Annotated in this window: 50 protein-coding genes and 3 pseudogenes (1 of these 53 running past the window's edge); 18 read left to right on the top strand and 35 right to left on the bottom strand. The window is 45.4% G+C overall.

The window, feature by feature from the left end:
- Positions 1 to 1900, bottom strand: partial view of a Rib/alpha-like domain-containing protein gene (locus tag QOS07_RS03145; protein ID WP_283587552.1) — the 5' portion only. The gene continues 1337 nt to the left of window position 1, outside the view; only the first 1900 of its 3237 coding nucleotides appear in the window; its start codon is at positions 1898 to 1900; the stop codon falls past the left edge of the window.
- 406 nt (positions 1901 to 2306) lie between these two features.
- Positions 2307 to 4718 carry a phosphoketolase family protein gene (locus QOS07_RS03140; protein ID WP_283587551.1) on the bottom strand — a complete coding sequence of 804 codons (2412 nt, stop codon included), beginning with the start codon at positions 4716 to 4718 and terminating at the stop codon, positions 2307 to 2309.
- A 321-nt stretch (positions 4719 to 5039) separates the two neighbouring features.
- Between QOS07_RS03140 and QOS07_RS03135 the strand changes: the two genes are divergently transcribed.
- Positions 5040 to 6122, top strand: coding sequence for an acyltransferase family protein (locus QOS07_RS03135; protein ID WP_283587550.1), 1083 nt, complete (start codon positions 5040 to 5042; stop codon positions 6120 to 6122).
- Positions 6123 to 6177: 55 nt separating this feature from the next.
- Here the strand turns inward: QOS07_RS03135 and QOS07_RS03130 are convergent, their stop codons facing one another.
- Positions 6178 to 6909, bottom strand: coding sequence for a GntR family transcriptional regulator (locus QOS07_RS03130; RefSeq protein ID WP_283587549.1), 732 nt, complete (start codon positions 6907 to 6909; stop codon positions 6178 to 6180).
- A 124-nt stretch (positions 6910 to 7033) separates the two neighbouring features.
- On the opposite strand from QOS07_RS03130, the gene ybaK reads away from it, so the two are divergent.
- Entirely contained in the window at positions 7034 to 7552 is a 519-nt protein-coding gene (ybaK, locus tag QOS07_RS03125; protein WP_283587548.1) for a Cys-tRNA(Pro) deacylase, read from the top strand.
- A 139-nt stretch (positions 7553 to 7691) separates the two neighbouring features.
- Complete coding sequence (locus tag QOS07_RS03120) at positions 7692 to 9125, top strand: C69 family dipeptidase (RefSeq protein WP_283587547.1); 1434 nt, start codon at positions 7692 to 7694, stop codon at positions 9123 to 9125.
- A 453-nt stretch (positions 9126 to 9578) separates the two neighbouring features.
- On the opposite strand, the gene QOS07_RS03115 is transcribed toward QOS07_RS03120, so the two are convergent.
- Both QOS07_RS03115 and QOS07_RS03110 read right to left on the bottom strand, forming a co-directional pair.
- The gene (locus QOS07_RS03115; protein ID WP_283587546.1) at positions 9579 to 10502 is read right to left on the bottom strand and encodes a hypothetical protein; all 924 of its coding nucleotides are present in this window, start codon (positions 10500 to 10502) and stop codon (positions 9579 to 9581) included.
- Positions 10503 to 10510: 8 nt separating this feature from the next.
- Positions 10511 to 12136, bottom strand: a complete 1626-nt coding sequence (locus QOS07_RS03110) for a bifunctional aspartate transaminase/aspartate 4-decarboxylase (RefSeq protein ID WP_283587545.1) — start codon at positions 12134 to 12136, stop codon at positions 10511 to 10513.
- A gap of 134 nt (positions 12137 to 12270) precedes the next feature.
- Between QOS07_RS03110 and QOS07_RS03105 the strand changes: the two genes are divergently transcribed.
- Together QOS07_RS03105 and QOS07_RS03100 are read left to right on the top strand one after the other, a co-directional pair.
- The gene (locus QOS07_RS03105; RefSeq protein WP_283587544.1) at positions 12271 to 13101 is read left to right on the top strand and encodes a sugar phosphate isomerase/epimerase family protein; all 831 of its coding nucleotides are present in this window, start codon (positions 12271 to 12273) and stop codon (positions 13099 to 13101) included.
- 10 nt (positions 13102 to 13111) lie between these two features.
- Positions 13112 to 14227 carry an AI-2E family transporter gene (locus QOS07_RS03100; RefSeq protein ID WP_283587543.1) on the top strand — a complete coding sequence of 372 codons (1116 nt, stop codon included), beginning with the start codon at positions 13112 to 13114 and terminating at the stop codon, positions 14225 to 14227.
- A gap of 60 nt (positions 14228 to 14287) precedes the next feature.
- On the opposite strand, the gene QOS07_RS03095 is transcribed toward QOS07_RS03100, so the two are convergent.
- Genes QOS07_RS03095 through QOS07_RS03085 form a run of 3 tightly spaced genes read right to left on the bottom strand, consistent with a single transcriptional unit; the run spans position 14288 to position 16225 of the window.
- Positions 14288 to 14803, bottom strand: coding sequence for a DUF1836 domain-containing protein (locus QOS07_RS03095; protein WP_283587542.1), 516 nt, complete (start codon positions 14801 to 14803; stop codon positions 14288 to 14290).
- A 1-nt stretch (position 14804) separates the two neighbouring features.
- Positions 14805 to 15347: an NAD(P)H-binding protein gene (locus QOS07_RS03090; RefSeq protein ID WP_283587541.1), complete on the bottom strand. Its 543-nt coding sequence runs from the start codon at positions 15345 to 15347 to the stop codon at positions 14805 to 14807.
- A 14-nt stretch (positions 15348 to 15361) separates the two neighbouring features.
- Entirely contained in the window at positions 15362 to 16225 is an 864-nt protein-coding gene (locus tag QOS07_RS03085) for a multidrug ABC transporter ATPase (RefSeq protein WP_283587540.1), read from the bottom strand.
- 252 nt (positions 16226 to 16477) lie between these two features.
- Between QOS07_RS03085 and nrdI the strand changes: the two genes are divergently transcribed.
- Positions 16478 to 16951: a class Ib ribonucleoside-diphosphate reductase assembly flavoprotein NrdI gene (gene nrdI / locus QOS07_RS03080; RefSeq protein WP_283587539.1), complete on the top strand. Its 474-nt coding sequence runs from the start codon at positions 16478 to 16480 to the stop codon at positions 16949 to 16951.
- Positions 16952 to 17013: 62 nt separating this feature from the next.
- On the opposite strand, the gene QOS07_RS03075 is transcribed toward nrdI, so the two are convergent.
- The gene (locus QOS07_RS03075; protein ID WP_283587538.1) at positions 17014 to 17454 is read right to left on the bottom strand and encodes a VOC family protein; all 441 of its coding nucleotides are present in this window, start codon (positions 17452 to 17454) and stop codon (positions 17014 to 17016) included.
- A gap of 144 nt (positions 17455 to 17598) precedes the next feature.
- On the opposite strand from QOS07_RS03075, the gene QOS07_RS03070 reads away from it, so the two are divergent.
- A complete protein-coding gene (locus QOS07_RS03070) occupies positions 17599 to 18786 on the top strand; it encodes a CynX/NimT family MFS transporter (protein ID WP_283587537.1) in 1188 nt (395 codons plus the stop codon).
- Positions 18787 to 18862: 76 nt separating this feature from the next.
- On the opposite strand, the gene QOS07_RS03065 is transcribed toward QOS07_RS03070, so the two are convergent.
- The 4 genes from QOS07_RS03065 to QOS07_RS03050 all read right to left on the bottom strand — a co-directional run bounded on the left by QOS07_RS03065 (position 18863) and on the right by QOS07_RS03050 (position 21690).
- Positions 18863 to 19237, bottom strand: a complete 375-nt coding sequence (locus QOS07_RS03065; protein ID WP_283587536.1) for a winged helix-turn-helix transcriptional regulator — start codon at positions 19235 to 19237, stop codon at positions 18863 to 18865.
- Between the two features lie 33 nt (positions 19238 to 19270).
- On the bottom strand, positions 19271 to 20443 hold the full coding sequence (locus QOS07_RS03060) for an NADH-dependent flavin oxidoreductase (RefSeq protein WP_283587535.1): 1173 nt from the start codon (positions 20441 to 20443) through the stop codon (positions 19271 to 19273).
- A gap of 318 nt (positions 20444 to 20761) precedes the next feature.
- A complete protein-coding gene (locus QOS07_RS03055) occupies positions 20762 to 21094 on the bottom strand; it encodes an ArsR/SmtB family transcription factor (RefSeq protein ID WP_283587534.1) in 333 nt (110 codons plus the stop codon).
- Between the two features lie 32 nt (positions 21095 to 21126).
- A complete protein-coding gene (locus QOS07_RS03050) occupies positions 21127 to 21690 on the bottom strand; it encodes a cadmium resistance transporter (protein ID WP_283587533.1) in 564 nt (187 codons plus the stop codon).
- Between the two features lie 295 nt (positions 21691 to 21985).
- Here QOS07_RS03050 and zwf point away from each other — a divergent pair, with 295 nt between their 5' ends.
- Together zwf and gndA are read left to right on the top strand one after the other, a co-directional pair.
- A complete protein-coding gene (zwf, locus tag QOS07_RS03045; protein WP_283587532.1) occupies positions 21986 to 23467 on the top strand; it encodes a glucose-6-phosphate dehydrogenase in 1482 nt (493 codons plus the stop codon).
- A gap of 139 nt (positions 23468 to 23606) precedes the next feature.
- Complete coding sequence (gene gndA / locus QOS07_RS03040) at positions 23607 to 25043, top strand: NADP-dependent phosphogluconate dehydrogenase (RefSeq protein ID WP_283587531.1); 1437 nt, start codon at positions 23607 to 23609, stop codon at positions 25041 to 25043.
- Positions 25044 to 25102: 59 nt separating this feature from the next.
- Here gndA and QOS07_RS03035 read toward each other — a convergent pair.
- Positions 25103 to 26271, bottom strand: a pseudogene (locus tag QOS07_RS03035) (ammonium transporter).
- 507 nt (positions 26272 to 26778) lie between these two features.
- On the opposite strand from QOS07_RS03035, the gene QOS07_RS03030 reads away from it, so the two are divergent.
- Positions 26779 to 28725 carry a glycoside-pentoside-hexuronide (GPH):cation symporter gene (locus QOS07_RS03030; protein WP_408613265.1) on the top strand — a complete coding sequence of 649 codons (1947 nt, stop codon included), beginning with the start codon at positions 26779 to 26781 and terminating at the stop codon, positions 28723 to 28725.
- 61 nt (positions 28726 to 28786) lie between these two features.
- On the opposite strand, the gene QOS07_RS03025 is transcribed toward QOS07_RS03030, so the two are convergent.
- Entirely contained in the window at positions 28787 to 29842 is a 1056-nt protein-coding gene (locus tag QOS07_RS03025) for a serine hydrolase domain-containing protein (protein ID WP_283587529.1), read from the bottom strand.
- Between the two features lie 199 nt (positions 29843 to 30041).
- Complete coding sequence (locus QOS07_RS03020) at positions 30042 to 30500, bottom strand: universal stress protein (protein ID WP_283587528.1); 459 nt, start codon at positions 30498 to 30500, stop codon at positions 30042 to 30044.
- Positions 30501 to 30703: 203 nt separating this feature from the next.
- Between QOS07_RS03020 and QOS07_RS03015 the strand changes: the two genes are divergently transcribed.
- On the top strand, positions 30704 to 31162 hold the full coding sequence (locus QOS07_RS03015; protein ID WP_283587527.1) for an Lrp/AsnC family transcriptional regulator: 459 nt from the start codon (positions 30704 to 30706) through the stop codon (positions 31160 to 31162).
- A gap of 164 nt (positions 31163 to 31326) precedes the next feature.
- Here QOS07_RS03015 and QOS07_RS03010 read toward each other — a convergent pair whose 3' ends face one another.
- From QOS07_RS03010 to QOS07_RS09570, 4 genes are all read right to left on the bottom strand, one after another.
- Positions 31327 to 32610 (bottom strand): dicarboxylate/amino acid:cation symporter, encoded by a 1284-nt coding sequence (locus tag QOS07_RS03010; RefSeq protein WP_283587526.1) that lies wholly within the window; start codon positions 32608 to 32610, stop codon positions 31327 to 31329.
- 410 nt (positions 32611 to 33020) lie between these two features.
- Positions 33021 to 35120 carry a glycoside hydrolase family 36 protein gene (locus QOS07_RS03005; protein ID WP_283587525.1) on the bottom strand — a complete coding sequence of 700 codons (2100 nt, stop codon included), beginning with the start codon at positions 35118 to 35120 and terminating at the stop codon, positions 33021 to 33023.
- Between the two features lie 254 nt (positions 35121 to 35374).
- Positions 35375 to 36502: an MFS transporter gene (locus tag QOS07_RS03000; RefSeq protein WP_326521322.1), complete on the bottom strand. Its 1128-nt coding sequence runs from the start codon at positions 36500 to 36502 to the stop codon at positions 35375 to 35377.
- Between the two features lies 1 nt (position 36503).
- Positions 36504 to 36746: an MFS transporter gene (locus tag QOS07_RS09570; protein WP_326521321.1), complete on the bottom strand. Its 243-nt coding sequence runs from the start codon at positions 36744 to 36746 to the stop codon at positions 36504 to 36506.
- A 168-nt stretch (positions 36747 to 36914) separates the two neighbouring features.
- Between QOS07_RS09570 and QOS07_RS02995 the strand changes: the two genes are divergently transcribed.
- Positions 36915 to 37838 (top strand): helix-turn-helix domain-containing protein, encoded by a 924-nt coding sequence (locus tag QOS07_RS02995; RefSeq protein ID WP_283587524.1) that lies wholly within the window; start codon positions 36915 to 36917, stop codon positions 37836 to 37838.
- An 81-nt stretch (positions 37839 to 37919) separates the two neighbouring features.
- On the opposite strand, the gene QOS07_RS02990 is transcribed toward QOS07_RS02995, so the two are convergent.
- From QOS07_RS02990 to QOS07_RS02980, 3 genes are read right to left on the bottom strand one after another with little or no spacing between them, the layout of a single operon-like run.
- Positions 37920 to 38912 carry a LacI family DNA-binding transcriptional regulator gene (locus QOS07_RS02990; protein WP_283587523.1) on the bottom strand — a complete coding sequence of 331 codons (993 nt, stop codon included), beginning with the start codon at positions 38910 to 38912 and terminating at the stop codon, positions 37920 to 37922.
- A gap of 30 nt (positions 38913 to 38942) precedes the next feature.
- Positions 38943 to 40391 (bottom strand): UDP-glucose--hexose-1-phosphate uridylyltransferase, encoded by a 1449-nt coding sequence (locus tag QOS07_RS02985; RefSeq protein WP_283587522.1) that lies wholly within the window; start codon positions 40389 to 40391, stop codon positions 38943 to 38945.
- Positions 40392 to 40418: 27 nt separating this feature from the next.
- On the bottom strand, positions 40419 to 41597 hold the full coding sequence (locus QOS07_RS02980; RefSeq protein ID WP_283587521.1) for a galactokinase: 1179 nt from the start codon (positions 41595 to 41597) through the stop codon (positions 40419 to 40421).
- 201 nt (positions 41598 to 41798) lie between these two features.
- Between QOS07_RS02980 and QOS07_RS02975 the strand changes: the two genes are divergently transcribed.
- Genes QOS07_RS02975 through QOS07_RS02960 form a run of 4 tightly spaced genes read left to right on the top strand, consistent with a single transcriptional unit; the run spans position 41799 to position 44339 of the window.
- Complete coding sequence (locus tag QOS07_RS02975) at positions 41799 to 42761, top strand: SGNH/GDSL hydrolase family protein (RefSeq protein WP_283587520.1); 963 nt, start codon at positions 41799 to 41801, stop codon at positions 42759 to 42761.
- Between the two features lies 1 nt (position 42762).
- Entirely contained in the window at positions 42763 to 43557 is a 795-nt protein-coding gene (locus tag QOS07_RS02970; RefSeq protein ID WP_283587519.1) for a tyrosine-protein phosphatase, read from the top strand.
- Positions 43558 to 43594: 37 nt separating this feature from the next.
- Positions 43595 to 44101 (top strand): YbhB/YbcL family Raf kinase inhibitor-like protein, encoded by a 507-nt coding sequence (locus QOS07_RS02965; protein WP_283587518.1) that lies wholly within the window; start codon positions 43595 to 43597, stop codon positions 44099 to 44101.
- A 13-nt stretch (positions 44102 to 44114) separates the two neighbouring features.
- Complete coding sequence (locus tag QOS07_RS02960) at positions 44115 to 44339, top strand: hypothetical protein (protein WP_283587517.1); 225 nt, start codon at positions 44115 to 44117, stop codon at positions 44337 to 44339.
- Positions 44340 to 44463: 124 nt separating this feature from the next.
- Here QOS07_RS02960 and QOS07_RS02955 read toward each other — a convergent pair whose 3' ends face one another.
- From QOS07_RS02955 to QOS07_RS02945, 3 genes are all read right to left on the bottom strand, one after another.
- A complete protein-coding gene (locus QOS07_RS02955) occupies positions 44464 to 45492 on the bottom strand; it encodes an NAD(P)-dependent alcohol dehydrogenase (RefSeq protein WP_326521325.1) in 1029 nt (342 codons plus the stop codon).
- Between the two features lie 249 nt (positions 45493 to 45741).
- Positions 45742 to 46068 carry a hypothetical protein gene (locus QOS07_RS02950; RefSeq protein WP_283587516.1) on the bottom strand — a complete coding sequence of 109 codons (327 nt, stop codon included), beginning with the start codon at positions 46066 to 46068 and terminating at the stop codon, positions 45742 to 45744.
- A gap of 15 nt (positions 46069 to 46083) precedes the next feature.
- Complete coding sequence (locus QOS07_RS02945; RefSeq protein WP_283587515.1) at positions 46084 to 47199, bottom strand: hypothetical protein; 1116 nt, start codon at positions 47197 to 47199, stop codon at positions 46084 to 46086.
- A gap of 85 nt (positions 47200 to 47284) precedes the next feature.
- Between QOS07_RS02945 and greA the strand changes: the two genes are divergently transcribed.
- The gene (gene greA / locus QOS07_RS02940) at positions 47285 to 47791 is read left to right on the top strand and encodes a transcription elongation factor GreA (RefSeq protein ID WP_283587514.1); all 507 of its coding nucleotides are present in this window, start codon (positions 47285 to 47287) and stop codon (positions 47789 to 47791) included.
- A 175-nt stretch (positions 47792 to 47966) separates the two neighbouring features.
- Positions 47967 to 48719 (top strand): nicotinamide riboside transporter PnuC, encoded by a 753-nt coding sequence (gene pnuC, locus QOS07_RS02935; RefSeq protein WP_283587513.1) that lies wholly within the window; start codon positions 47967 to 47969, stop codon positions 48717 to 48719.
- 229 nt (positions 48720 to 48948) lie between these two features.
- On the opposite strand, the gene QOS07_RS02930 is transcribed toward pnuC, so the two are convergent.
- The 9 genes and pseudogenes from QOS07_RS02930 to QOS07_RS02890 all read right to left on the bottom strand — a co-directional run.
- On the bottom strand, positions 48949 to 49935 hold the full coding sequence (locus QOS07_RS02930) for a D-2-hydroxyacid dehydrogenase (protein WP_283587512.1): 987 nt from the start codon (positions 49933 to 49935) through the stop codon (positions 48949 to 48951).
- Positions 49936 to 49951: 16 nt separating this feature from the next.
- Positions 49952 to 51103, bottom strand: coding sequence for an aminotransferase class I/II-fold pyridoxal phosphate-dependent enzyme (locus tag QOS07_RS02925; RefSeq protein ID WP_283587511.1), 1152 nt, complete (start codon positions 51101 to 51103; stop codon positions 49952 to 49954).
- Between the two features lie 371 nt (positions 51104 to 51474).
- Complete coding sequence (gene cls, locus QOS07_RS02920; RefSeq protein ID WP_283587510.1) at positions 51475 to 52968, bottom strand: cardiolipin synthase; 1494 nt, start codon at positions 52966 to 52968, stop codon at positions 51475 to 51477.
- 41 nt (positions 52969 to 53009) lie between these two features.
- On the bottom strand, positions 53010 to 54182 hold the full coding sequence (locus QOS07_RS02915) for an MFS transporter (protein WP_283587509.1): 1173 nt from the start codon (positions 54180 to 54182) through the stop codon (positions 53010 to 53012).
- Between the two features lie 73 nt (positions 54183 to 54255).
- A pseudogene (locus tag QOS07_RS02910) lies at positions 54256 to 54521 on the bottom strand (hypothetical protein).
- A gap of 71 nt (positions 54522 to 54592) precedes the next feature.
- Positions 54593 to 54796 (bottom strand): annotated as a pseudogene (locus QOS07_RS02905) (hypothetical protein).
- An 82-nt stretch (positions 54797 to 54878) separates the two neighbouring features.
- Positions 54879 to 55802, bottom strand: coding sequence for an IS30 family transposase (locus QOS07_RS02900; protein ID WP_229396593.1), 924 nt, complete (start codon positions 55800 to 55802; stop codon positions 54879 to 54881).
- A 145-nt stretch (positions 55803 to 55947) separates the two neighbouring features.
- Positions 55948 to 56826, bottom strand: a complete 879-nt coding sequence (scrK, locus tag QOS07_RS02895; protein ID WP_283587508.1) for a fructokinase ScrK — start codon at positions 56824 to 56826, stop codon at positions 55948 to 55950.
- 18 nt (positions 56827 to 56844) lie between these two features.
- On the bottom strand, positions 56845 to 57671 hold an 827-nt coding region (locus QOS07_RS02890; RefSeq protein WP_283587507.1), incomplete at its 5' end, for a glucose-6-phosphate isomerase.

Here is a 57671-nt window from a genome sequence, read left to right as displayed (position 1 = left end):
TGATTGAGAATGACCGCATGGTATCGCCGTTGACAGTCCAGGTATTATTGTCTTCCTGGCCATTACCAGTAACCATTACCGGAACGTAAACAGTTTCCTTTGATCCGTTGTTGTAAGTGACTTGAACTGGAATTGCGTAACCACCGGCATTGACATCAGTACCTGGTTTCAGGGTAACAGTACCATCAGTATCAACAGTTGCCCATGAAGGAGTGCCAGCCGTTGAAGCGAAGGAAACTTTTTGATCACCCTTGTCAGCAGTCCAGGTTGGTGTAACCGTTTGAGTACCACCTTGAGCAACTGAGGTTTCAGCATATTCTGGTGCGTAAACGTGAACGTTCAGTGGAACATAGTCAAATGAACCATCGGTGTAGGTAACCTTAATCATTGTTGGTTGCGTACCAGCAACTTGAGTGACCGGCATTGGTGCCCAAGCATCGTAGCTGACAACATTTGATGGAACACCAGAAATTTGCTTTGATGCTGCATACTTGCTCATGTCAGCGTTGTGAGGAACTGTCAGGTCAGTAGCAGATGGTGTGTAGTAATCAGCCATGGAACCAACGTTAACAATTACTGGAATCTTCTTCTGGATCTGCTGAGTACTATCGTTTGGATCCGTGTAAGTTGCAATGATCAATGCGTTTTGGGTAGTGTTTGCCTTTGACGTATCAGGTGCAGTACCACTTGGCCAAGTTACATATGAACCAATAGTAGAAGAGTCAGTTGGCACAGTCTGATTGTACTTGTAGTTGATAGGATCAGCATATGGAGCAGTAGCACTGGTTGGAGTTGTTACCCTTACTGGAACCTGGACAGGAACCTTTTCACCGTTAGGGTAGGTAATGGTGACAACACCAGTTTGATCACCAGGCTTAGTTGGGTCAGGCTTAGTTGTCCATTCGTGAGAAGTTGTCTTGCCTGGGTAATTTGGATCAGTAGTTGGTGCCGAATTACCATTGCCCCAATCAATAACTGTCCCGGCATCAGGAACCGTTCCACTTTCTGGAATATTTGTGTGCTTCCCAGTTGGCGTGTTAGTAACATCAACCGTTGCTGGTACGAAGTCAACGGTACCATCTGGGTAGGTGATTTGAACAACGCCTGGGTGTTCGCCCTGACTGTAAACGTCAGGAACACTGGACCACTTGTAAGTGATCGTGCTTGGATCAATGGCAGTACCATTGCCGTCTACCGGTTGACCTGCTGGCCACTTGATAGCGTCCTTAGCATCTGGCGTCTTACCAATCGTCGTTACTTCTTGACCTTGTGGGTCATTAGCTTCAGCATCCCCAGTAGTGTCAGGAACATTGTTGTTAGCATCATTAATAATGACGTTTACAGGAACTTGGTCTTGTGAACCGTCACCATAGGTAACATTAACAATAGCTGGAACAGTGCCGGCCTTTGAAACATCAGGCTGAGTTGCCCAAGTGTAAGTAGCATTTGATGGCAAGTCAGATACGTTGCTGATACCATTCTTAGCATCAGGAAGAACATTGACAGTTGTAGTAACGTTTTGGCCCTTAGGATCATATTGATCAGCTTCAGTCTTAGTTGGAGTTGTTGGCGTTACAGGGGTTTGACCATCAGTAACAGTAATTGGAACATCGACAAAGTTCATTGAACCGTCTTTGTATACAATAGTTGCAGTGTTAGAGGTTGAACCAGCTTTACTCAAGTCAGCAACTTTAGGTGTGTTAACAACTGAACTATTACCATCTTTATCAATTACAGTAAACTGCTTGTTGTATTCAGTCCCATCGGTAGATGCATTGTACCAGTGACTCTTAGTCCAATCAACATTTCCGTTTGCATCAGCTGATTTAGTTCCATCAACACCGATGAAGTCTTTAATACCTGATTTAACACCAGTTGGATCAGTAGCAGTTGAAGACAAAGTTGAACCAACTGTTGTGGTGATGGTTTGTGCTTCTGGCTCAAAAGATAAATTTAGTGAAAAGTTGGCAATCCCTGTTATATCAAGGGTTACTACGATATAAATTTATTTTTAGATATGTAAAATATTTCATATATAGGCTATTGGTTAATAGTGTGCTCACTAATCTATTGCTAAACGTTTTATCAATCGATACACCGAATAGCAAGATCGTTATCCGCCTGTAATCCCTTATCTATCAAGGTATCCAGCCTATAGCCGATTAAGCAATTTAATAATATTAGGAGTAATTGAAACCATGTTTTCCCACATTTTGCCACTAAATCAACGTAAATAAAAAAGAGCGACAGCATTAAGCTATCGCTCTTTTCATTTATTAAGTGTTTAATTAGTAATCAGCAGATGATTACTTAAGACCCTTCCAAGTCCAGTTAGTAACTTCTGGCAAGTCCTTACCTTCTGAACGGATGTAGTGGTTGTGCTTGTTGATCATGTTGTCCATCTTGGCAACAAATGAAGCACCCTTTTGTTCGTAGCCAGGGATGTTTTGGATAGCGTCCTTAGCTAAGTGGAACCGGTCCAGTTCGTTCAATACACGCATGTCGAATGGAGTGGTGATGTCACCATTTTCTTCGTATGAGTGGATGTGAAGGTTGTGGTTTGCACGTTCGAAGAACAGAGCTTGGATCATGTCACGGAAACCGTGCCATGCAAAGATAACTGGCTTGTCAGTAGTGAAGTATTGGTTAAATTCAGCATCTGACAGACCTTCTGGGTTCTTGTCTTGCTTCATCAACTTCATGATTTCGATGATGTTGATGTAACGAATCTTCAGTTCTGGGAAGTTGTCGTGCAGAATGTCGATTGCGGCAAGAGCTTCTTCAGTAGGTTCAGTACCAGCTGAAGCAAATACAACGTCTGGTTCGCTACCTTGGTCAGTAGAAGCCCAGTCGATGTAGCCAAGACCGTTGTCAACCAGTTCAGTAGCTTCGTCAATGGAGAACCATTGTGCACGTGGGTGCTTGGAAGTTACGAAGATGTTGATGCATTCTTGGTCGTTGAATGCCTTGTTGGATACGGCTAACAGAGAGTTAGTATCTGCTGGCAGGTATTCCTTAACAAGGTCTGGACGTTCCTTTTCGAACATGTGAGTCAACAGACCTGGATCTTGGTGAGTGTAACCGTTATGGTCTTGTTGGAAGACAGTTGAAGTATCAACGAAGTTCAATGCTGGGTATTGCTTACGCCAGTAGAGGTCCTTAGCCTTCCGTAACCACTTCATGTGTTGAGTCAGCATGGAGTCAACAACACGACCGAATGCTTCGTAAGTTGCGAAGAATCCGTGACGACCAGTCAGAGTGTAACCTTCAAGGAAACCTTCTGCTTGGTGTTCTGACAGTTGTGAATCAATCATCCGACCACTGTGGGCAAGGTTTTCATCGTTTGGTTCGTGAATACCTTCCATCCATTGACGCTTGTCGTTGTCAAGGAATGCGTACAGACGGTTTGACTTAGATTCATCAGGACCGAAACCACGGAAAGTATCTGGGTTCAGTTCTGCCATCTTGCTGAGGTACTTACCCCATTCAAGCATGTCTTGCTTTACAACAGTACCGTGGTTTTGAATATCAACGGCAAAGTCGCGGTAGTTAGGCAATACTAATGGCTTAGGATCGATACCACCGTTAGTGATAGGGTTCATAGCCATCCGCTTGTTGCCTTCTGGAGTGTTTTGTTCAACTAAGTCAACTGGGTGACCGTTTTCGTCGAACAATTCTTCAGGCTTGTATGACTTCATCCAGTCAACAAGCATGTCCTTGTGTTCCATGTCATCTTGTGATACCGGAATAGGAATCTGGTGAGCACGGAATGAGTTTTCGATTGGGTTGCCATCAAGGTCTTCCTTAGGACCGGTCCAGCCCTTAGGAGCACGCAAGATGATCATTGGCCAAGTTGGAAGAGAATCGTCGTTGTTTTCACGAGCGTTCTTTTGGATAGCCTTGATCTTTTCGATAACAGTATCAAGAGTCTTAGCCATTTCTTCGTGAACCTGCATGTGGTCCTTGTAACCGTTGAATTCACCTTCACGGTCAGCTTCCTTGTATGCAGAAACGAAGTGTGGTTCCCAACCCATACCTTCGAAGTACTTAGTAAGTTCTTCGTCGCTCATCCGTGAAAGGATAGTAGGGTTAGAAATCTTGAAACCGTTGATTTGGATGATTGGTAATACCGCACCATCCTTGATTGGGTTGATGAACTTGTCTGAGAACCATGAAGCGGCCAGAGGACCAGTTTCAGCTTCACCATCACCGATTTCAACAGCGGCGATAACGTCTGGGTTATCTAAGATGGCACCAACACCGTGTGAAAGTGAGTAACCAAGTTCCCCACCTTCGTGGATTGAACCTGGAGTTTCAGGTGCGGCGTGTGATGCAGTACCGCCTGGGAATGAGAAGTGCTTGAACAACTTAGCCATTCCGTTTTCGTCTTGTGTGTATTCTGGGTAAATTTCGGTGTAGGAACCGTCCAAGTATGAGTTATTAACCATAACTTGGCCACCGTGACCTGAACCTTCAATGTAGAACATGTCAAGGTCGTACTTCTTAATTACACGGTTCAAGTGTGCGTAAATGAAGTTTTGAGGAACAATCGTACCCCAGTGACCAATTGGCTTTGGCTTAACGTCTTTTGCTTGTAATGGTTGACGTAATAATGGGTCGCTCATTAAGAACAATGTACCAACTGAAAGGTAGTTGGCTGCACGCCAGTAAGCGTCAACACTTTCCAAGTATTGCTTGGAATCGTAATCTACTGCCATTCTAATAAACACTCCTTCTGAATAAATCAATACGTTTGTGCTTCTAACAACTAACGTAAATCATTCAATTTACATGTATTATGATAAACTGTTTTTGTTTAAAGTCAACCTTTTTGAAAATTGATACGGTCCAATTATCAAATTTTAATTTTCTTTAGCTGTTCTTTAACTTTCCACTCCCGTGCTGGCCAGCTATAAACCGCATAATAGCAATGATTTAAACGCAGTTTGCCCGCATGTTGTATACTTAAAAATGTAATATTTGTAATAGTTTAGGAGGCGATAAAAACGACGCAATTTGATAAATTAAACCAGGCTGACGTGGGTGATTTCTCCAAGGTCATGGCCGTCTCCACCGTGATGACCCAGTCGGTAATTTCCTTTATGACGGGATCGGCTTCTGGCCCCGGCCAGCAGTTTTTCCTGGGTGGAATCTACGAGGCAATCAAGTTCAGTGCCCCCGCCTTCATCTTCGGGATCCTCTTTTCCACCGTCCGTACTCACCCGGGTGCAACGCTTCGTGGCTATCCCACCTTTATGCGGAACCGCTGGCACGTTCTCTTCGTTCCATCAATCCTGTGGACAACCATTTACCTATTATTGATGCCCCAGCTCCAGCAGCACCACCACTACCGCAACTGGCAGGGATTTTGCTGGCAGTTCATCAACGGGAACGCGGCGCCCCACCTCTGGTACAACGTCATGATGCTGCAGTTTATTATCATCATGCCGGTTTTCTGGTGGTTGTGCCGCTTTGTCCAGCACCGTCCACGGCGCGGAATCATCGTTTTTGCCCTCGCCCTATTATTCGAGCTCTGCTGGCACTTCACGTATAAGGTGCAAATCTTTCACGGACCCGAGGCTACCAACTGGTACCTCGTTGACCGGATCTTTCCGAGTTTCCTTATCTTCGGGGTGAGTGGCACTCTGTTCTGGGCTTTTTACCAGAAGTTAGCACCGTGGCTGATGCAGCACTGGCTAGCCCAGTTGGCCTGCTGGCTGGTCTTCTTATATATCGTGACCGCTAACTTCTTCAGCTATGGTTTCCCGGTGCGGTTAACCAATGCTCCTTACTACCTCCCATCGATGGTGTTTTATAACTTGAGTTCAATTGGCCTAGTAGCCACCGTCCTGCTCTACTTGCAGAAGTATGGCAACCAGTGGCTGCCAGCGATCCACTGGATTGCTACTTACGCCCACCGTTCCTTCCTGGGTCATGTATTCTGGCTTTACTGGTGCTGGCACGGGCTCGGCCTCGTCGCACCACACATGCCGCTAGTTATCAAGTTTCCGCTACTAGTAGCCGCCACCATCATCCTCTCATTTGCATTTGCATACGGTGCACACTGCGGATGGAGCTGGATCAAACGGCTTTTAGGGGCAGGCCGATTAAAGAATGGATAAATTCAAAAAGTGGTCCAGGGTTTGGCAAACGTCGAACTCTGGACCACTTCGTCTTCTATCCTTCTTGGTCAAGGTTAATAAAGGTGCTATACCGCATATACTTGTAGTGGATCCGCATGCTGGATACCTCAAACGGCGTTCCATCATCAAGGAAGAAGACACCGTCCATTACTCCTACCGGTTCGGTTGGTTCCAGCTTCAGCAAGTCCTGGTCATCCCCCGTCGATGGCGACACGCTGATCGTGGTGAAGGACTTCGTAACCCGCTTCCCCATGTTGTCTTCAAGGTAGTTAAAAATTGAGCTGTTAACTACCGCTGGCGACAAGGTGGGCACAATTTTGATTGGGATAAAGCCCGTCTCAATCATGAACGGCTGGTCATCAATCAACCGCAACCGTTTGATTTGGTATACAAAATCAGTATCATTGAGGAAGAGTTCCTCTTGGATGTCAGCACTTGCAGGCACTACCTGGTAGTCAAGCAGCTTGATTCCCTGCTTTTTGCCATCAAGTTGGAAACTATCGGTAACTCCAAGGTTGCTGCCTTCATAGTGAAAGAGCGACTGGTTCTTCAAGTAGAGCGGGTTAATGAAGGTCCCCGACCCCCGTTTCTTGAAGATAATTCCCTGTTGGGCTAAGATGCCAAGTGCCCGCTTGATTGAACTCCGACTGACCCCGTAAGTTTCAGACAGGCTCCGCTCATCTGGCAAGCGCATCCCTTCATATTGGTTTTTCAGGATTTTTTGTTTTATATCACGCATCACTGAGCGATATACTAAATCTGCCATATCTTAAGCTCCTCAGATTTATTCTCTACACAGTTAATTCACTTCTAGTATACCAGGCCTATTTTAAATTGGGACCTTTTTTAAAAATATTGGTCCGTTCCAGTAAATAAAAGGAAGTTTTATTATGAGTAAAAAGAACAAAAAAAGCAAGTTAAAAAAGACGCAGGTGGAGCAAATCCTTGATAAAAACAAGGTTCCCTACCACCAGGCAGAATTTCCTACCCACCAGGATGGCGACGTGCGGACAATGAGTGTTGACCACACTGGCGTTGACGAACACGTTATTTACAAGACACTGGTCTTAACTGGTAACGTGACGGGCCCACTGGTCGGCGTAATCCCGGTTGATACCCACCTTGATGAGAAGAAACTCGCCAAAGTTTCTGGAAACAAGAAGGTCAACATGGTGCCGCTGAAGAACCTGCTGAAGACAACCGGTTACGTTCATGGTGCCAACACCCCGGTTGGAATTTATGAGAAATTCCAATACCCGATCTTCATTGACCAGGCCGCTAAGGAGCAGGGCGAAATTTATGTTTCGTCTGGTAAGATCGGCCGGTCGGTTCAATTAAACGCGGAAGACCTTGCTAATTTGGTCCACGCAAAGTTTGCTGACCTCCAGCAAGCCAATTATGAAGGATAATTAAAACCCGGTACTCCTTGGTGGGCACCGGGTTTTGTGATTATGAGAGCAAACTAATTTGACCCTTGCAGCGGTAACGTTTACACTATTGGTATAGAGTGTTTTAGTCGCTTAGTCATTGTAGAAAGGTTCTGAAGAAATGAAGAAGAATTTATCCGCATGTACGACTGTTTTAGTTGGTAAAAATGCCACGATCGATGGTTCGACGATGGCAGCACGGAATGACGATACGGTTGAGCCATTAAACCCAATGTGTCTCGTTGTCTACCCTGCTTACCATGACCACCCAAACCAAGTTAAGGCTTACCTTAACAAGTGTGTCGTTGACCGGCCAGCTGATGGTTATGCATATCAAGGTACCCCTAACGTTGATTACAAGAACGAAGGGATCTTTGATGAAAGTGGATTTAACTCCAAGAACGTCGGCATGAGTGCAACGGAAAGTGTTTACGCCAACGAACGGGTATTATCATTTGACCCGTTAAACACTGAAAGTGGGATCAACGAAGACATTATCGTCTCAACCACCCTCCCATTCATTAACAGTGCGCGGGAAGGGGTTGCCTACCTTGGTAACGTCATTAAGAAGTATGGTTCTGCTGAAGGTAACGGGGTTATCTTCTCCGACAAGGATGACGTTTGGTACATGGAAATCGTTACTGGTCACCACTGGGTAGCACAACGGATCCCGGACGATGCTTATGCCGTTACTGGTAACCGGATTGCCATCCAGCAAGTTGACTTTAGTGACACTGACAACTTCATGTGGTCAGATGGTATTCAAGAGTTCGTTGAGAAGAACCACCTGAACCCTGACAAGCACGGTTGGAACTTCCGCCACATTTTCGGAACCGCCAACTTCTTTGACCAACACTACAACACACCACGGCAATGGTATGGGCACAAGATCCTCAACCCAAGTGTTGAAATGGATCCACTTGACTTCGACCTGCCATTCGTAATGCGGAGTGACCGCAAGCTTACCTTGGAAGATGTTGAACAAGTATTGAGCAGCCACTACCAAGGAACGGTTTACGACCCACTTGGCAAGGGAACTGAAGAACAAAAGCACCTGTTCCGGCCAATTTCATTGAACCGGACGCAAAACTCACACGTGCTCCAGGTACGGAATGACTTACCAGAAGCAGCATCAACGATTATGTGGATGTGCTTCGGGGTACCAACATTTACACCATACGTACCATTCTTCGGGCAAGCACAAGACATGGATGAGAGTTACCGGGAAACACCAATGGAACTCAACATGGACTTGAAGAGTGCTTACTGGATGTACCGGGCACTATCGATGATTGTGGAATCACACCACGCTGAATTCTCACAACCAGACTTGGATTACTTGAAGGACGCACGTGAATACCTGTACCGGTGGGTAAACACGGTTGCACCACAAGTAGAAGGAAAGAGTGCTGGTGAAGTAAGTGACTTCTTAAGCGAAGAAAGCCACAAGATGATTGCGGAACTGGCAAAGCGGACTAAGAGTCTGATGTCACAATTAATCATGAACGGCCTTGAACTGTCCAAGCTGACGTTTAAGATGGATAAGAATTTATAAACAAAGTGCGGAGCGGCCTTTAAAGAGGGCCGTATGAGCAACAGGAAAATCGGGTTGGCGCTGAAGGCGGCAGGCCGATTTTTTTTGTTGGGCACTAGGCCCTCGGCCGCGCAGCACGTCTACTTAAAAAAGTGCGGAGCGGCCTTTAAAGAGGGCGTAAGACTAACATGGAAAAAGGCGGTAACGCGGATGCGTTGGCGTCTTTTTTCTGTTAGACTCTAGCCCTCGGCCGCGTAGCACGTCTACTTAAAAAAGTGCGGAGCGGCCTTTAAAGAGGGCGTAAGACTAACATGGAAAAAGGCGGTAACGCGGATGCGTTGGCGTCTTTTTTCTGTTAGACTCTAGCCCTCGGCCGCGTAGCACGTCTACTTAAAAAAGTGCGGAGCGGCCACTCAGAGGGCTACATAAATAGAAGCGGAGCGCGGCAAAAATTGTCGTGCTCCGCTTTTTAATTTATCCAATCCAAAAACAAGTCACCATCAAAAACAACACTAGTGTCACTGCGCCCCCGTAAAGGAACCGCATCTTGTGCTTGCGGGCGGCACCATACTGGTACTTAAGGCGGTACCGTTGCATCGCCGCCAGCAGGCCAGTTGAAAGAGCAACTACTAACAAGCACACCGCCAGGCAGTAGCTAATCAGGTCAAGCCTTCCACCGGCACTACGGAGTACGACCGTATCAAACGCAAAGAAGAATGCCAACATACTTCCAGCCAAGTCCGCGCCGATCAATCCCTGGTAGCAGGCACTTTGCACCGCAGCAGTGGATACAAAAATCCGTGCTAATTGCCGCCACTGGTAGAGAATTAAGGCCACAACTGCAATTCCCCCACCAGCAAGAGCAAGGTAACGAAGTACACCACTCAATAACAAGAACGGCGGTAATAGAAAGTCAATCATAACTAGGTATACCGGCATAATCCACAGCGAAAGCAGAGCGTCATCCCCCGCCATCACTTGTGGCCGACACCGGAGTGCAAAGTATATTCCCAATGCAGCCTGGCACCCATTTAGCAAAATGAACAGGCCCGTCCAAAGGTTAAGACTACTTGGCAGTGCCACATCCTGTGGTCGGCCCCAGGCGAGAATAGTTGAAAAGATCAACACTAACGCATAAGCCAGTACCCACACCCCATCCTTTGCCTGCTGGCGATTAATTGCCGGCTGTCGGTAGAGGATTGTTAGATTATAAATATTAGCAACCAGTATTACCGCCAGTATCATCAGCGCTGATTCTTGAACTTCGACCCCACCGCCGACTCGCTTGCCAAGACCGCGCCAGGCCGTCATGACTGCTAGCCAGCTGCTGGTCCACATCAAAGGAAGTTGGGGCGTTAACAGCAATGGTTGTTCCTTATTAAGCCACTTATTTTCCAATTAGTTAATCACTTCTTACTTTCCTGGTAGACTTCATAGTACTCGTCTACTAGGTCCAAAATTGCTTGGGCGAGCTTCCGGTAGTCATCCTTTTGCAGGTTGGCAAGTGAAACCCGAACATTCCCTTCTTCAGCCCCGAAGGCCTTTGCATCCATAACCACGGCACCAAATTCCGTTGCCAAGCGGTAAGTAAAGTCAAGGTAGTTGTAATTATCCTTGAAGTACTTACAGAAGTCTTCACCATGGCGCTGCTTCATCAAGTCAAAGATGTCGACCAGAGTGTAGTACCGGGTGTTTTCAGCTGTTTCATCCGCCTTAACGCCCAGGTCATTCCAAAATTCGTGGTAACGATCGGCCACTACCTGCCGTGAAAGCTTGACGTATTCGTTTGCGCCGTCGTCCTTTAGGTTTGACATCGCAAACATATCCATCATTACCTGTTGTGGCGAGGACAGGCCGGCCGTGTGGTAAAGCCCGATGGCCCGGCTATCCGCAACCATCCGATCAATAAATTTCATCTTGTGCGGATCCGGAACGACAATTGAGTACCGCCGTTCGTCAAGTTCCTTCAGCCGCCGGTTCATTAAATTTTCCTGGATGATCCGGTCACAAACATTATCATGGTGCATGCAGACAACCCCGAGGCGCTGACCGGTTGCACCGTAAAGCTTGGAGAATGAGTAAACCAAAATTGTGTTGTGTGGTGCCACCGCAAAGATGGACCGGTAGCTTGGGGAGAAGGTCCCGTAAACATCGTCGGTAATAATTACCAGGTCTGGGTTTGCCTTAATTACTTCCTTGAACTTTTCCAACCGTTCCGGTGTAAATGCCCGGGCAGTTGGGTTCGTTGGGTTAACCACAAAGAAGGCCTTTACCTTTGGATCCTTCAGCTCTTCAAACTGTTCGTCAGTCATTTGCCAGTTATCTTCCCGCTTCGTCGTTACCGTCTTGATCCGCAAGTTGTATTCGCTCAGCTCTGGGATCTGCAGGTATGGCGTAAAGATTGACGAGTTAACGACAACTGTATCGCCGGGATAGAGGACGTGGGCATAGTGCAATTCTTGGAAAATGTAAACCATGGCCGCGGTTCCACCCTCGGTTGGGAAAACATCAACGTCCTTCGCCATTTGAACATCCTTGAAACAGTTCTTTTGCAGGTATTGCTGCAAAACTTGTTCCGTGTACTTCAGGCAACGTGGTGGGTACGGATAGTGGTCACCCAGTGCCCCATCAACTAATTCATAAACAAAGGCGTCCCGGTCTTCAATCTTCAACTGGTCGATTGTGGCACCAATAACATCCCGCAGGAAAATATCCCGCCGGGTGCCCTTTAGCGCCTGCATCAACCGGTCGTAAATTCCGTCTTTCTGGACGTCGCCAGCCATCCCCTTTGGATCAAAGTAGGTCCGCTCTGCTTCAGTAACCCCAAACTCAAGCAGACGGGAATAAGCCAGCCGGGCAGTCGTAGCAATCCAGTTTGGGTTCCCACGACCACCGTTTACAACCTCATTGCCTCGTAGATTCTGTGCAGCAAAACGGTTGAAGATCGCCGCAATTTCAAAGTTTGACAAGTGATCAAACTTTCCTACTTGTGAATCATCAACCTTTTTGAAAATATCCAAATCAACAGTCATATTAGATAACCTCCTCATATCTAATCCCCCTAATTATAACAAAGAACGCCACCAGCTGAAGGCGCTTTTTAGGCCAATCTAGTCCCTAAAATCTGTTATGATGGAAGTAGTGTTTGTAAAAAGGAGTCTTAAAAATGTATCAACCACAACTGGGGTTAAAGGGCAGTAGCGACCGGGTCCAAATTGATGACCGGCTAAAGCACAAGCCAACTGTCTACGAATTTTTCACCGCCGCCAGTGACTTCACCGCTGATGGCTACCGGCACCTTCACGATGCTATCCAGTATGTTCAATCAACGGGGATCAAGCATATCGTCCTGCACCACCCAATGAATTTTAAGAATTACCACTCCGACGTCGTTGCACCGGAGAAGTACTATCCCGACCTCTACCGCTTCATCGAGGAAACAACCGACCAGTTAATCCGCCTCGGTGACGACTTAGATGTTCAAGTCCTTGTCCACGGTGGTTATTCGGGTCCAGAAGTTGAACACATGGTTGACCTTTACCCTTCCGTTGAGGATGCTCGCCAGGCCGTCTATGACCGGCTGGACCGTTTTGCCCGGGCCGGACGCGACCATATCATGTTTGAAAACTCGATTGCGCCAGTCTTTGCGTACGGTCACCCGGCAGAAGAAGATGAAATTCTTGATCACAATTACCGGTTGGCCTTTGATACGTCACACTGTTTTATTGAACTCCACGGTGATAACCAGGGACTGCAGGCATCACTCCGTCACCTTGCCCCCGCCGTTGTCCACTACCACTTAGTCGATTCACTAGGGCAAACGCATGATAGTTTAACTCTGGGGACCGGTAAAATCGACTGGGCAGGAGTTTTACCACTGCTAAATACACGGGCAACCAGTATTTATGAAATTAACCTCCATGATCAGACCAATTGTAAGGAACAGTTAGCTAGTCACGAATACCTGACTAAGTTAGCCAACCAGCTTACCCATTAGGAGGCCCAGATTGAAAAAGTACGTTAATAAGCAGCACGTCTCACTAGTAATTGCACTATTCTGTCTTTACCTAGCCATTATTTTCTGGCCGTACTTTACCAAATGGTGCGGTACCCTGTTGTCCGCAATGATGCCACTCCTTATCGGGGCGGTGGTCGCCTACATCGTCAACCTCTTACTCCGCCAGTACGAAGGGCTCTACCTCCGTTTATTCAAGAGTAACCGGGCAGCAAAGTTTAAGCGTCTCTGGGGAATTCTTCTTTCCTACCTGACGATTTTCTTGATCCTGGCAATTGTGATCCGGCTGGTCATTCCGGAACTTGTCAGCTGTATCCGCCTCTTAATTAGCAATCACAGCAAGGTAATTACCCGTTTCATTGCAACCTTCGAGCACAACAGCAGCATCCAACAAGTACTCAAGAACTTTGACCCCCGTCATATCAGCTGGGCAAAGGTGGAGAAATACTTGTCGACCGGCCTTGGCGGCACCTTTAAGGCCGTCATGTCAACGGCCTCATCGGTTGTTTCCGTTGCTACCACTTCTATCATTGCCTTTTTCTTTTCAATTTACCTCTTAATTTATAAAGAGATGCTGGCCCGGCAATTTACCCGCTTGATCGATACCTACCTTGGCAAAATCAAGCGGCGCCTGATGTATGTCATCCACACTTTTGACGACTGCTACAGTAGTTATATTGCGGGGCAATGCAAGGACGCTGCCATCCTCGGGTTTGCCTGCTTTGTCGGAATGACTATTATGCGGATGCCTTACGCCACAATGATCGGGGTCGTTACCGCCATTGGTGCCTTGATCCCTATCGTTGGTGCCATTCTGGGCGCCAGCATTGGTGTCATCCTTATTTTTGCTGTTTCACCAATGAAGGCCCTCATCTTTTTAATCTTTATCATTGTCCTCCAGCAATTCGACAACCGGATTACCTACCCACTGGTTGTGGGCAAGAGTATTGGTCTCCCCAGTGTCTGGGTATTCGCTGCCGTCATTGTCGGCGGTAGCATTTCTGGGATTCTCGGAATGATGCTCACGGTGCCACTCTTTGCCGCCATCTACCAAATCGTAGCCACCGATGTCGGTAAGCGCGAACGGGCAAGACAAACTAAGTCATAGAAGACAAAAAACGAGGGCCCATGACAAAGCTAAGTTTTGTCATGGGCCCTCGTTTTTTTATTATTTCTTCTCAACTTTCAACGGCTTCTGTTTTTTCTGCATTGCACTCAGCAGGTGCCCCGCCTTAAGACGGTTTAACACGGTGTCGATCGCCAGCATTTCTAACTCATCATTTTGTGAACTAGCAGCTACTGGTGAATCCTTCCCTGCTAGCTTGGCATTTAAGATTGTCGCAAAACGATCATATGCCTGTTGAGGATAAGCGCTCACGGTAACCTGAGCAATCCCTGCCCGGATTTCTTCAATGGAGAAACTATTCTTAAAGAAGCCGATCAGCAAGAGGTCAACCAGCTGGTTAACCGCGTACTTCTTCTTGACCGGTGCCTGGATTACCTTTTTCTTAACATAGTTATTGACCATTGACTTGGTAAGCGGCTCAACACCAATGCCCTGTAACTGGTCGTTGACAATCGTCACTACTTGATCAATATAAAGTCCCAGCGTCGGTAATTCCTTCCACTGGGGAAATTGTACCTGGGCCAGCTGGTCTTCCCAGTTCATGTACTCTTTACTCATATTACTGGTCCTCCTCTGCCATCGTCGAAACGCCAATCGATTGGCCGTTGTAACGGTCCGTTGATAAGACCTGCTCAATCACCTGGGCTAATGCTTCTTCGCTAACACCATCGCCGTGAAGCGGCTGCCCCTCCTCCGTTATTACAGCTTTCATATTGCCGGGCTTACTTGGCAGCGCCCGAATGATCGTGTAGGGCAGCTCAAGTTCATCGACCATTTTAATTGCATACTGGTGCGCCCATAAATACTCTTGCGCATTCTTGCCATACCAATGTTTGAGCTGGTCTGGACTAGCATCATCAGCGGTACCCGCCATCGACAACATTACTATCTTGCGGGGGATAAAGATAGATTGGTCAATCAGGGTAGCTAATTCTTGAACTTCATCATCAACGGGGTCGCTTAACTGGGGTAACCAGCATAACTGGTCGCCACGTTGAAACTCAAGTTTAAAATTACTGACCGCAACAGCATCATACATTTTCTTCATGATTAGCTGACTTAGTTGGTCATGGCGGTGGCTAACAATTACGGTTCTTCCCATTCAACCATCCCTTCTTAATAGGCCATTAATTCATCATCAACGGACGAGTCTTCAATCCGGATATCGGTAATTGTACTTTGCTCTAACAGTGGCAGCAGTGCCTGAATATTCCCAGAGTAGAGGAACCGCGTCTGGTTTTCTGCCTCTTCTAGCATGTGGGCGCCTATCTTAATTGCCACGTCAATTGGAAAACCGGTGCCAATAACGGTAACGGTACAGTCAACCCCATCGTTGGCATTTATACCACGTGCTGACGTTAACCGGTTACTGCTGAAATAATAAATGGTGCTGGCAAACCGCATCATTGTTGAAACATCATGACTGGTAAAGATGACTACTGAATTGGTCTTAGTAGCGTAATCCTTAACTAGGTTGCCAATCGTCGACCGGGCGCTGTCAGACAAGTAATCCAAGGCATCACCGAGGAAAACAACTGGCCGCCGTAATGCTAACAGGATAATGATCCGTAATTCTTGCTGTTGACCGTCACTCAAAGCAGCTACCTTTTGATCATACTTAATTCCGAGTGAAACAAGCATTTGAAGAGTCTGCTTAACATCTAAGGCACCCTTCATGTGCTTAGTTGCATGAGCAATCGCCTTTTCAACCGTCTTCCCTTTCAGTGGGACCCGGTCAAACGAAGCAATTACTCGTTCTGGGTGGCGCCGAAAAGTGCTGATGTCTTCGCCATTAACCTGCGCGGATCCTTCGATGATCTTCCCTTCACCCATTAGCAATTGCTCTACTGCCATTGCTGGGCCATTATTTTCACTACAAAGGGCGACCATCTTCGGTGCCATTAACCCAAAAGAAACTTCCTCAAGCTGGTCACCGGACTTAGCTTCAAACGTCAAATCATTTAATACAACGCTACTCACGATCGTATTCCTCCCGCACATTACTATTTACGTTTAATTTTAGCATTTTTCACTTAATAAGTTGTAGTGTGGAGAAGAATTCTTATACTATAAAATAGAAAAAGTCAAATTAGCGACAATTATTTCAACATTGCAATTTCACATAAAAAAATAAATTGGCGACTTGGTACTTTTTAGGCTCATTTTAGCGTATAATTGATTGTGCTCACTACTTAATAAATCTAAGTTTATAAACCAAAAGGAAGAATTATCATGTCAACAATGAATATTATATATATTTCAATTGAGGGGAATACCCGGTCCTTCCTTAAGCGATTACAAGACTTTGCCAAGCAGCAACACCTTATCGACACTAAAAGTCCACTAATTAGCTTAAAAGAAATCGGACCACAGGATGCTCCTGCAAAAGAAAGCAAACCATTTTTTGCATTTGTCCCTACTTACCTAACTGGTGGCAATGGCATTACTTCTGGTTATACTGAAATCATAACGAATGCGCTAGGCGAGTACATTGAAGACGGCGACAACGCCAAATACTGCGTGGGGGTCGTTGGTTCTGGAAACAGAAACTTCAATGAACAGTACTGCTTAACCGCTCGTAAGTATGCCAAAATTTTTGATGCACCATTTCTTGATAATTATGAATTGCGTGGTACTTCAGCAGATGTTGAACGTATTTACGGTGTTCTTGCTAAGGAATGGGCAAAGGTCGAAGAAAATAATTAAACAGCATAATAGCCAAAAAATAGAAGACCGGGAAGAAAAGATTTCTTCCCGGTCTTCTATTTTTATTCCTCTTCAGCGGTATTATTTCCGGTGCAGATGATCCAGGTCAAACCGTAGTGGTCAACAATCTGTCCCATCATGCTTCCTGAGATCCAGTTACCAAACGGAACGGTTACCCGTTGGTCGTCTGAATCGGCTAATTGCTTAAAGAACTGCCGTGCAGCTTCTTTTTCGTCCCCGAAGCTTAACATGATCGAAATCAAGGTCGAAGTTTGGGGATTCCCCATTGTTGCATCCGCACAAACAATTTTTTTCCCTGCGACCGAAAATTCACCGTACGCAGTTGTTGCAGCTAAGTCATCCGTTGATAGACCGATATTTTCCGCCTGTTCTTCGCTTAGTGGCTGGTGATATAAAATTTCTGCCCCAAAGTTTTGAACATAATAGTCCATCGCTTCCTTAGCATTTTCAAACGTTAAGTACGGGTATATTTTTACCGTCATATTTGTCCTCCGTATAAATCTTCATTGTTGATTATATGGTTCCGCGGCGCTGGCGTCAAATTTGACCGGACAGATAAATTTATGTATTAGCGGGGTAGTAAAACGTTTTAGTGTGCTATAATGGACTAACTTAAACTCTATGAAATGGAAAGGACGAATCTTTTGGAAAAAGTAAAAAAGCATAGCCCATTATTGATCTTAGGCCTTCTTTTACTTGGGGTTTGTATGCGTATGCCAATTACGTCAATCCCTTCCGTAATTAAAGAAATTGCCCAGACATTCAATGTTGCCCCTACTAGTTTGGGAATTTTAACCACAATTCCCCTTCTTTGTTTCGGGCTGTTATCATCGGTTGTTTCATCTACTGCCCAGCGAATCGGTAACGAATTAACATTAGCCATTGCGATGTTCTTAATGTTTATCGGTTCATACCTCCGGATTCTAAGCTTCTCCCTCTTGATGGTTGGGACGGTGCTAGTCGGAGTAGCTATTACTTGCATTAACGTGCTTTTACCAGCAATTATCTCTGATAAGTACCCCGACAAGATCGGTAGCGTAACCGGGATGTACAACACCGCCATGACTCTTTTTGCGGCCATTGGTGCTTACGCCATTGCGCCAATTACCCACCACAGCAGCTGGCAAATGGCAGTTATCATCATCAGTGTTATCGCATTGATCACTGCTATCGTTTGGCTGCCAAACTTAAAATACAATGAACGTGGCGGCACTAATGATGCTGAGAGTGATAAGGGGACCAATATGTGGAAGAACCTCAATGCTTGGTGGCTCCTCCTCTTCTTCGGTTTCCAGTGCTTTGTTTTCTACAGCGTCGTGGCTTGGCTACCAACAATTGCGATGGATGCTGGCTTGACGGGTGACCAATCAAGTTTGATTGCCGGCCTGCTCCAGCTCTTTGCATTGCCATTTGCCTTCGCGGTTCCGGTAATTGCTGCCAAGATGACTAACCGTCAGTCAATCATGCTCGTGGCCGGAATTGCATCCATGATCGGTGCGGTAATGATGCTCTTCCCCGTTCACTCATTTGCTTACTACTGTATAGTGGCATTCCTGATGGGGGCTGGCTCAACAACTACCTTCGTCTTAGCGATGACACTCTTCGGTTTGAAGACGAAGAGTGCTGCTGATACCCGAAACTTGTCCGGAATGGTTCAATCCGTCGGTTACTTGATCGCCGCTTTAGGACCGGTGGTTGTTGGAAACCTAAACGCACAAACTCATAACTGGTTCGCCAGTTGTATCGTAATTTTCGTTGCATCCCTCCTCTTCACTGTCTTTGGGATGTTTGCAGAGCGGCACCAATACGTATAAACTATTAACTACATGTAACAATTAAAAGGCAAGGGCCTGCGATAAAACTCGGTTTTGTCACGGACCCTTGCCTTTTTTACATTCTCTTAAAGCCACGTAAGTTATGGTTTGCAATTTTTACATCATGCCCTGTTTTTCGGGCTCTTTCGACTCGCTTTTCGCCCCATTCAGACATGGCAATTAAAATATTACGAAGACTTTTTCCTTCATCAGTTAGTGAATATTCTACTTTCGGTGGCACCTGACTGTAGACCTTCCGCCGAATAATATTGTCGGCTTCCAATTCACGTAGCTGCCTAGTCAAAACACGTTGTGAAACATTGGGGATAGCCCGACATAGTTCACCCGTTCGCATTGGCCCATTACCTAGATGGCAAAGGATAACTGGCTTCCACTTGCCACCAATCACATCTAGAGTGGCTTCAACTGCTAAATGGTAAATTTTTGGCATTATTGTCTTATCCTCCCCTTCTAATCACCATAATTAACCGCCAAAGCCCTCCATCTGACCAAATTGGTGCCGGAAATTTTTCGTTTTTTGGTCAGTAAAGTTCATGGCATCCAGGAACCCCGTCCGTAGCTCACGTTGTAACCCACCTGGCAACCCAAGAAGGTCCATGTCAGCCGGGGAAATCATATAACGAATGCTCTTTTCATCACCTAACCGGACCTTTTCGACCCAGTTAGGTTCACGTAGTAGTTCACGCCCCATTGCGACCAAGGTGGCCCCTTCGTTTAATGCCATTTCCGCATCAGTTGGCGTTTGAACACTTCCGACTTCAATCAATGGCTTCCGCTCATCAATCACCGTTAGGATCTTATGGTTAAGCTCCTCCTGGTCATCCTTATTCAATAGGGAGGTCCGCTTACGGTCACCCATTGAGCTGTGGAGGTAATCAATTGGCTGCTCACTTAACATTGCCACTAATTTTAATGTATCCGCAATCCTAATTCCAGGATTAGATAGTTCTTCAGGAGAGAAGCGATATCCTACAATAAAATCTGCTGGAGCATATTTAGCTACTACTCGTCTTACTTCTGCAATTAGTGCTTTAATAAAATTCATCCGTTTTTCGATATTACCGCCCCACTTATCGGTTCGACGATTACTATGTGGGGAGAAGAATTGCTGGAGAAGGTAGGTATTGGCGCCATGGATTTCTACCCCATCAAAGCCTGCCTTAACTGCCCGTAACGTTGCTGCGCCAAAGTCAGCAATTACTTGTTCAATTTCATCATCGGTTAGTTCTCGTGGTACTTCATCAGGATTACGGTGTGGTGCAACTGCACTAGCGCTTCGTGGTTGAATCCCACGTAAAATCTGACGGTTTGTCTTCCGTCCAGCATCAAAAATTTGGAGAACTGCTTTTGACCCCTTCAGGTGGATCGCATTAGCTAGCTTACTCAAGCCAGGAATAAAACGATCTTCGGCAACAGAAAGTTCGCCTTCGAATCCTTTACCCTCTTTATTGATGTTTGCTACTTCAGCAATTATCATCCCAACTCCTGACCGCATCTGATAGAACTTAACTTCGTCATTTGAAACCGTCCCATCAAAGAAACTGGACTGGGTGGTTACCGGAGCCATTACTATCCGGTTCTGGAGGCGGGCACCATTTGCAAAGGTATATGGCTTCATAAATTGGTATTCTGTCATACTGTGATTTACTCCTTTTTATTTAATAACCACAGTATACTGGCAAGCTTCTCTTATAAAAAGTAAGCACTTTATTGACCGTTACGGACAAAAATAGCCCATTTGAGTACTATCAATTGTTTTACTATATTGGGAAAAGAAATTAATTAATTGCCGAACCCCATAAATACAAAAACAAGGCCCGTAATCCGGTATCTAACCGAACCACGGGCCTTTCCTTTATTTGGTAATAGCCGGTAGCAATTTCATATTTTACAGATAGATAGTTGGCGACGGCTCCAAACTAAGGCTTAGTTCAGAAGCTATAACACAATTTTTCTACTTATACAAATTCCGTGGGTGCGGTTCACCCTTGATTTCGTGTTTAACGTGGTTAAGCATATCATCAATCATTTCCACCACGTGGGGGTCGTCAAGGACGTAGTAAACTTTTGTCCCTTCTCGCCGCCGACATACCAGCTGGTAGCGGTAAAGGATCCCTAACTGTTTTGACACCACGGGTTGTGACATTTGAAGATTTTCAACAATGGTTGAGACCGATACTTCGCCATCACAGTGACGCAGAAAGTACAGAATTTCAATCCGACTGCTGTTACTTAGCACCTTATATATTTTTGCTGCTTCCTCAATCAATTCATGGGCAACTGTCAACCACGGCCACTTCTTTCTTCTTTTTCTCCCTATTATATCAGATTCAGTAAGTGGCTAATTAACCCGCTATCATAGAAAACGTACAGCCCCACACCAATGTAAATAACCTTCATCAAAATTTCACCATAGTTGGTTAACACTCGCTTAACAACTGGCAATTCCCCAAGTGCCTTAATCAAAAAGGCCACGATCACTGACAATCCACCTACAAACAATACTGCTGAAACAAAGCGGTGGTATGACAACCCAGTCAATACAGGTAAGAAAATTGATAAATTACACCCCGAGCAAACTGCCAGATAGGTGACTAACGTTGCTAAAATCGGTGACCGGTGTGAATTTTCAGCTGGGTCCTCATCATTATCGTGAAGCGCCATATAAATTGGCAAAATCCCCAATATTCCTAGTACCCATTCCGGCAGGAAAAGCGATAGCGCCTTCCCCACCAAAAAGCTTACCATCATTAAGAAGACAACTCCGATTAAGTAGCCAATCACCACGTCCGTTACCCGGTAGCGCCGTAAAAGGAACAGCATGATAATAAAGAAATCGAGGTTGACCGCAATAAAGGTCAGAAATAGTAACCAATAATTCATTGTTCTCCTCAATATATCGAATTTGATATATTATTTATATACCGTTTTCGATATATAATCAAGAAAAACTTTTCTGTCTAAGATCTCCCGTTCGTGCAAACCGTTGCAAAAAAAGTTTTGCTCTAGACCATTTTTAAAAGTACCGCAACGAAGTCTATTCATTAAGCGATTTACTGTCTGTGTGCCATTTCTCACAACCAAAGAAAACGGTTCCTTTTATAGTGCAGACTGGCGGTTGAGAGTATATAATTGGAACGGTGAAATAATTTCTGTAATTTCAGAAGGAGTGAACGTTTTGGCTACAGAAAATAAAGCTGTTATTACATTGTTCGGTGCTACTGGTGACCTCGCAAAGCGGAAGCTGTACACCGCCCTTTTCAAGCTCTACCAAAAGGGATACTTACAAGACCACTTTGCACTTCTCGGTACTTCTCGTCACCCATACAGTGATGAAGAATTCCAAGAAGTTGTTCGTGAATCTATCAAGGATGTTGAAGAAACTCGCAAGGGCGAAGCAGAAGACTTCTCCAAGCACTTCTTCTACAAGTCACACGATGTTACTAAACCTGAACACTACACCATTTTGAAGCAACGGATCGAAGAACTGGATAAGCAATTCGGTACTGAAGGCAACCGTCTCTTCTACATGTCAATGGCCCCACAATTCTTTGGTACCATCGCCATGAACCTGAAGAAGCAAAACCTGCTTTCTGACGACGGCTTCAACCGCCTGGTTATCGAAAAGCCATTCGGTCGTGACTTCGACTCAGCTCAAAAGCTGAACAACGAATTGTCCAAGACCTTTGACGAAAACCAAATCTTCCGGATTGACCACTACCTGGGTAAGGAAATGGTTCAAAACATCCAAGCACTTCGTTTCGGTAACACCATCATTGAATCTCTGTGGAACAACCGTTACATCGACAACATCCAAGTTACCCTTAGTGAAAAGCTTGGTGTCGAAGAACGTGCCGGTTACTACGACAATTCTGGTGCCCTTCGTGACATGGTTCAAAACCACATCATGCAAATTGTTGCCCAATTAGCCATGGAACAACCAGTTTCATTTACTGATACTGATGTCCGGGTTGAAAAGATCAAGGCATTGCGGAGTCTCCGTGTCTACACCCCATCTGAAGCCGCTGCTAACTTTGTTCGTGGCCAATACGATGCTGGTGACGGTACTGAAGCTTACCGTTCTGCTGATGGTGTTGACCCTGACTCTGGTACTGAAACCTTCGTTGCTGCCAAGCTGATGTTTGACAACTACCGCTGGTCAGGTGTGCCATTCTACGTTCGGACTGGTAAGAAGTTAGCCGACAAGTTCACTCGGATCGATGTTGTCTTCAAGAAGCCATTGATCGATATCTTTGCCGACCCACGGAACGAAAGTGACCAATCTCTTAACTCCAACGTCTTAACCATCTTTGTTGAACCAAAGTCTGGTTTTGCTATGCAATTAAATGCAAAGCGCGCTGGTCAAGGGTTCACTACGCAACCAGTTGACCTGAAGTACTTACAAAGTGATACCGATAAGAAGGAATCACCAGAACCATACGAACGTCTCTTCCACGATGCACTGGAAGGCAACCACACCAACTTTGCATCATGGGCTGAAATTGCCTACGCTTGGAAGTTTGTTGACGTTATCCGTAAGCTGTGGGACATTGAAAAGCCTCAATTCCCTAACTACACCCCTGGTTCAATGGGCCCTGCCGCATCCGACGAACTCTTAGCTCGTGACGGTCGCAAGTGGGTTTACCGTCTGAACCACTAATTAAATTTTGACAAAAACGTTTTAGGATTTCTTAAAACGTTTTTTGTTTATAGATAACGGTTGCACACAGAAAAATTTTTGCTATAATGAACATTGTGAAAATTGTTACATGTATTTTCTTATGAGGAGAGTGACTTTAATGTCAGAGAATAAAGCACAAATCGGTGTTGTCGGTTTAGCTGTTATGGGTAAAAACCTTGCATTAAACATCGAAAGTCGTGGGTTCACGGTTGGTGTATACAACCGTCACCGTAACCGGACTGATGAAATGATGAAGGACCACAGTGACAAGAAGTTAGTTCCTAGTTACACGATCGAAGACTTCGTTGACTCACTGGAAAAGCCTCGTCGTATTCTGTTAATGGTTAAGGCTGGTAAGCCAACTGATGCCGTTATCGACGAACTGCTTCCTCTGCTTGACAAGGGTGACGTTCTGATCGATGGTGGTAACACTAACTTCCACGACACCATGGCACGGAATGCTAAGTTGGACAAGTCCGGTATCAACTTCATCGGTATGGGTGTTTCCGGTGGTGAACTTGGTGCCCTCCACGGTCCTGCTCTGATGCCAGGTGGTCAAAAGGAAGCTTACGACTTAGTTGCTCCTATCCTGACTAAGATTGCTGCTAAGGCTGAAGAAGATGGCAAGCCATGTGTTGCTTACATCGGCCCTAACGGTGCAGGTCACTACGTAAAGATGGTCCACAACGGTATCGAATACGGTGACGAAGAATTAATCGACGAAAGTTACAACATCATGCGTAACGTTCTGAAGATGCCGGTTGATGACATTGCTAAGACCTTCGCTGAATGGAACAAGGGTGAACTTTCAAGCTACTTGGTTGACATCACTGCCGACATTCTTACTCGTAAGGATGACCTTGGCGATGACAAGAGTAAGCCAATCGTTGACATGATCCTTGACCGTGGTGCTAACAAGGGTACTGGTAAGTGGAGTTCAGAAACTGCTCTTGAAGGTGGCGCTCCTCAATCAGTTATCACTGAAGCGGTTTACGCTCGTTACATCTCAATGATGAAGGACGAACGTGTTGCTGCAAGCAAGGTATTGCCTGAAGTAACTGAATCCATCTCAGTTGACGACAAGAAGGAATTGATCGAAAAGGTTCGTGAAGCCCTCTACTTCGGTAAGGTTATGTCTTACGCTCAAGGGTTCGAACAAATGCGGATCGACTCCGAACGTTACAACTGGAACCTTAAGATGGGTGAATTGGCACAAATCTGGCGTGCAGGTTGCATCATTCGTGCACAATTCCTTCAAAACATCACTGATGCCTTCGACAAGAACCCTGACCTGAAGAACCTTCTTCTTGACGACTACTTCAAGGACATCGCTAAGAAGTACCAAAAGGCTATCCGGGACATCGTTGCTCTTGCTGTTAAGGCAGGTATCCCTGTTCCAGCTCTTAGTGCTGCTATTAGCTACTACGACTCCTACCGTGCAGAAGTTGTTCCAGCTAACCTGCTTCAAGCACAACGTGACTACTTCGGTGCTCACACTTATGAACGTGTTGACCGCCCAGGTAACTACCACTACAGCTGGTACGAAGAACAATAATCAAAGCATTAAAGCGCAAAAGACGTTGGCATTTGCCAACGTCTTTTTTTGGTTTAAATCTATTTAACTGATTCGATAGTTCCTAGTGTTTCAGCATGTTGACTCAGGTCAAGCCCCCGGGCCTCATCCGCTTCCGAAACCCGAATTGTCATCAAGTGTTGAAGTATTTTAATAATTACCAGTGAGAAGACAAAGGCCATAACCACCGTTATTAATGTTGCCAACAATTGAACACCAAAGAGGTGCCAGCCACCGCCAACAAAGAGGCCATCATATTTAACCTGACTGTTGATACTATGCTGGGCAAAGAGGCCGGTTGCAATGCTTCCCCAGATCCCACTCACCCCGTGACAGCCAAATGCATCTAAAGTATCATCAATTGACGGGAACAGCGGCTTAATTTCGGTAATAAAGTAAAAGCTGCAGGCAGCAGCGATCAAGCCAATCCATAGTGCCGCATCAATTGAGACATAACCCGTTGCCGGCGTGATTGAAACTAACCCACACAATGCTCCAGTACAGGTTCCGACAAGGGTTACGTGACCGGTTTGCCAAACCTCTAACAATTGCCAGGCAACCATGGCAGCAGCCGAGGAAACAGTGGTGGTAATCATTGCTTGGGCCGCCACATCGTTAATCGCCAGCGCTGAACCCGCGTTAAAACCGTACCAGCCAATCCATAAAATAGCGGTACCTAACAATACCCATGACCGGTTAGCAGGCTTATCATTCCGGAAGTGTCGCGGCCCAACACCAATTGATAAGGCCAGTGCAGTCACACCGGCATTAATGTGGACCACCGTCCCGCCGGCAAAATCAAGTGCACCCAATTTTGCTAGTAGGCCACCACCCCACACCATGTGGACTAGCGGGTAGTAAACAACGATTGACCAACAGATGATAAAAGCGGTTAAAAACTTGAAACGCACACGGCCTACCACTGCGCCCACAAATAAGGCAGGCGTAATAATTGCGAACATCATTTGAAATAGCGAATAGATCCCCTCCGGAATACCCGTCTTGGTTAACCGGTCAAGGCCGACATGGTTAAACATCACCGCATGCAGGTTGCCGATTATGCCCAAAACGTTGCCGCTCAATGAGAATAGCCAACCGCAACCCACAGGATCACCGCTAAACCACAGATGTAAAAAACTGATAGTAAAGTGTTAACCGTATTTCGGCGCGCTACCATCCCACCATAGAAAAAGGCCAACCCGGGAGTCATAAAAAAGACGAGGATACTGGCGATCATTACAAATAAGGTGTTTGCCGTACTCATTAACACTCACTCCTTTAATATTTGCTAACCAATATACGGCGCCCTGCCAGTTATTACAATGGTCAGTGGGAAATGGCGTTGATTATAAGCTCACCACCTGGCTACACTTTAATTAATGAACTAGTAAAGCGGCTTCATTTTAACAAAAAATGGTCTAGTTCATTTAAAAGTTATGCTGATTGGTATTGGGGATTTTAAATAATTTACTGGTCTATTTTTATTTGCTTACCCGGTTTTAATAAAATTTTTTACTATCTTTTGGTCTTTCCGATAAGCTAGGCACGCGCAGCCCATTAAAACAGCCAGTTTTTCCTTTCATTACCACTAAAAATGCTAATAAAAGCACTTATTTGTACTAAAAGTTTACTAAAAAGTTATTGACAAGTTTAGTGAAAGCGCTTAACATAATGGCTGTAAGCAATTATTTATATATTTCGTAGAAAAGGGGAGTCAATGATGGATAGTTCGAAGCAGGAACAACACGTTGTTCGTTCACGCCTTGCATATTCACTCGGTGCGTTCGGTCACGATGCCTTCTTTGCATTACTTTCAACATACTTTATGATGTACGTTACCGGTCACTTGTTTGATTCCGGTAACAAAGCTTTTGATAACAAGATGGTCGGTTACGTTACCGCGATTATCTTAATTCTGCGGATTGGTGAATTGATCATCGACCCAATGATCGGTAACGCAATTGACCGGACCCACACTCGTTGGGGTAAGTTCAAGCCATGGGTTGTCGGCGGTGGTGTTATTTCAGCCATCCTGCTGACTGCCCTCTTCACCCCACTTGGTGGATTGAACTTAAGCAACCCAATTCTTTACTTGGTTATCTTTGCTATTATTTACATCGTCATGGATGTCTTCTACTCATTCAATGATGTTGGTTTCTGGTCAATGGTTCCTGCTATGTCCTTTGACTCACACGAACGTGATAAGATAGCTACCTTCGCCCGGGTTGGTTCTACTATCGGTGGTCAGATCATTGGTTTCGTAATCATGCCAATGGTTCTGTTCTTCTCTGTCAAGCAAAACGGCGGTACCGGTGATGACCGTGGTTGGTTCATCTTTGCCGCTATCGTTGCTGCTATTTCTGCCATCACTGCGATCGGTGTTGGTATGTTTACCCACGAACAACAATCATTGCTTCGTGAAAACAAGGAACAAACTAAGTTCAAGGATATCCTGAAGATCCTGGTTAAGAACGACCAACTTCTTGCCATTGCGATGTCCTACCTGTTCTTCACTACTGGTCAGACTTTGCTGAACAGTTTCGAACTTTACTACTTCACTTACATTTTAGGTAACTCAAAGGCCTTCTCTATCCTGGGTGGTTTGAACACGGCTGTCGGTGTTATCTCCGTCTTCGCCTTCCCACTCTTCTCAGGTAAGATTGGTCGTCACAAGCTCTTCTATGGCGCTGCAACGATTGAAGTTATCGGTGCCTTGATCTTCGCCTTTGCTGGCAAATCATTAGCACTTGTTTTACTCGGTGCCGAATTATTCTTCATTCCACAACCAATTATCTTCCTGGTTGTTTTGATGACCATTACCGACTCTGTTGAATACGGTCAATTGAAGTTAGGACACCGTGATGAATCACTGACCCTGTCAGTTCGTCCACTGCTTGATAAGTTCGGTGGTGCCGTTGCTAACGGTGTTGTCGGGATGGCTACTGTTGCCGCTGGTATGACTGGTGGTGCTACTGCTGCCACTGTTACTGCCCACGGTGTAAGTATCTTCAAGATCTACATGTTCTTAATCCCAATTGCTTTAATCGTTGTTGGTATTATTATCTTCGCCCTCAAGGTTAAGTTGGATGAAAAGTCCCACGCCAAGATTGTTGCTGAACTGGAACAAACTTGGGGTAAGCACCTTGACAAGGATGACGACGCCGATGCTCCTGCTGCAGAAGTTCCTGCACCACAACCAGGTGTTACCGACATTCCTGCTCCAGTAGCTGGTGAAATCGTCAACCTGAAGGACGTTAGTGATCCTGCATTTGCTGAAGGTAAGATGGGTCAAGGATTTGGTATTAAGCCTTCCGATGGTAAGGTTTACGCACCATTCTCTGGTACCGTTCGGGCAACCTTCTCCACCCGTCACGCGGTCGGACTGGTTTCTGATAACGGAATCGCCCTCCTGATCCACATTGGTGTCGATACCGTTAAACTTCATGGTACTGGTTTCGTTACCTACTTCACCAAGGGTCAACACATTGAAAAGGGTCAACAGTTGATGGAATTCTGGGACCCAACAATTAAGAAAGCTGGTCTTGATGATACGGTAATCGTAACCGTCACGAACAGTGAAAGCTTCAATGTCGATATGATTGCCAAGGCTGGTGACAAGGTCACTGTCAAGGATGACGTATTGAAGGTTTCAAAGAAAGATTAATTCTTTAACAACTAAAAAGGGAGTCGCGGCTTAATTGTCGCGGCTCCTTTTTTAGTTAAAATCAGTTAGTATTAATTGTTGCTTGTTCCTCACGGTAATCACCAAAGTAGGCGTGGTAAAGCTGGCTATTAAGTGACCGTAGTTGCTTGTACGAGATATTATTAGCAAAGAACATCATGGTACGTTTATTTTCATAGTTACTATAAAGGCTGCAGGAATACCCAGCAAGATAACCATTTGCGTGGAGGTATGGTGCCTCAAGATAGGTTCCACCAAAGTAAGTTTCCGTACCCGTGGGATCTTTCTTGGCAAGGAATTGTTTCAATAACTGGGGATTATTAAGCAGTGCCCGGTGATAGAAACGCCAATACCCTACTGGTGTACTAAGGATATCGCCAGCACCTAACTCGGTGGACATCGCCAGCTGGAGCTTCTGCCACGTCCGCTGCTTGCCAACAGCAAGGGTTACCTGCCCTTTCTTTACTTGGCTAAAGAACTTCATGCGCACCCCTGCTGGTTGCAGAACCTTGGTTGCTAAGTAGTGACGGTAACTCTGCCCACTAGCCTGGTGAATAACTTCCGCCAGAATAATATAGTCCAGGTCGGTGTAGTGCCAGTTAAAGTTACCCGTTGACCGGCAGCCTTCAAGTGCATACTTAAGCTGTGCTTTTTCGCTCGTCAGCGGGTGTTTTAAGGGCCGTGTTTCATTGACCAGGCCACTTGTATGCATCATCAATCTATCGACCGTTACCTGCCTGGCACCGCCAATTTGGGGCAGGTACTTACTGAGGGGCGTTGTTAGCGAGAGCTTCCCTGCTAGAACCAGTTGTTCAACTGCAATCCCCGTTAATAATTTTTGGAATGAGGCGATTGGGATCAAGCGTGTCGGCTTAACGACCTGGTGCGGGTTAGAAGCAACCTGGTTACTGATCACGTGCGGATTCTTGGCGGTACCATCTACCAAAACGATTCCGTTCACCTTGTTGTCTTTAAGGACCTGCTCAACCCGGTCATCAGCGACTCCCCGACTAGCAGCGCTAACTGTCAGGCCACCACTCAGGGCAGCTGTTAACGCTACTCCTACCATTAGGATCAAGTACCACTTATACTTTGTCATAATCGTCATCTCTTTTTAAAAGCAATAATGGAGCTGTGTCACCGGTCCGCTAGTTAAATTAAAATAAACGGCACAATACACAAATGAGGCCCAAAGTCCGGTTAAAAAGCCGAACTCTGGACCTCTAATTATACTCGCTGGAGAGTGCTACGACATCGTAACCGACTAGCTCACTCCCCATTTAACTTTGACCCTTACCTTATTGGTCAACAGCGGTCCGAACAACCAGTACATCAACTGGTGCATTCCGCTTTACGTAGGAAGTAACAGAGCCCATAACCGCCCGTTGCATCCGTGAAAGGCCACTAGCACCAATCATAATCATGTCGTTGTGGTGGTCGTGAATAAAGTCAAAAGAAATAATCGTCTTTGGATTACCCAGACGAATGTGGATATCCATGTTATCGAAGCCATCTTTTTCCTTAGCGTTCTTTAATAATCCGCTGAGGTATTCCTTGGACTTATCAACGAGTTGGTAAGCAATGCTACCATCTGACATACCGGCAAAGTTGTAAGCCATTGCCCGGGTGTCAATTACGTTTAACACGTCAATATGGGCACCGTTACGCTTAGCAACAAAGATTGCCCGTTCTAAGGCCAGTTCTGATTCTTTAGAACCATCAACTGGCACTAAAATGTTTTGGTATTCTTGATCCATATGCTTGCCTCCAATGTAGCATCTTATATCTATGCATATATTGTACCATTAAATCACCGGTATTAGTAAGCTTAACACATATCCACGTAATTTTTTCACAATTGACAATCGTTAATAAATCGCCTACAATTCAGACAATATAATTAGATGAATATGAGAATTCTTAGTTTTTCTTTAATTCAGCTGGAAACGAGGTTTCATACATGGATAAAATCGATCGTAAAATCATTAACTCATTACAAAAGAATGCGCGGGCATCCTTGAAGGACCTCTCAAAGGAATGTTTTATTTCCTCACCAGCCATCGCTGCACGGATTAGTAAGCTGGAAAAGGCTGGCATCATCAATGGTTACCACTCTTCCATCAACATGGAAAAGATCGGTTTCCATGTCCGTGCTTTCATCCAGGTTCAACTGGAGCCACGACAAAAGAAGGATTTCTACCCATATGTGCAGAGTATTCCTAACGTCGTCGAATGTAATTGTGTCACTGGTGATTATTCAGAAATCATGGAGGTTGTTTTCCCGTCAACAACGGACTTGGATGACTTTATCAACACAATTCAACAACGCTTTGGGAAGACCAGTACTCAAATTGTCTTTAGCACCAGCGTTTCCCACCGTGGGATCCAACTTGATAATGCTGACGATGAGGATGAATAGTAAACAGAGACCGGAAAAGATGAAAATCTATTACGGCCTTTTTGTTTTCCTCGAATATTAAGATTAAAAAGAGCCCCAGTTGGGTAACCTAGAGCGCCGACCTGTTTAGTGTCAACGCCTATCCTGAGTTACCCTACCGGGGCTCTACGAATTTTTAATCGTTTCTACTTCTTTTCATGGTAAGTATCAAGATACTTATTGTACTGATCACGGTCAAGTGACTTTTCTGATTCACCGATAACCAAGGTAGCAATCGAGTTACCAACCACGTTAACTGCGGTCCGGCCCATGTCAACGAACCGGTCAATTCCGGCGATGAAAGTCAAGCCGGCCATTGGAACACCAATCGTTGAAACACTGGCCAGCAGGACAACAAAGGAAGCACCAGGAACCCCAGCCATCCCCTTACTGGTAATCATCAAGACAATCAGCAAGGTGATTTGGTGGGCAAGCGTAAGGTGAAGGCCATATGCCTGTGCCAAGAAGATAGCTGCCAGTGACTGGTAAATAGCGGAACCATCAAGGTTGAAGGTGTAACCAGTTGGGATAACGAAGGAAGTAATCCCCTTTTCAACCCCCATTTCCTGGGTCTTCTTCATCAGCCGTGGCAAGGTAACTTCTGAACTGGCAGTTGTAAAGGCCAGGACAATTTCATCCCAGATTACCCGCATTGTCTTCCAGTAACGCAGGTGGAAGATATGAGCAGTAATCCCCAGCACGACGATGATGAAAATGATCATCGTGACATAGGCAATCAGGATAAAGTAACCAAGTGGCAGCAACGCACTGATCCCCATTTCAGCAATGGTCATTCCGATCAGGCCAAAGACACCAATTGGGGCGAACTTCATTACCCAGTTAGTTACCTTGAACATAACTTCGGACACACCGTTTAAGACGTCAATCAGGATCTTTGCCTTTTCACCAACCGCTGCGATTCCCAAACCGAAGAGAACTGAGAATAAGATTACTGGCATCATGTCGCCATCAGACATGGACTTGAAAATGTTAGTAGGAATAATTGATAAGATTAATGGCCAGAAACCACTCTCATGAGCAGCATGCTTGGCAGTCGACATATATTGTGAAATGTCAGTCGCATGCAGTTCGTGAATGTTGATGAAGGTACCTGGGTGGGTCAGGTTAGCCATCCCAATCCCAAGCAGCAACGCAATTGTCGTCAGAATTTCAAAGTAGATCAGTGTCTTGGCACCAATCCGGCCCAGTTTCTTGATATCACCAATGTTGGCAATCCCAACCGTCAAGCAAGAGACAACGATCGGCATTACGATCATTTGGATCAGCCGAATGAAGATTGTCCCGAGGCTCTGCATCACTGTGATGGCACTCTTATTTTGGTAGAAGATAACCCCACAGATAATACCTAAAACTAAACCAATCATTATTTGCCAGCCCATACTCAGGCGGCTAAACCGATAGTGTTTCACTTCGCATCCTTCTCTCCCTTAAATGTCTGTAAATACTTTAGCACATCTTAAAATAATTTCCATCGTTTTTTAATGGAAAAATCGCTAAAAAACGAACGGATTAATATTTACTTTCGCCTTTATTCACTATTTATAAATAACACCTTGTGAGAGAAAATGAGGCAATTGTTCTTAATTTACAAATTAAACTAGTGATTTTAAATTCTTTTGTACATGATTTACTGATATTTCAGTAATTATAGCGTCTTATCGTTAGGACAGGTTCTTCAATGAATGTCCGTGTTTTTATCTGCAAAATTTTAAAAAATATTTTTGGCTTTTTTGATTATTCACTATTTAAAAATAACAGGTATCCGCTTTCAAAAAAACACCCAGAAAAATAAGAACTTCTCTGGGTGCTTTTTCATAAATTAATTTAGGTTGATCTTATATAGACGGGCTACTTTTTCACGAGGAAATTCGACCGTCAGATGGTTATTAGTTATTGTATAGGTTGTCAGATTGTCTGCTTTAGGGAAGATTTGTTCAACAGCATTAACTTGGCCATACTTTTCCAAATTAATTGTGGTAGTTGTATCACCCCCTTTGCCACGCCAGATTGCGAGGTAGATTGTATTCTCATCTTTAAGTCCATAACTAAACCAGGAATCATCAAGTGCGCTAAGACCTGTTGGCCAAATTGGCAGCATTGTTGGTATCTTGTCACGGTATTGCTTATAGCTAGCGATCCCTTCCTTGACCAGTGCCAACCGGTGCCCCGTAACTTCATTCAATAGGCCGCTCTGGTGGATCCGTACCAGCATCGCATTTACCATGTTGAAGATTACTTCTTCATCATCCCCGTCTTTCAATGGGTAAGACCAGATTGCGCATTGTTCAGGTGCTACCACTGAACCACCAACTGCGGCAATATTACCATTGCGGAGATAGTCGGTTTGGTCACTCATCGACTGAATACTATGCCGTTGCAGCATCGCATAATCATGGCGCATACCACCGCTCCCGCAATTTTCAATCACTAGGTCCGGGTAACGCTGAAATACTTGGTCCAGCCACTTAAGGTATGCCCGGTTGTGCTTCAGTAATCCGTCACCATAGCTATCCGCATCATGGTCGGTCCCAATACCGGTAGTGATGTTATAGTCCATCTTAATATAGCCAACACCATATTGCTTAACCAGCCGGTCAACTACTTCATCTGCATACTTGCGAACCGCTGGATTGGTGAAATCAAGGTGGTACCGGTCAGAATCAATTACCCGTTTACCATGCCGGGTAAAGAACCAATCATCAGGTAATTGATCAGCTAGTGGGCACTTGATCCCCATTACTTCGATTTCAAGCCATAATCCGGGTACCATCCCTTTACTGCGGATATAATCAATCACCTCGGTAATCCCGTTAGGAAAACGTTCCGTGGATGGTTGCCACTCGCCAACACTGTCCCACCAATAACCAGGGGCGTACCAGCCGCAATCAACAACATAGTATTCACAACCCGCTGCAGCAGCGGCATCAATTAGTGGTTTCTCCTTGGCCGTCGTTGGATCACCGGATAGACCGTTCATGTAGTCATTAAAGATTACTGGTAGCTGTTGGTTATCCTTATTGGGCCGGCGAATTGCCCGGCGATAAGTAGTCATTGCATCAAGTGCCGCTTCAAAGTCGCCATTTAGTTGACCGAACACTACCGGGATAGTAGTAAAGCTTTCTCCTGCTTTTAGGTTTTTCCACCAGTGGTTATCATACTCTTCGGGGCCGGAAAGACGAATTGCCAATAGGTTACCGGCACCAATATCGGTTAATTCATAGTGCCAGGCACCATTATTTTCAATTTGCCAGATGGCTGCTTGACCGGTCCGCTTGTTAACCAGGATACCGTTAGGAGAATATTCCGAACACGACCAGGATGAATTATTAGTGATACTAATCCGTTTCGAAGAAGCCTGGCCCTTTTCACCATCAACCCAGTAGTCCAAGCCGGCATCTTTAAGGGTATTAGCTTTCCACTGTGCCTCCGCGGTCCAATCATTATTTGCAACGTAAAATACATTGTCTTCCGCGTAATTTCCAGTTAAGTCCCCCGCCTGGTTAATTCCAGTAAGTGCAAAGGAGGAAACATACTCTATTCCCAGGTCACCCTCGCCGGCATTTTCCAGGGTCACCCAACTCCGAATAACTGGAGTATTATCAAAGAGTTGGTAGTAGTTGATTACTTTTAATGCTCCGTTTTCTTGAGTAACTTCAAGCGTCTTTCCATTGTCATTTTCAACTACGCGGTGCGACAAATAGTGCAAACTGCTACCCGGTTCCGTACTGACAAATCCCACTCCCTTATGGTGGATATTTTCACCGGTCACCTGCACCTCGGTCAACACCATCTGTTCCTTGTCCTTCTCACTAGCGTTAGACAGGTCATTACTGCCAATTCGTGACAAGGCTACCTTGCCACTATCCAGCACTTCAAAATCGATCTGGGTCGACGAAGTGCTAACAGAAAATTTGGTCATCTTTACTCGCTCCTTTAATTCACCGATTCAGCAGAAAAGGTGCACTTTTACCACCTTTGCTTCTCCTAAACCGTTTTCATTGTTATGATGAGGATAGAAAACTAATGGAGGTTGATGCCCGATGGATAATAAACCCAAACGAGGAAACTTACTGTTCTTTCTCGCACTCATCATTATTGTTGATACAATTTTCATCTTATATTCACGTTTTAATTAACAAAGGGATGTGACGATTGTCATGATCCCTTTTTTCGTTATTCACGTGTCTTTGATAATTCAGCCGTAATGTCCTTTTCCATGTTTTCGTACTTTTGGTAGAACAATGCTGGAATGATTGCCAAAGCATACATTAAGATAGTTACCCAGTTGAATGAAATGTTAATTCCCATCAATGCATGTGCAGTCTGTGCATGGTTGGCAACGTAACCAAAGGCGGACATAATACCACCGTTCATGGCACCGGCCAGGCCCATCCCCATTGACATACAGAAGGCAGAACCAACCGTTGTCAATAGTCCGGCAGCGTTGACACCGTTCTTCCATTCACCATAATCAACGGCTGAACCAAGCATGGCAAATGGCATTGAGCAGGCAATTCCGGAACCAATATTAGCAATGATCCAGCCGATGACTGCCCCCACCACGTTAAGGTGAGCAAACATAATAATAAACTGACCAATAACGGCGCCGGCCAAGCCAAGTGCCCAAATGTGACTCTTGGACATGTACTTATTAAGTAGTGGAATCGAAATAATCCCAATAACTTGAATAATGGCAATTGAGTTAAAAAAGGTAACTAATCCCTTGTTGTGGAAGTAGTAGGTAAAGTAGTAAACGAGTGATTGCTGACGGCCTTGTTGGGCAATCCAAAAGAGGAAGTTACCGCCTACAATTAAGAACCATGGCCAGTTCTTGTTCATTGCGTGAATACTGTCCTTCAGCGTAACCCGTTGACTGTTTGGCACAACAACCCGTTCACGAATATGGCCGAATGAGAACAAGGTCCCACAAACGTTCAGGATAGCAAAGATAACGATGAAAATCCGGAATCCCTTAACATCATTACCGCTACCAAAGAAGGCGACCAGTGGCAGTGTCAAGGAGTTAACAATGAATACCCCAAGCTGTGAACCAACCATCCGCCATGAATTCAGTTTTACCCGTTGGGCTGGTGATGAAGTAATTAATGGCAAAATAGTGGTGATTGGTGCGTTAATCCCCAGGTATAGGACCCCGTAAATCATGTAAACAACACCACAGTAAATCGCCTTTGCGGACGGACTCAAGCTTGGTGCCCAGAAAAGTAAAATTGCACTAGCAGCATATGGAAATGCTAACCATAAAAAGTATGGACGGGCTTTACCAAACTTTGAGTGAGTCATATCAATTAATGTTCCCCCAAACTGGTGCACCGACCGCATCAACACCCCGCGCGATCAGTAAAATAATCCCAGTTGCTGCTGCCGAAACAGCGGCAATATCAGTAAAGAAGTACATTAGGTAACTATTAACCACCGTCGCTAGCAGTTGCCCTGAAAAATCAAGGTTGGCGTAGCTTAGTTTTTCTAAGGGGCCAACCTTGGCCTTGGTTGATCCAAATGGATACTTTGTCTTTTTCTCATCCATTAACTCTCACTCCTATCAATTAGTCTCAACCATTCAACAGTTAAATTGTAACCGCTCTCATGTGTTCCCAAAAATGGTCAATCTAGTATGATAGGTGTTCATTTTTCACTTTGTATTGAACATTTAGTGTGGATTTCTTACTATTAAGGTATATAAGGAGGGATTAACATGCAGGTGACTTATTTTGATGTTAACCAACCAGTTGTCGCCGCTAACCAAGGATTCTTTACCGCTGGTGAGAATTGGCGCCATAAACGGATCTACCAAAACGAAGCCTGGGAAATAATTATCCTTGTTTCTGGGCAGCTCTTTTTACAGGTCAACCACCAACGATTTACGGTTTCTGCTAATGAGGTACTACTTGTTCCTGCACATGCCATTGTGGTGGGCTTTCAAAAATCACCGCAACACACCCAATACTATTGGTTTCACTTTTTCCCAAATCCACGCGGGGTTAAGCAAGCGGAATACCGTGAAGGGCAAGCAAGCCGTGACGGCTTAGTCCCCCTCCCAGTTCAGTTTCCTCTTCCCGGCATTAAGAAATCATTTGTGCTGGCTAACCAGGTTCTCGACGTCGCGATCAATAAGCACTACCCACATATCGCGGTCGACTATTTACTGACAAGCCTTTTAATTGAGCTTGCCCATGACTTTATTGAGTCTTCACACACCGACAGTAGCGACCAGATGGAAAATATTAAGGGGTGGATTCTTTCCAACCTCAGTAGTTCACTTACTGTCAGCCAGATCGCTACCCATTTTGAATTTAACCCCAACTATCTTGAGCGAATTTTCAAACAGGCAACCGGCCAAACGATTATCCAATTTATTAATAACCTTAAGATGGAACGGGCCCAGGAGTTATTATTAAAAACTAATTTTCCCATTAAACAAATCGCAAGCGATGCCTATTTCAACGACGACAAGCACTTTATGAAGCAGTTCAAGCGAAAGTTCCAGTTAACCCCTTCAGAATTTCGGCGAACATATACGCAAAAATTTCAAGACAGCAGTAGCTTTGATCCCCAGGTTTTACTGTCTAAGGATACCGATATTAATTATTATCAGCGGTTTAAGGATACCGAGAAATAATAAAAGCCCGCTAACGCTCATTGACGAACGTTAGCGGGCTTTGGTCATTACGAGGAAGCGCACTATCTCACTTCCCATTGACTATTTAGTTGTTTGCCGCTTGATCAAATGTGTCCCGACAACCGTCTTGCAGGCATCCGCATCTGGGTTTTGCAGACGCTTAACCATCATATCAACCGCCGCGTGAGCCATTTCATCCGTGGCAACGTGAACCGACGTCATGCTTGGGTAAACGTACTTGACCAGTGCCGTGTCATTAAAACTAATCAGCGCCAGCCGTTGCGGAATCGCAATTTTGGCTTCCTGGACGGCCTTAAGCGCACCCACTGCCATTGGGTCATTTGCAATAAAGATCCCGTGTGGCAAGCGGTCACCTAACCGTTCAATTGCTTGTTTCATCGCTTGATACCCCGACATCGAGGTGTAGTCGCCGGCAAAAATATACTCTGGATGATACAAGTTCCGTTGACGGAGGTCGCTCTCAAAGTAGAACCGCCGCAAGTCTGGCACAATTTCGTTATCCGTTGTTTTTTCCGTTCCCGCAAGCATTCCGATATCTTGAATCCCTTCATCCAGGAATTCACTGATCACGGAACAAACCGCATTTTCAAAGTCCGGTACCAGGCAATCATACCCAGCAGCCAAACTATCATAGTCAACAAATACAATGTTCTTAGTTACCAAGCGGAACTTCTCTACCTGGGAGTTGCTAAACTTCCCAATGGCAATAATTCCCGTCACATCCTGGGGAATATCCTCCATATTGTTCTGGTAGATCGGCACCGTCTGTAATCCCCGTTGCTGGGCAGAACGTTCAATTTCCATCCGAATAGCCATGTAGTACAGGTCATCAAGCTCCTGGGTTAGCGAGTACCACTGAACAACCGCAATTTTTTGGACCCGGTTGTTTTGCGGGCGCTTATGCTTGGTGTAATTAAACTGTTCGGCGGTCTCAATTACCCGTTGGCGGGTCTTTTCATTAACCGAAAGGGTCGTGTCATTGTTGAGGATTCGCGATACGGTTGCGATTGATACCCCTGCTTTATTTGCAATGTCTCGTAACGTTACTGCCATCCTCACAATACTCCTTTCAATTAATTACGATTACAGTTCCTTTAAGAACCGGTCCCAGCCAGCTTGTCCTGCTTCATCATCCTTGAAGACACCAGCGTTTTTAAGAACGTTAGCAAAGATATTAGCCAGTTCTTGTTCCATTACTTCATCAACATTGTCCTTTGTAATGTCAACCCGTGCTTGGACTTCCTTTGCCCATGGCAGGTGGCTGTCAGCAATCTGGTTATCAGCACCGAGCCAGAACTTCTTGACTTCGTTCAATTCGTCCTTCAGCCGTGCTGGTAAAATTGCCCGGCCCATAACTTCAATCAGGCCAATGTTTTCCTTCTTGATGTGCCATAACTTTTCGTGTGGGTGGAAGATCCCTAGTGGGTACTTGTCACTCGTGTTGTTGTCCCGGAGAACAAGGTCTAATACGTACTTCTCGCCGTCACGGTACATGATTGGCGTTACGGTGTGGTGGCGAGTGTCACCGTCAAAGGCCTTGATGTCCAAGCTTTCGTCACTGTAGTGGTCCCAAACATTAATGATATGGGTACCAAGGTCAATCAACTGGGTAGTGTCGGCACTCGTCAGCCGGATATCACTCATTGGCCAGTTAACAACCCCGGCTTCAACAGCTGGGAAGTCAGCAAATTGTAGTGGCTTCTTGATCGTTGCTTTCATCATTGGGAAGGTATGGCGACCACCTTGGTAGTGTTCGTGTGCCAGCATCGAACCCCCAACAATTGGCAGGTCCGCATTACTGCCGACAAAGTATGCTGGCAGCTGGTTTTCAATTTCAACCAGATTAATCAGCGTTTGCCGGTTGATCTTCATTGGTTCGTGCTTGCCGTACAAGAAAATGCAGTGTTCGTTGAAGTATGCATATGGCGAGTACTGGAAGCCCCATTGTTTCCCACCAATCGTCATCCGGATAATCCGGTGGTTGCTACGAGCAGCTTGGCCCAGGCGACCCTTGTATCCTTCATTTTCCATGCAGAGCGCACATTGAGGGTACTTCTTCTTCGTGTCATGGGCTGCCGCTGCAATCGCCTTTGGATCCTTTTCTGGTTTGGAAAGGTTAATGGTAATCTCTAAGTTACCATACTTAGTTGGCTTGTCAAAGACCACGTTCTTCTTGATTGCCGCAACTTTGACATAGTCGTTGCTGGTACACAAGTTGTAGAACCAGTCAGTAGCAGTTTCTGGAGATTGTTGGTACTTTTCCCAGAACAGGTGGTTAACAACCGATGGCCGTGGTGTCATTAAGTCGTAGAGTTGGTCATTCAAGATTTCCCGGGCAGTTTGACCGTCCTCAATCTTACCGCGTTGAACGGCCAGGTCAACTAATTGGGCAACTAACGGTTGGTCGTCAGTAGCTTCAACATCTTCATCGCCAACAAAGCCCCGAATCTTGTTCATGACGTAAACCCGGTCCAGTGGATCGTAGGCACCACTAGCAATTACCTTGTCTGCATATTCTTCAATTAACTTCATTTTCTCATTCTCCTCGCAAAGTACTAATTACAACTTGTGTGGACCGTCAACAACTTCGGCATCATAGAAGCTGGCGTCGTAACCAATCTTTTCACGGTAAATCTTACCAACGTTCTTCTTGAAGTCTTCAGCGGCTGACTTCTTAACGATGGCAATGGCACTACCGGCGAATCCACCGCCGACCATCCGGGCACCAAGGCAGCCTGGTTGTTCCCAAGCACTTTCAGCCAGGGTATCTAATTCCTTACCGGTAACTTCATAGTCATACTTCAGTGAAACATGGGAGGCATTGATCAGACGACCAAGTTCTTCCAAGTCACCCTTTTCCATGGCATCGATAGCCCGCTTTGTCCGTTCGTTTTCACTAACAGCGTGACGAGCACGACGGATCAAAGTATCATCGTTGATCAGGTAAGTGTATTGGTCAAAGGTTTCGGAATCAATTTCACCTAGTTTACTAATGTTGAGCTTCTTGCTGAGGCGCTTAACTGCTTCGCCACATTCTTCAACCCGTTCGTTGTACTTAGAACCAGCCAGTGAGTGGGTCTTGTTCGTGCTCATGATTAAGATTTCGTAGTCACCGAGTTCCAGTGGCAGGTACTTGTATTCCAAAGTGTTGCAGTCAAGGAAGATGGCATTGTCTTTCTTCCCCATTCCAACGGCAAATTGGTCCATAATTCCGGAGTTTAAGCCCACGAAGTCGTTTTCCGTCTTCTGGCCCAACTTAACAAGTTCAACTTCGTCAATGTCGAGGTTGAATTCTTCCTTCAGCAAGTTCCCCATCAGCATTTCAATTGAAGCTGATGATGACAGGCCGGAACCGTATGGCAGGTAACCGTGGATGTAGAAGTTAAACCCGTGGTCGATCTTGTAGCCACGTTGCTTCAGATAAACAAGCATCCCCTTGAAGTAGTTAACCCACTTCTCGTCTTTGGCAGTCTGTGGTTGGTCATCGTTAATATCAAAAGTGATGATCTTACTGTTTTCTTCCTTAGCGGAGTTAGCAGAATAAATGGCCACCGTGCTATCTTCACGCGGGCCGTAAACACCATAAGTACCAATACTAATGGCACATGGGAAAACGTGGCCCCCATTGTAGTCTGTGTGTTCACCAATTACATTAATCCGACCAGGAGAGAAGAAGACATCCTTGCCGTTTTCTTTGAAGACCGCTTTATATTCATCAAGAAATTGTTGTTTATCCATCGAGATAACCTCCATCACTCAAATAAAATCTCTTAGTAAACTTTTACTAAATATAATTTAATATGATTTACCCCATTTGTCAACAAGCGCTTACATTTTATTTTTAGCAAATCAGAAAGCGCTTACTAAAATTAGCTAGATAGTCACCCACGGGCTAAGCAAACGATGGTAAAATTAAGCTTATGAAGTGGAGGCGGAAACATGGTGCATTATTCACCACGGCAGCTACTGCCGTTAGCCCAGCGAACTGGTCGGTGGGTAATCAAAACAATTAAAGATAAGCCGGTACTATACACTACTAATCTTGGCAGCAGCATTCGTTTTGAATGCGAGCAAAGCCAGCAGCTCATAATCAGGGTGCTTAACAATGGGCAACCCGGTTTTCCAAGTCAAATGTATGCTTGGCGGGTTGATAGCGGAGAATGGCACCGTTTTGCTGCTTCTAATGGCAGCTGTAAAATTACGTTCACAAATACTAGTAGGCACCTGGTTGAAATTACAACGGCCGGAAATACGGACATGGACCAGGTTTGGTCTGGAAATCAGGGCTTTGCACTAGCTGGCATTGATACTACTGCAGGTCAGCTTTTGCCGGCACCGCCACGCCCACTTGTGGACTTTATTGGGGATTCGATCACCGCTGGCTGCTGGGTTTATGGCAAACAGGCTGCCCTTGATTACCGCCCAGAAAGCAACTATGTTGGCCTCGCATGCGACCGGCTGGGAATTGATGGCGTCCGTATTGCTTATTCGGCAGCGGGCGTCCTGCGGCCAGGTACTGGTGGTGTACCCGTGGCTGCTAAGTTTCTCAACCACATCGATGCAACGACAGAATGGCAAGCTAACCACCCCCAATTAGTTGTGGTTAACCTCGGTGTTAATGATCGTCGGTTCACCACGGCTGAGTTTTTCCCCGCCTATAATGAATTCATCAACCAGGTAACTACCACCTTTCCAAAGAGTCAGGTGCTCCTCCTGGTCCCATTTAGTCAAACCTACCGGGAAGAAATTGCCAAAGTGGCGAATATTCACCGGGTGGAAGTAATTGACACAACTGGCTGGTGCACCAGCTATACGGATGGGCTCCACCCCGACCAGCAAGGCGCCAGAACAGCCGCTCGGCAGCTGGCACAGGCCCTCAGTGATAAATTAAGGAGGATTTAACATGACACATCAACGACTACTAGCAATTAAAAACGGTTATAACTTCCGGGAACTTGGTGGCTACGAAACCACCACGGGGCAAACGATTAAGTGGGGTCGTTTGATCCGGTCAGGTGGACTGGGAAGGCTCGATAATAATGATGAACAGCTGTTAAGCAACGTCCCCGTCACGGTTGATATCGACTTCCGCTCTAAGCCAGAAGTTGCTGCTAATCCCGACCAGGTGCCGCCAACAGCTGACTATTACAATCTTCCTGTTTTTGACATTGACGTAACTAATGCTTCGCGGAGTGACGAGGAAATCGCTAAGAAGATGCAAGAAGTTGGCAATGGGTTTGAACACATGAAAATGGAATATGGCCAGATGGCTAAAATCCCTAGTGCTAAGCATGCCTACCAGCAAATGTTCCACCTTCTCTTGACTAACGAATCCGGCGCAACCCTCTTCCACTGTACTGCTGGCAAAGACCGGACTAGCTTCGGCGCCTTCTTGATCATGACGGCATTAGGTGTTCCACGTGAAACAATTTTTAAAGACTACCTGCTGACCAACGAAGTAACCGCAAAGTTCCGCGATCAATGGTTGAAGCAACTGCGTAATACCACTAAAAATCTGGGAAACCTTGACGCCGTGGTTAAAAATCGTGGCTACATGATTGCTGCTTACCGTGAATACTTGGAAAACGCGATCAAGGTGGTAGACCAGCTTGCCGGCAGCCCTGAAAACTACCTCACTGACTACCTCGGCCTTTCAAAGGGTGACATTACTGACCTCCGTCGTTTATATCTCGACTGATATCGGGTATAATTATTGGCATAAGGAGGAATTGCTAATGCAAATTTCTGTTCCACTGGTCAATGACTTATTACCGGACGAGTATGGTAAGTATGCTCCAGCTAATGAGATGCTTGCTGACCACCCGATTAAGTCATTCCCCATTAAAATTTCTGATGCTCCGGCGGGAACCAAGTCATATGCCCTTGTCTTTATTGACTTTGACTCAACACCCGTCTGTGGTTTTACGTGGATCCATTGGTTAGCAGCTAACATTCCAGCAACGATGACTGAAATCCCGGCAGGTGCAAGCCGGAATGCAAATGGTCAATTTGTCCAGGGCAAGAACAGCAATGCTGGCCCTTTGGTCAATGGTGACGACCGGATCATCCAAGGTTATGTTGGCCCGCAGCCACCGGACAAGAACCACGACTACACGTTGACGGTATATGCGCTTAATACGACACTGCCCCTTGATGATGGTTACTGGCTGAATGAATTTCTTCACGCAGCTAAGGGACACGTACTCGCCGAAGCTAAAGCAACTCTCCCCAGCCGTGCTTAAGGAAGTGATAGATATGGAAACACGAATCTTTTTCAACCCTGGTGACTCAGTTGCCAACATCCACGACTACAATGAAGCTGTCCGTAAGGGGCAAATCTTCAAGCGGGAACGTCGTAGTGATGATTTAGTGATTGCCAAGGGTCCCGACGATGAAGAATATGCAATCTTCTATGCCAAGGATGCTCTCCCTGCTGAACGCAAGGAATCAAAGCCATACGAAGTTAAGAAGAAGTTGTAAATTATAGGAGCACAGGAGCGGTTTTCGATTCAAAACTGTTCCCGATACAGAGATAGCCCGCTAGTGTTCATCACTTGATGATGGATGCTAGCGGGCTATTCATGTATTATGCTGGTTACTTTATTCAAAAAACAATTACTGGTTTAATAACTTTCCCGCCTGTAAAATCATCAAAAGCCTGATTAATTTCGTTAAACGAGTAAAACTTCATCAGTTTATCAACAGGAAATTTGCCGGTCTTAAAGTATTGGATTAACTTTGGAATAAAGAGTTGTGGAATGGCATCACCTTCAATTAATCCAATAATCTGCTTTGACTCACCCATAATATCCATCCCGGTTAAATCAAGCTTACCGGCGATACCAATTAAGTAGAGTTTCCCATCAGTTCCTAACGAGTGAAGGAGTTCCGTAATCAACGGACCATAACCAATAGAATCAACTGCATAGTTTAAACCTTCAGGAACAATTTCACGAATTGCTTTCTCAACGTCAGTTACTTTTGCAGTATTAATAACGTCGGTTGCACCTAGTTCCTTTGCAATCGCCAACTTATCATCATGACGGTCAATTACTATTAGGTGCTCCGGGTTATATAAGTTAGCAGCCATTACGGCAGCTAATCCAACACCACCGGCACCGGTAATCACAATACTACTTGCAAATTCTGGCTTAACATCATTAAGAATCGTCCCAGCACCGGTTTGAAAGCCGCATCCCATTGACCCGAGATACTTCAAATCAACTTCGGGGTCAACCTTAATCACGTTATGTTCATCGGCCACGATATGGGTTGCTAGTGAAGATTGGCCGAAGAAAGTACTGATATCTTGGCCGTCAAGTGTATGAATACGATGCGTTCCATCATAGTTAGTTCCACCAAAGCAAAGCTCATTTAAATGAACACATTTTGCAGGGTGTCCAGATAGGCAATTCTTGCAATGCCCGCAATAACCAAAGGAAACTACAACATGGTCGCCCGGCTTTACTGATTGAACGGTGCTGCCAACCTTTTCTACAATTCCTGCTCCTTCATGTCCCAGCGCAACCGGGTATGGCGTCATTCCCATATCACGACCAGCAACATCGGTATGACAGATTCCAGTAGCAACGGTCCTAATTAAAACTTCATTAGGCTTGGGGTCATCTAGAATAACTTCTTCAACCTTGATTGGTTCTCCTTCCCTTTAGCAATGGTAGCTTTAATCTTCAACTTATCCACTTCCTAAGTTAGTAATATTCAGCATTTATTTTAACATATGTAAACGCACACGTGAACATATGTTGAAATAATGGTGGTCATCTACCATCTGCCAAAATTTATTAGGATGACCATCCCCTTAGACTAAAGAGGAGGCTAGGAAGAAGCAAAAGTTTCTTTCTAGTCTCCTCTTTGTTACCTACTAACGGCCACCAACTAACTTGGTTGTTTCATCTTCCAAGCGGAGGGTCAGTTCATCAGCATTTTTACGAAAGTCATCAACAAAGCTTGCACCAACCGGACTAACTTTACCAACTGACTTCCCCATGAAGTCAGTTACCTCTAAGTCGTCCCCGGACCACTTAACATCATCATAGTGACCTTCTAGAGCTTCGTCGAATAAAGCTTGCAGAATGTCGCGCACCGCATTTTTGATGACTTCATCTTCTGTAACATCTTCACCATGTAGCTTGCGTTGTGCAACCTGCATTACGACATCGTCCATACTTTGCGGAATTTCAACACTCATCAGCAATCTTCCTTCCTACTTTTTACGACGCTTCTTCCGTCGTGCTTTCTTGCTAAACTTAATTCCCTTTGGTGCCCGGTGTTTGATACTCCCAGCTTGTTGGCTTTGCCGCTGAGCTTGTTGCTGCTTAGCCATCTGTTCGCGTTCGTATTCGCTCCATGGATTGAGAAGGGTCCGCATAAAGCCGGCTACTTCTTGGCGGTGGTCATCCATCCACTTCTCAGCATTTTTAATGTCATCGGTATCAATCCCGTTGCTCCGGATAAAGGAAAGCATCAACTGAGTTTCCCGGTCCTTCCGGCTCAAACTAGCAAGCATATCCTGAGAAGGCTGCATCTTAGCAATTGCCTTCAATGCTGTCCGGTACTGCTCCATTTCAATCTGCTTGGTCCGCTTCAAGTAGTCAAATAACGCCTGAGCAGTTGGCACAATGTTCTTGATTTGCTTTGGTGTAATGTCCGGGTCAAGTGGCATCATCATCCCTAAGACTCGTTGTAAGTCATGGAACTCCCAGCTTCCTGGATATTCATTACACTCCTGGGCCATTAACTTAATAAACTGGGCAATTATGTATTGTTGTCCCGCCCCGTCAAGTTCTTGGTTCTGAAATTCTGGTTCAACGGTCACTGCTTTGACACAGTCGTCACTAAACTTCGCCAGCTCATCCTTTGATAATGGCTTAACTTTCTTGTTGTCATCACTGGATTCTTTCTTAGCAGACTTCTTGCTTACTTTCTTAGTAGCTAGCTTAGGGGCCGGTTGACCACCCTTCAGTTCAGCCCATGTTTTGTGAACCTTCCGGCAACTATTCATGTTTGCCCGCTGGTCGTCGATTGCGGCGGTTAACTCTTTCAAGTTATCAACCTTTAAGAAAGTTAAGTAGGCCTTTAATACTGGGGCTACTGCGATCCCAAACTGGTTCGTCAGCGCTGGATCAGCAATAAAGTCACCAACCATAACCTCCTTCACCGCTTGGGGCGTCCACGCGGTGTCGGCCAGGTGCTGTTCATCCATCATGTGCTGACTAAAACGGTTCAAGATATCTTGAGCGTGCTTTTGCTGGTTAGCAGATAGCTGATTGTACGTGGACGAAGCAAGGAACTCTTTGATATGTCCTTCTTGTTCGTTCATACTCGAATACTCCTCCGTATAAATTGAATTTTCCTATCTATCATATCATAATTGGGGAGCAAAGAATAAATGGGGGTTATTTCAGATGCAAAAGAAGAAACTGCAAGAAGCAATGAAACATGTCTATTTTCAAAAAATGACTATGAGCGGCTACCAGGAAATTGAAGATGAAATCGCTCAACTACAGGCGGCACGGCCAGCAAAGATTGAGCAATTAAAGGCGGCACGGGCCCTCGGTGACCTATCCGAAAACACCGAGTATAGCACAGCCAAACGCGAACTTCGTCACCTTGAAAGCCGCCTACGGTTCCTCAACAAGCAGCTCCAGTATTCACAAATCGTTGATCCTAGCTCTGCCAATGAAGTTGACCTGGGCACCACCGTTACCCTCCGTTTTGAAGATGATGACGATGTCACTACCTACCAGATTGTTGGCAAACAGGAGGCCGACCTGGCTAAGCAGAAAGTTTCCTTTGATTCGCCACTAGGACAAGCAATTATTCATCAACCAGCTGGTAAAACCGTCACGGTGCAGGCCCCCCAAGCCTCCTACCAGGTCACCATTATCAAAATCGACCTAACCGCAAAATAAAAATTTCACGGTAACTTAAGCGCTACCACTTCCGAAAAGTTAGCTCATTGTCCAGCTAATCAAATGATCAGCCACAATATTTTGTGCTTGCAATCGGTAAAACAGGCCATTAAAATACCATATGTTGTGTCCGTAGCGCTATGGACCACTAAATTCTATATCTAGGGGTTCAATTATGTTAACGAGTTATTTTAAATTTCTTGCCCACCAGCTAAAAGGCTGGCCACAGCAAAACTACTACTTATTTTTCTTCAGCCTTGGCTGCCAGATTATGACCCTGGCTAGTACGCCGATTACCTGGCTGACGGTCATTACTTTTATTGGAACAACCCTGGGGGTGCTCTGCGTTCTAGCTATTAATGCGGCTAAGTCAGTTAACGGGGTACTCGGGATCTTATCGGCCATTTGCTTTATCATTGTTGGGTTTAACGCCAAAAATTACCTTAGCATTGGTGAACAAGTTGCCTACATGCTGACGTTGGACATCCCCGTCCTTCTTTCGGCAAACTGGAACATTAATATGGCTTCAAAAATCCGCCATTTTACCGTGCGTAGTTGGTTTGTCGCTATTATTGCCACTGGACTAGTCTACCTCGCCTCTGGTTACCTGATCGGCCACCTCACTGACGACCCCCGTCCATGGATTGATGCAATCAGTTTTTCAATTAGTCTGACGGCCGGAGTTATCTGTTTCCTGCGGTTTAACAACCAGTACTTCTGGTGGCTAGCCTCGGGAATTGCCCAGTTAGTTCTCTGGTTTGTCTCTTACCGGCAAGGTTCTGCTACACTCGCGATGGCAGTTAATAGTTCCATCTACGTGATTAATGACATTTTAGCCTTCACAATTTCACCATGGTATAACCAGAAGGAACGCGAACGAGTCAGTGCCGAAGAAAAGACTTACGTCGAAAAGATGGGAATTGATTAACAGGTTACATCTTGCATGGTTGTTGAAGCTGTAAGCGCAAAAGGAAAATTTTAAATGTTATTAACACACTTTGGCCAGGCTATTAACATTCCTTGCTAGTTATTAACACACTTTAGCCACGAAAAATTCAGCTAACAAGTTGTGGTGGAAGTCCACTATATAAAAACAAAAATCCCCGCTGACGTCCGTCAAGTAACGAACGCTAGCGGGGATTTTATTCTCACAGGATTTAATTAAATACTTCAAATTGTGGCCGCTTGCCATTGACGATGGCAACCACGTCATCAAGCCCCATGGCAACCATATTCTTCATTGCCGTATCAGTATAGAAGGCACTGTGGGGCGAAATTAAGACGTTTGGCATTGCCCGCAATGTCTTGTAGTCTTCAGGAATTTCATCCGGAGTGGCCTGCTTTTCAAAAAATTGACCCTCATCAGCTAATGTATCCAAGGCTGCACCAGCAATCTCCTTGTTCTTCAGTGCATCAATCAAATCATTAGCATTAACAATGCCACCACGGGCCATATTAATCAGGTAAGCAGTTGGCTTCATCTTCTTGAAGGTGTCACTGTTAAAGAGATTTTCAGTCGTCTTATCAAGCGGCGTGTGGACAGTCACAATATCTGCCGTCTTCAGTAAAGTATCCTGGTCAGTATATTCAAGGTAAGGATTCAATTCCACCCGGTGAATTGGGTCCGTCGCAATAACCTTGGCGCCTAATGCAGAATATAATTGGGCGCTTGCACCACCAATATGGCCGGCACCAATAATCCCAACGGTTAAGTTATAAATTTCAGTGCTTTCCAGGCCAGCCCACCGAAAGTCTAAATTATCCATCCGCTGGTCATAATAGCCAAGCTTACGAACAAGACGGAGCGCCTGTGTTAGGCCCATTTCAGCAATTGCCCGTGGCGAATATGCAGGAACGTTAGTAACAATTAGGTCGTACTTCTTAGCCAGGTCAAAGTCAATCATGTCATACCCAACCATCCGGGCGGTTAATTGCTTGATTCCGTATTCGTGAAGCTTTTGATATACTTCAGGGTCCAACGGTTGGGTCTGTTGAAAGTCAATACCATCAAAGCCCTTGGCCCATTCGACCGTTTCCTTGTTTAGACGTTCGTCAACGCACTTTACTTCGACTCCCGTTTTTTCTGACCATTCCTTGATATACTTTTTTTCCGGTTCAAGGACCGCATACATTAAAATTTTCATTCCCTAAGTGCCCTCCTTACCAGGTAAGCTTCTTCATTTTTTCAACTGCTTCTTGGAGCTTGTCGAGTGGCTGGGTTGCCGCAATCCGAACAAAGCCCTCACCACATTTACCAAAGGCCAGGCCAGGTACAACCAGAATCCCGGCCTTCTTAAGCAGCTGGTCGGCAAAATCAACGGAACCAAGGCCAGTTGCACGAATATCGGCGAAAACATAAATACTTCCCTCAACCGGGCTGACATCGAGCCAGTCAATTTTCGGCAATTCCTGTTGCAGGTAATTTAACCGCTTCTGGAATGCACCGACAATCGGAGCAACTAACTCATCGTGGTGTTGCAGGCCGTATAATGCAGCCTCCTGCGACATCGTTGGCGCAGTAAAGGTAACCGAATCATTAACGGTATTAGCAGCGGTAATTAACCAGTCAGGGCCGATTAGGTAGCCGATCCGCCAGCCCGTCATTGCAAAGCTCTTTGACATCCCACTAACGATTACCACGTTGTCGGGTGCAAACTTAGCAATTGGCGTAAACTTCTTATCTGCCATTACATAATCGGAGTAAATTTCATCACTAAAGATCAGTAGGTCGTCCTTGATTGCCAGGTCGGCCAACGCCTTAGCTTCTTCAGCTGTCATCACATTGCCAGACGGGTTGTTTGGCGTGTTAATAATGATTGCCTTTGTCTTCGGGGTAACCTTCTTTGCAATTTCAGCGGCATCAATCTTAAAACCATCTTCCGGCTTACCGTCAACAATCACTGGCGTCCCGTTGGCAATCTTAACTTGGTCAATGTATGGTGAAAAACATGGTTCCGGAATAATTACTTCGTCACCTGGGTCGAGGATTGCTTCAAGGGCGACAAACAGTGCGTGTTCTGCCCCCACCGTTACCAGCACCTGTGACTGGTCATAATTAAGCTGATACTTTTCCTGGTAGAAATTACAGATAGCTTGACGGAGTTCGGGTAAGCCCTCGGCAGCAGTGTAGTGGGTCATCCCCTGCTTGGTCTTCGCAAAGGCTGCCTCAATAATTGGTTGGGGAGTAGTGAAATTAGGATCCCCCACTGACAAGTCAATCACATCATCCATCTTAGCGGCTAATGCACAAACATCGGCTAAGATATTTGATGCTGGCTTTTGGTACGCTTTACTCAAAATTGAACTATCCATAATTGGTCCTCCATTCATTTCCGTCATTATTTATGGAATAGTATAGTCTTTTTCATTCAATAAGTCTACATATTTATGCAATTAAAATGAATAATATTAGAGATTGTGAATACTTATGAACAACAAAGGGTCTATGACAAAACTCGGTTTTGTCATAGACCCTTGTTTTAGCTCCGAATATTACAGAGATATCGCGTGACCCAACCCAGGGCCCTAGTGTCTAGCTACGGACAATCGCTAGCCCGTTCCGTGCTAACGATCCTCCTATGCTAGCCATACCAAATAGGCTAACTTCGTGTCGCAGGCCCTAACCGGGTTGTGGCACAGCTCCTTTGTTGAATATTCATATTAATCGTGGAGGAAAATGTAAATTATAAGACCGGTGATAGCAGACGAGAGAAGTACTGTTTAAACTTCCGCCATTTAGACTGGTTAGCAAAGTATTCTGACGTCAGCAACGTGCTGTCCTTAATATCGTCTTCAAAGATCTGTTTTAGCTGTGCTGTCAACTCTTCATTGTAGCAAAAGGCATTGGCTTCCCAGTTAAGGCGGTAACTCCGAAAGTCCTGGTTAGCGGAACCAACCGATGCCAAGTTTTGACCACTAACAACCGTCTTGGCATGAATAAAGCCGTTATTATACTTATAAACTTTCACACCATTATTCACTAAGTACTTAGCATAGTATTCCGTTGCCCGGTAGACAAACGGGTGGTCCGGCATACATGGGACCATCACCCGAACATCAATCCCACTCCGGGCGGCAATTACCAATGACTCCAAAATTGGTTCTCCCGGAATCAAGTACGGTGTCTGGATGTAAACATACTTCCGGGCAGTCGAAATGATCGATTCATACCCCCGCCGGATTGCAAAGTTATCGCTATCTGGTCCAGAAGAAACAATCTGCATTGTGACGTCCTTATCCGGATCCGTCGGCCGTTCAATCGTAAAGTCAGTTAGTAGTTTTTCAATATCGATTCGTTCCTTATCCGTCTTCCGGCAGGTGGTATTCCAATCCATTGCAAACCGGCCAGTCAGCGCAATCGCGGCCTGACCAACAATCCGTAGGTGGGTATCCCGCCAGTAGCCAAACTTAGGCATCTTGCCGACATATTGATCACCGACATTAAAGCCACCAATATAGCCAATTTTTCCATCGATAACCACAATCTTCCGGTGGAGGTGGTAATTCAGCCGTGGTGTGGTAACCCGCTTATTAGCTTTGGAATTAAATGGTTGCGCCTCGCCACCAAGCTCTTCTAAGTGGGCAAAGAACTTGTAAGTTGTTCCCCGGGAACCACTGAGGTCGTAAAGTACCTTCACTTTGACTCCCCGTTGTGCCGCCCGTTCAAGCGCTGCTAAAATTTTCTTGCCAAGTTCATCCGAATAGAAGGTATAAAACTCAACATAAATATGGTCCTGTGCCTGGTCAAAATCAGCAATCATTTTAGAAAAGAGCTGTTCACCATCAATAAAAACCTTCACCCGGTTATTAAACGTCACCGGTGCATCATCCAGGCTGGCCGACAGACTAACTAATTGACGTGCCCGCGCCAACTTGCCATGCTGAAGCAACAGCTTGTGTTTTTCTAATAATTCTTCCTGCCGGTCAAGGATCTTCTTTCGAAAGGCCCACTGTTCGGCACGGATGCTAAAGATGTCATCATTAGAAAGCTTCCGGCCAACAAAGAGGTACAAGATAAAGCCGACCACTGGGAAAACGGAAAGCACCAGCAACCAAGCCCAGGTTGACGCAATGTCGCGCCGGGTCCGGAAAACGGTCCAAATTGCAAAGCCGATGTTAATCAGCCAGAGTACTTCGATAATGCGCCGAATAATGTCCCATGTCCAAACGATATTCATGTTGTTCCCCCTAAAACGATTTTCCTTAATTATAGCATTGCCTACCGCAGCTTTAATTCACCCGCATGTTTTCGCAAAAGCAATGCAAAAATAATTGCTAATATCCCATAAACAGCACCGACGTACCCCACCGTGGTGAGGTCCATAAAACGGACGGTTGTCGATGCAGTAAAGGAACCCAGTGAAATTCCAACATTAGCAAAAATTGACGGCAGGGAAGTAGCCAACGCCAATGACTGCGGGTAATCCTTCTCGGCAATTGCAATAAAAACAAGTTGAGTTGTTGTACCATAAGCCACAACAACAATACATAAGAGGGCAAGAACGGCCATCCCCGTCACCTGATTTTTCAATGCAGGGCCCAGTAGCAGACTGAGAACCGTCATCAGCAAGAATAATACTGGCAAGTGCCGAACACCATTGTGGCCAGCCACGAGTCCCGAGACTTCATTACCGATAATACTCATTAGTCCCAGTAACAAAAGTAACCAGTTAAGGCTCGTCAGGCTAAAGCCCATCACCGTCGTAATTAGTGGCCGAACGTAAGTATAAAAGGTGTACTGGAGGCTCAAAACAGCCACCACGATTCCAATTCCAAGGATAACTTGACGGTTCTTCAGCAATGTCAGCTGTTCACTTACCCGTCCCTTAACTTGCGGCGTTTCCCGCGGTGTTAACCAGGCAAGGAGGATAAATATAATTACCGTTAAGCCTGAAATGATCCAAAAGCTGTCATGCCAACTCAAGAGTGTGGCAATCGTCGTGCCAAGTGGAACCCCGATAACCGAGGCAATACTAAATCCAGCACCGACCCACGCCATTACCATTGGCCGCTTATCTAGCGGGGTAATAATGCTGACAAGGAGGTTAACCAGGGAAATAATAGTTCCCGCAACAAAGGCAGTTATTACCCGGGCAATTAATAGCCAGGTTAGTGATGGTGCCATTGCGGTAAGGGTATTACCAATTAGGAACACAACCATTAACGACATTAATAGCTTATAGCGGTTCCAGTTACTAGTAAGCATGGTAATTATTGGTGTGCTAATTGCGTAAACCAATGCAAAGGCAGTTACCAAAAAGCCCACCGTAGACAAGGAAGCGTGGTAGCTCCGCGCAATATCGGATAAGACCCCGACAACCATAAATTCATTGCATCCCAACATAAAAGCAACCAAGATAAATGTAAATGAGCGTAACCGTGCGTGTGCCACCGCATCCGCCTCCTTATTAAAAAAATAATTCTCTGGATTTTGACAATCCAGAGAATTATACACTGTTTATTAATTACCATGGGAATGAGGTTAAGAATGTAATTAAACCAAAGATAATTGCTGGGAAGTTTGCCCAGAACACTGCCCAGTCACGTTGGCGCTTGAAGTAGGCATAGATGCACCATAATAATCCGTTAAGTGCCGCAACCAGTGGCTGGAGTGTGCACCATAATTACCATGCAAGTTATTAATAATCTGTGGAATGTAGGAAACATACATACAGATCGCAATTACCGTCGCAACCTTACTCAAAATGCTGATAAATTTTGTCTCTTTCATAATCTCTTATACTCTCCTTATTAACTTACAACCCAAAAAGGAACCGCGTTTTGGCACAGTCCCATTTTATCCTAGTGCAACGCCGTAAAGAATGTAATGAAGGCGAAGAAAATGCCCGGGAAGTTAGCAGTGAAAACTGCTCAATCACGATTCTTCTTAAAGAAAGCGTAAATTGACCACAAGGTACAGTTAACACCAGCCACGAACGGTTGGAGCGGTGCACAATAAGCACCATGCAAGTTGTTTGAAATTTGTGGAATGTAGGAAACGTACATACAAACAGCAATTACACTTGCAACGATACTTAAAATCCGGATAAATTTATTTGGCAGATTGCAAGAAATAACTTGAACGAATTTAATGACGTAGATTAAGCAGGAAGATCTCGATTGGTGTATGCCAATTAAGACATTTAAGTGGCCGTGAATTCAGATACCAATTAATTTGAACTAGCTTGTGATCGCTTAACTCTTCAATAGCTTGGCCTTTGGGAATAAAGCGTCGTAAAACTCGGTTACGGTTCTCATTACTGCCGCGTTCATGTGGTGAATAAGCATGGGCAAAATAAACCGGAGTACCAGTTCGCTGCTCAATTGCCTGGTAGTTAGCGAACTCTTTACCATGATCTACGGTCAGCGTCTTGAGTTTGTCTTGAAGTTGACTAGCTAGTTCAAGTACGGCTTGAGTCATAGACTGACTGTCGCGACCATGGAGCCGTTTAATAATTGTCAGGCGACTCTTACGCTCCACAAAAGTGGCCACAGCTTGACCTTTACGTTTGCCAGAAAGTACGGTATCAGCTTCAAAGTGGCCGAATTCTTGGCGAGTTTCGACTTTATGAGGCCGCTCCTCAATGGAGCGGCCGTGACTGAACGTACCACGCTTTTCTTTAGCACGATGACGACGAATTCCATGATCAGGCAAATCGGGTAGCTGTACATCAAGCCAGCCTTGATCAATCCAGTTATAGACCGTCTTGTAGGCAATCCCAACTACATGGGCAACTTGTTCAGGGGACCACTTCTGGACTTGAATCTTTTCCTCGATCAAGTGTTTAAGGTTTTTAGTGAGCGAAGACTTCCGCCCCCGTTGACTAACCTTGCGTTCAAAGTCAGTTTGCGCTAGTTCAGCTTGATACTCACCGTTGAGCCGGTGAAGTTCGTTAAAGACTGTGGTTTTACTAAAGCCTAAGTAATTAGCGATGTATCGCAAGGAACGTCCTTCATTATGAAGCGTTTCAATGACAACACGGTTCTGGAATGATAAAATAGTGGTGCCCATTAAGGTCCTTCTTTCTAATGGAATGTTGAGGTAACACCATTAAAGACCTTGATGGGTTTTTCTGTCCACTTAAATGTTCAACTTAAATTTTACAATCTGCCATTTTCTTTATTCTCTTATGTCCTTCCTCAAATTAACCTGTGAATTATTCGGTGGCAGCCTTCAATGCCAAGGCAAAGTCACCGATGGTAGCAGAGCCATTGTGTTTAGCTAATGGCATACTAATGTATTCATCAACATCGCCAACATCAACGTAATTATTGAGCAGCTTCTTGAATTCGCGACGAACCTTCTTCAGGAATTCTTCGCTGACAACCCCACCACCAAAGATGATTTGGCCGGGACGGAACATCAGCGTAGTGTCCAAAGCAGCTTGGGCAACATAGTAGGCCATGATGTCCCAAACATGATCAGTCAACGGAACATCCTTACCTTTCTTACCAGTCCGTGCTTCAAAGGTTGGTCCACTAACCAGGCCTTCAAGGCAGTCGCCGTGGTAAGGGCAAATACCCTTAAAGTCTAAGTCATCTGGGTGGCGCTTCAAGCGAATGTGACCCATTTCGGGGTGCCCTAATTCGCCAACGAATTTACCGTCAATAACGGCTCCCGCACCACAACCAGTACCGATGGTGTAGTAAACCAGGGAATTAATCCGCTTGTTGAACAATGTTGACAGAACGTATTCACCATAAGCAGAACCGTTAACATCAGTCGTCCAGGCGATTGGAATGTTGAAGTGCTTCTTGAATGGGCCAACAAAGTCGGTATCAGCCCACCCCTTCTTTGGTGTGTTGGTAATGTAACCATACTTTGGTGAACTCTTCCGAATTTCAATTGGACCGAATGAAGCAATCCCAATTGCAGAAAGTTGGTCCTTGTATTGGTCAAACCAGTCAATACACTTTTGTAACGTTTCTTCTGGGGTGGTAGTTGGGATGTGAATAGAATCTTTGATTTGGTAGTTGATGTTACCAACGGCACAAACGAACTTGGTCCCACCAGCTTCAATACTTCCTAGTAACATATTATGTTCCTCCTTGGTTTATTCGTTCTTTTCCATTTCAGCACGGAGCTTCTTGCCCACTTCTTCGTAACCTGGCTTGCCCAGCAGACCAAACATGTTGGTCTTGTAAGCTTCAACTCCTGGTTGGTTGAATGGGTTGATCCCGTTCAGGTAACCAGAAATCCCCATGGCTACTTCAAAGAAGTAGATCAAGTAACCGAGCGTGTATTCATTTTCTTCTGGAATGTGAACCGTCATTACCGGTACCCCACCAGCCGTGTGGGCCGCGACTACGGCTTCATAGGCCTTGGTGTTGGCAAAGTCCATCGTCTTGCCTTCCAAGTACTTCAAACCATCCAGGTTGTCATCTTCACTAGGAATTTCAACGTCGTGGTTTGGCTTGTCCAGCTTAACAACAGTTTCCATCAGGAAGCGACGGCCTTCTTGGATGTATTGGCCAAGGGAGTGGAGGTCGGTCGTGAAGTTAGCACTTGATGGGTAAATCCCCTTTTGGTCCTTACCTTCAGATTCACCAGCCAGTTGCTTCCACCATTCGGCGAACATCCGCATGTTTGGTTCATAGTTTTCCAACAATTCAGTTTCGTAGCCCTTCCGGTAAAGGACGTTCCGGTAGGCAGCGTATTGGTAAGCTTCGTTCTTAGTCAGGTCAGGGTTAACGTAGTCCTTTTCAGCTTGGGCTGCCCCTTCCATCAGCTTATCAATGTCGGCACCAGAAGCGGCAATTGGCAGGAGACCAACTGGGCAGAGGACGGAGTAACGGCCACCAACGCCATCAGGGATCACGAAGGATTCGTAACCATTGGCATCAGCTTCAGTCTTCAAGGCACCCTTGGCCTTGTCTGTAG

Source organism: Limosilactobacillus viscerum (assembly GCF_947387525.1).
Lineage (GTDB): Bacteria > Bacillota > Bacilli > Lactobacillales > Lactobacillaceae > Limosilactobacillus > Limosilactobacillus viscerum.
This window is presented reverse-complemented; position numbering and strand designations above follow the sequence as displayed.

Coding starts and splice junctions, on each gene's coding strand:
- QOS07_RS03140 (WP_283587551.1), bottom strand. CDS start 4,718: ATGGCAGTAGATTACGATTCCAAGCAATACTTGGAAAGTGTTGACGCT.
- QOS07_RS03130 (WP_283587549.1), bottom strand. CDS start 6,909: ATGGCAGATTTAGTATATCGCTCAGTGATGCGTGATATAAAACAAAAA.
- ybaK (WP_283587548.1), top strand. CDS start 7,034: ATGAGTAAAAAGAACAAAAAAAGCAAGTTAAAAAAGACGCAGGTGGAG.
- QOS07_RS03120 (WP_283587547.1), top strand. CDS start 7,692: ATGAAGAAGAATTTATCCGCATGTACGACTGTTTTAGTTGGTAAAAAT.
- QOS07_RS03110 (WP_283587545.1), bottom strand. CDS start 12,136: ATGACTGTTGATTTGGATATTTTCAAAAAGGTTGATGATTCACAAGTA.
- QOS07_RS03105 (WP_283587544.1), top strand. CDS start 12,271: ATGTATCAACCACAACTGGGGTTAAAGGGCAGTAGCGACCGGGTCCAA.
- QOS07_RS03095 (WP_283587542.1), bottom strand. CDS start 14,803: ATGAGTAAAGAGTACATGAACTGGGAAGACCAGCTGGCCCAGGTACAA.
- QOS07_RS03090 (WP_283587541.1), bottom strand. CDS start 15,347: ATGGGAAGAACCGTAATTGTTAGCCACCGCCATGACCAACTAAGTCAG.
- nrdI (WP_283587539.1), top strand. CDS start 16,478: ATGTCAACAATGAATATTATATATATTTCAATTGAGGGGAATACCCGG.
- QOS07_RS03075 (WP_283587538.1), bottom strand. CDS start 17,454: ATGACGGTAAAAATATACCCGTACTTAACGTTTGAAAATGCTAAGGAA.
- QOS07_RS03070 (WP_283587537.1), top strand. CDS start 17,599: ATGGAAAGGACGAATCTTTTGGAAAAAGTAAAAAAGCATAGCCCATTA.
- QOS07_RS03065 (WP_283587536.1), bottom strand. CDS start 19,237: ATGCCAAAAATTTACCATTTAGCAGTTGAAGCCACTCTAGATGTGATT.
- QOS07_RS03060 (WP_283587535.1), bottom strand. CDS start 20,443: ATGACAGAATACCAATTTATGAAGCCATATACCTTTGCAAATGGTGCC.
- QOS07_RS03050 (WP_283587533.1), bottom strand. CDS start 21,690: ATGAATTATTGGTTACTATTTCTGACCTTTATTGCGGTCAACCTCGAT.
- gndA (WP_283587531.1), top strand. CDS start 23,607: ATGTCAGAGAATAAAGCACAAATCGGTGTTGTCGGTTTAGCTGTTATG.
- QOS07_RS03030 (WP_408613265.1), top strand. CDS start 26,779: ATGATGGATAGTTCGAAGCAGGAACAACACGTTGTTCGTTCACGCCTT.
- QOS07_RS03025 (WP_283587529.1), bottom strand. CDS start 29,842: ATGACAAAGTATAAGTGGTACTTGATCCTAATGGTAGGAGTAGCGTTA.
- QOS07_RS03020 (WP_283587528.1), bottom strand. CDS start 30,500: ATGGATCAAGAATACCAAAACATTTTAGTGCCAGTTGATGGTTCTAAA.
- QOS07_RS03015 (WP_283587527.1), top strand. CDS start 30,704: ATGGATAAAATCGATCGTAAAATCATTAACTCATTACAAAAGAATGCG.
- QOS07_RS03005 (WP_283587525.1), bottom strand. CDS start 35,120: ATGACCAAATTTTCTGTTAGCACTTCGTCGACCCAGATCGATTTTGAA.
- QOS07_RS03000 (WP_326521322.1), bottom strand. CDS start 36,502: ATGACTCACTCAAAGTTTGGTAAAGCCCGTCCATACTTTTTATGGTTA.
- QOS07_RS09570 (WP_326521321.1), bottom strand. CDS start 36,746: ATGGATGAGAAAAAGACAAAGTATCCATTTGGATCAACCAAGGCCAAG.
- QOS07_RS02995 (WP_283587524.1), top strand. CDS start 36,915: ATGCAGGTGACTTATTTTGATGTTAACCAACCAGTTGTCGCCGCTAAC.
- QOS07_RS02990 (WP_283587523.1), bottom strand. CDS start 38,912: ATGGCAGTAACGTTACGAGACATTGCAAATAAAGCAGGGGTATCAATC.
- QOS07_RS02985 (WP_283587522.1), bottom strand. CDS start 40,391: ATGAAGTTAATTGAAGAATATGCAGACAAGGTAATTGCTAGTGGTGCC.
- QOS07_RS02980 (WP_283587521.1), bottom strand. CDS start 41,597: ATGGATAAACAACAATTTCTTGATGAATATAAAGCGGTCTTCAAAGAA.
- QOS07_RS02975 (WP_283587520.1), top strand. CDS start 41,799: ATGGTGCATTATTCACCACGGCAGCTACTGCCGTTAGCCCAGCGAACT.
- QOS07_RS02970 (WP_283587519.1), top strand. CDS start 42,763: ATGACACATCAACGACTACTAGCAATTAAAAACGGTTATAACTTCCGG.
- QOS07_RS02965 (WP_283587518.1), top strand. CDS start 43,595: ATGCAAATTTCTGTTCCACTGGTCAATGACTTATTACCGGACGAGTAT.
- QOS07_RS02960 (WP_283587517.1), top strand. CDS start 44,115: ATGGAAACACGAATCTTTTTCAACCCTGGTGACTCAGTTGCCAACATC.
- QOS07_RS02950 (WP_283587516.1), bottom strand. CDS start 46,068: ATGAGTGTTGAAATTCCGCAAAGTATGGACGATGTCGTAATGCAGGTT.
- QOS07_RS02945 (WP_283587515.1), bottom strand. CDS start 47,199: ATGAACGAACAAGAAGGACATATCAAAGAGTTCCTTGCTTCGTCCACG.
- greA (WP_283587514.1), top strand. CDS start 47,285: ATGCAAAAGAAGAAACTGCAAGAAGCAATGAAACATGTCTATTTTCAA.
- pnuC (WP_283587513.1), top strand. CDS start 47,967: ATGTTAACGAGTTATTTTAAATTTCTTGCCCACCAGCTAAAAGGCTGG.
- QOS07_RS02930 (WP_283587512.1), bottom strand. CDS start 49,935: ATGAAAATTTTAATGTATGCGGTCCTTGAACCGGAAAAAAAGTATATC.
- QOS07_RS02925 (WP_283587511.1), bottom strand. CDS start 51,103: ATGGATAGTTCAATTTTGAGTAAAGCGTACCAAAAGCCAGCATCAAAT.
- cls (WP_283587510.1), bottom strand. CDS start 52,968: ATGAATATCGTTTGGACATGGGACATTATTCGGCGCATTATCGAAGTA.
- QOS07_RS02900 (WP_229396593.1), bottom strand. CDS start 55,802: ATGGGCACCACTATTTTATCATTCCAGAACCGTGTTGTCATTGAAACG.
- scrK (WP_283587508.1), bottom strand. CDS start 56,826: ATGTTACTAGGAAGTATTGAAGCTGGTGGGACCAAGTTCGTTTGTGCC.